42 protein-coding genes and 1 riboswitch (2 of these 43 cut by a window edge) are annotated in these 57,671 nt (G+C 73.4%); of the genes, 19 read left to right on the forward strand and 23 right to left on the reverse strand.

From position 1 onward, the window contains the following. The 4 genes from ACGF0D_RS12525 to ACGF0D_RS12540 form a co-directional block, all read left to right on the forward strand. Positions 1 to 2,640, forward strand: partial view of an amino acid adenylation domain-containing protein gene (locus tag ACGF0D_RS12525; protein WP_392915300.1) — the 3' portion only. It extends 10,746 nt beyond the left edge of the window; the window shows 2,640 of its 13,386 coding nt (coding positions 10,747-13,386); its start codon lies off the left edge, out of view; it ends in the stop codon at positions 2,638 to 2,640. A 6-nt stretch (positions 2,641 to 2,646) separates the two neighbouring features. Further along, the gene (locus ACGF0D_RS12530) at positions 2,647 to 3,945 is read left to right on the forward strand and encodes an MFS transporter (protein WP_392876490.1); all 1,299 of its coding nucleotides are present in this window, start codon (positions 2,647 to 2,649) and stop codon (positions 3,943 to 3,945) included. 61 nt (positions 3,946 to 4,006) lie between these two features. Beyond that, positions 4,007 to 4,819, forward strand: coding sequence for a dimethylargininase (ddaH, locus tag ACGF0D_RS12535; RefSeq protein WP_392915303.1), 813 nt, complete (start codon positions 4,007 to 4,009; stop codon positions 4,817 to 4,819). A gap of 162 nt (positions 4,820 to 4,981) precedes the next feature. Next, the gene (locus ACGF0D_RS12540) at positions 4,982 to 5,209 is read left to right on the forward strand and encodes a hypothetical protein (RefSeq protein ID WP_392915305.1); all 228 of its coding nucleotides are present in this window, start codon (positions 4,982 to 4,984) and stop codon (positions 5,207 to 5,209) included. Positions 5,210 to 5,257: 48 nt separating this feature from the next. On the opposite strand, the gene ACGF0D_RS12545 is transcribed toward ACGF0D_RS12540, so the two are convergent. Continuing rightward, complete coding sequence (locus ACGF0D_RS12545) at positions 5,258 to 8,401, reverse strand: BTAD domain-containing putative transcriptional regulator (protein WP_392915308.1); 3,144 nt, start codon at positions 8,399 to 8,401, stop codon at positions 5,258 to 5,260. 260 nt (positions 8,402 to 8,661) lie between these two features. On the opposite strand from ACGF0D_RS12545, the gene ACGF0D_RS12550 reads away from it, so the two are divergent. Then, positions 8,662 to 9,813 carry a hypothetical protein gene (locus ACGF0D_RS12550; RefSeq protein WP_392915310.1) on the forward strand — a complete coding sequence of 384 codons (1,152 nt, stop codon included), beginning with the start codon at positions 8,662 to 8,664 and terminating at the stop codon, positions 9,811 to 9,813. A 74-nt stretch (positions 9,814 to 9,887) separates the two neighbouring features. Beyond that, a riboswitch (SAM riboswitch) is annotated at positions 9,888 to 10,030 on the forward strand. A gap of 200 nt (positions 10,031 to 10,230) precedes the next feature. After that, entirely contained in the window at positions 10,231 to 10,944 is a 714-nt protein-coding gene (locus ACGF0D_RS12555; RefSeq protein WP_392876476.1) for an IclR family transcriptional regulator, read from the forward strand. 59 nt (positions 10,945 to 11,003) lie between these two features. On the opposite strand, the gene ACGF0D_RS12560 is transcribed toward ACGF0D_RS12555, so the two are convergent. Together ACGF0D_RS12560 and ACGF0D_RS12565 are read right to left on the reverse strand one after the other, a co-directional pair. After that, positions 11,004 to 12,257: a threonine/serine exporter family protein gene (locus ACGF0D_RS12560; RefSeq protein ID WP_392915312.1), complete on the reverse strand. Its 1,254-nt coding sequence runs from the start codon at positions 12,255 to 12,257 to the stop codon at positions 11,004 to 11,006. 118 nt (positions 12,258 to 12,375) lie between these two features. Then, positions 12,376 to 12,828, reverse strand: a complete 453-nt coding sequence (locus tag ACGF0D_RS12565; RefSeq protein ID WP_392876470.1) for an Lrp/AsnC family transcriptional regulator — start codon at positions 12,826 to 12,828, stop codon at positions 12,376 to 12,378. Positions 12,829 to 12,965: 137 nt separating this feature from the next. On the opposite strand from ACGF0D_RS12565, the gene ACGF0D_RS12570 reads away from it, so the two are divergent. Further along, complete coding sequence (locus ACGF0D_RS12570) at positions 12,966 to 14,357, forward strand: amino acid permease (protein ID WP_392915314.1); 1,392 nt, start codon at positions 12,966 to 12,968, stop codon at positions 14,355 to 14,357. A gap of 52 nt (positions 14,358 to 14,409) precedes the next feature. Here ACGF0D_RS12570 and ACGF0D_RS12575 read toward each other — a convergent pair whose 3' ends face one another. The 4 genes from ACGF0D_RS12575 to ACGF0D_RS12590 form a co-directional block, all read right to left on the reverse strand. Continuing rightward, on the reverse strand, positions 14,410 to 15,045 hold the full coding sequence (locus ACGF0D_RS12575; RefSeq protein ID WP_392915317.1) for a hypothetical protein: 636 nt from the start codon (positions 15,043 to 15,045) through the stop codon (positions 14,410 to 14,412). Positions 15,046 to 15,140: 95 nt separating this feature from the next. Then, positions 15,141 to 16,262: a basic secretory protein-like protein gene (locus ACGF0D_RS12580; protein ID WP_392915319.1), complete on the reverse strand. Its 1,122-nt coding sequence runs from the start codon at positions 16,260 to 16,262 to the stop codon at positions 15,141 to 15,143. A 159-nt stretch (positions 16,263 to 16,421) separates the two neighbouring features. After that, the gene (locus tag ACGF0D_RS12585; protein WP_392915322.1) at positions 16,422 to 17,174 is read right to left on the reverse strand and encodes a phosphotransferase family protein; all 753 of its coding nucleotides are present in this window, start codon (positions 17,172 to 17,174) and stop codon (positions 16,422 to 16,424) included. 101 nt (positions 17,175 to 17,275) lie between these two features. Beyond that, the gene (locus ACGF0D_RS12590; protein WP_392915325.1) at positions 17,276 to 18,301 is read right to left on the reverse strand and encodes a HEAT repeat domain-containing protein; all 1,026 of its coding nucleotides are present in this window, start codon (positions 18,299 to 18,301) and stop codon (positions 17,276 to 17,278) included. Between the two features lie 273 nt (positions 18,302 to 18,574). On the opposite strand from ACGF0D_RS12590, the gene ACGF0D_RS12595 reads away from it, so the two are divergent. Together ACGF0D_RS12595 and ACGF0D_RS12600 are read left to right on the forward strand one after the other, a co-directional pair. Further along, positions 18,575 to 19,504 carry a Scr1 family TA system antitoxin-like transcriptional regulator gene (locus ACGF0D_RS12595; RefSeq protein WP_392915327.1) on the forward strand — a complete coding sequence of 310 codons (930 nt, stop codon included), beginning with the start codon at positions 18,575 to 18,577 and terminating at the stop codon, positions 19,502 to 19,504. Then, a complete protein-coding gene (locus ACGF0D_RS12600; RefSeq protein ID WP_392915330.1) occupies positions 19,467 to 19,604 on the forward strand; it encodes a DUF397 domain-containing protein in 138 nt (45 codons plus the stop codon). Before ACGF0D_RS12595 ends, ACGF0D_RS12600 begins: the two co-directional genes overlap by 38 nt. A gap of 124 nt (positions 19,605 to 19,728) precedes the next feature. Here ACGF0D_RS12600 and ACGF0D_RS12605 read toward each other — a convergent pair whose 3' ends face one another. Then, complete coding sequence (locus ACGF0D_RS12605; RefSeq protein WP_392915333.1) at positions 19,729 to 20,322, reverse strand: DUF4291 domain-containing protein; 594 nt, start codon at positions 20,320 to 20,322, stop codon at positions 19,729 to 19,731. Positions 20,323 to 20,509: 187 nt separating this feature from the next. Continuing rightward, on the reverse strand, positions 20,510 to 21,046 hold the full coding sequence (locus tag ACGF0D_RS12610; RefSeq protein ID WP_392915336.1) for a hypothetical protein: 537 nt from the start codon (positions 21,044 to 21,046) through the stop codon (positions 20,510 to 20,512). A gap of 394 nt (positions 21,047 to 21,440) precedes the next feature. Between ACGF0D_RS12610 and ACGF0D_RS12615 the strand changes: the two genes are divergently transcribed. Further along, on the forward strand, positions 21,441 to 21,941 hold the full coding sequence (locus tag ACGF0D_RS12615) for a hypothetical protein (RefSeq protein WP_392915338.1): 501 nt from the start codon (positions 21,441 to 21,443) through the stop codon (positions 21,939 to 21,941). 360 nt (positions 21,942 to 22,301) lie between these two features. Next, complete coding sequence (locus ACGF0D_RS12620; protein WP_392915340.1) at positions 22,302 to 23,222, forward strand: hypothetical protein; 921 nt, start codon at positions 22,302 to 22,304, stop codon at positions 23,220 to 23,222. Between the two features lie 120 nt (positions 23,223 to 23,342). On the opposite strand, the gene ACGF0D_RS12625 is transcribed toward ACGF0D_RS12620, so the two are convergent. The 5 genes from ACGF0D_RS12625 to ACGF0D_RS12645 form a co-directional block, all read right to left on the reverse strand. Beyond that, a complete protein-coding gene (locus ACGF0D_RS12625; protein WP_392915342.1) occupies positions 23,343 to 24,773 on the reverse strand; it encodes a serine/threonine-protein kinase in 1,431 nt (476 codons plus the stop codon). Between the two features lie 11 nt (positions 24,774 to 24,784). Continuing rightward, positions 24,785 to 25,558 (reverse strand): serine/threonine protein kinase, encoded by a 774-nt coding sequence (locus ACGF0D_RS12630; RefSeq protein WP_392915345.1) that lies wholly within the window; start codon positions 25,556 to 25,558, stop codon positions 24,785 to 24,787. Between the two features lie 409 nt (positions 25,559 to 25,967). After that, complete coding sequence (locus ACGF0D_RS12635; protein WP_392915484.1) at positions 25,968 to 27,368, reverse strand: hypothetical protein; 1,401 nt, start codon at positions 27,366 to 27,368, stop codon at positions 25,968 to 25,970. Positions 27,369 to 27,427: 59 nt separating this feature from the next. Further along, positions 27,428 to 29,038: a peptidoglycan DD-metalloendopeptidase family protein gene (locus ACGF0D_RS12640; protein ID WP_392915348.1), complete on the reverse strand. Its 1,611-nt coding sequence runs from the start codon at positions 29,036 to 29,038 to the stop codon at positions 27,428 to 27,430. A gap of 11 nt (positions 29,039 to 29,049) precedes the next feature. Further along, positions 29,050 to 30,033 (reverse strand): alpha/beta hydrolase, encoded by a 984-nt coding sequence (locus ACGF0D_RS12645; protein ID WP_392915350.1) that lies wholly within the window; start codon positions 30,031 to 30,033, stop codon positions 29,050 to 29,052. A gap of 392 nt (positions 30,034 to 30,425) precedes the next feature. Here ACGF0D_RS12645 and pepN point away from each other — a divergent pair, with 392 nt between their 5' ends. Then, the gene (pepN, locus tag ACGF0D_RS12650) at positions 30,426 to 32,915 is read left to right on the forward strand and encodes an aminopeptidase N (protein WP_392915353.1); all 2,490 of its coding nucleotides are present in this window, start codon (positions 30,426 to 30,428) and stop codon (positions 32,913 to 32,915) included. A gap of 99 nt (positions 32,916 to 33,014) precedes the next feature. Here the strand turns inward: pepN and ACGF0D_RS12655 are convergent, their stop codons facing one another. From ACGF0D_RS12655 to ACGF0D_RS12670, 4 genes are all read right to left on the reverse strand, one after another. After that, on the reverse strand, positions 33,015 to 33,395 hold the full coding sequence (locus ACGF0D_RS12655) for a hypothetical protein (protein ID WP_392915356.1): 381 nt from the start codon (positions 33,393 to 33,395) through the stop codon (positions 33,015 to 33,017). A 77-nt stretch (positions 33,396 to 33,472) separates the two neighbouring features. Continuing rightward, positions 33,473 to 34,957 carry an acyl-CoA dehydrogenase family protein gene (locus ACGF0D_RS12660; RefSeq protein WP_392915358.1) on the reverse strand — a complete coding sequence of 495 codons (1,485 nt, stop codon included), beginning with the start codon at positions 34,955 to 34,957 and terminating at the stop codon, positions 33,473 to 33,475. A 221-nt stretch (positions 34,958 to 35,178) separates the two neighbouring features. After that, positions 35,179 to 42,828, reverse strand: a complete 7,650-nt coding sequence (locus tag ACGF0D_RS12665) for a hypothetical protein (protein ID WP_392915361.1) — start codon at positions 42,826 to 42,828, stop codon at positions 35,179 to 35,181. A 71-nt stretch (positions 42,829 to 42,899) separates the two neighbouring features. Beyond that, complete coding sequence (locus ACGF0D_RS12670; RefSeq protein WP_392915363.1) at positions 42,900 to 43,703, reverse strand: hypothetical protein; 804 nt, start codon at positions 43,701 to 43,703, stop codon at positions 42,900 to 42,902. A 626-nt stretch (positions 43,704 to 44,329) separates the two neighbouring features. Here ACGF0D_RS12670 and ACGF0D_RS12675 point away from each other — a divergent pair. Further along, positions 44,330 to 47,035, forward strand: a complete 2,706-nt coding sequence (locus ACGF0D_RS12675) for a glycosyl hydrolase (protein ID WP_392915364.1) — start codon at positions 44,330 to 44,332, stop codon at positions 47,033 to 47,035. A 100-nt stretch (positions 47,036 to 47,135) separates the two neighbouring features. Here the strand turns inward: ACGF0D_RS12675 and ACGF0D_RS12680 are convergent, their stop codons facing one another. Beyond that, complete coding sequence (locus ACGF0D_RS12680; RefSeq protein WP_392915367.1) at positions 47,136 to 47,543, reverse strand: ArsR/SmtB family transcription factor; 408 nt, start codon at positions 47,541 to 47,543, stop codon at positions 47,136 to 47,138. A 104-nt stretch (positions 47,544 to 47,647) separates the two neighbouring features. Between ACGF0D_RS12680 and ACGF0D_RS12685 the strand changes: the two genes are divergently transcribed. The 4 genes from ACGF0D_RS12685 to ACGF0D_RS12700 all read left to right on the forward strand — a co-directional run bounded on the left by ACGF0D_RS12685 (position 47,648) and on the right by ACGF0D_RS12700 (position 53,061). Further along, positions 47,648 to 49,627 carry a heavy metal translocating P-type ATPase gene (locus ACGF0D_RS12685; RefSeq protein ID WP_392915370.1) on the forward strand — a complete coding sequence of 660 codons (1,980 nt, stop codon included), beginning with the start codon at positions 47,648 to 47,650 and terminating at the stop codon, positions 49,625 to 49,627. Between the two features lie 196 nt (positions 49,628 to 49,823). After that, positions 49,824 to 50,951, forward strand: a complete 1,128-nt coding sequence (locus tag ACGF0D_RS12690) for a hypothetical protein (protein ID WP_392876394.1) — start codon at positions 49,824 to 49,826, stop codon at positions 50,949 to 50,951. Positions 50,952 to 51,147: 196 nt separating this feature from the next. Then, positions 51,148 to 51,948 (forward strand): GNAT family N-acetyltransferase, encoded by an 801-nt coding sequence (locus tag ACGF0D_RS12695; RefSeq protein ID WP_392915372.1) that lies wholly within the window; start codon positions 51,148 to 51,150, stop codon positions 51,946 to 51,948. A gap of 132 nt (positions 51,949 to 52,080) precedes the next feature. Beyond that, positions 52,081 to 53,061, forward strand: coding sequence for an endonuclease/exonuclease/phosphatase family protein (locus ACGF0D_RS12700; RefSeq protein ID WP_392915375.1), 981 nt, complete (start codon positions 52,081 to 52,083; stop codon positions 53,059 to 53,061). 153 nt (positions 53,062 to 53,214) lie between these two features. Here the strand turns inward: ACGF0D_RS12700 and ACGF0D_RS12705 are convergent, their stop codons facing one another. Next, positions 53,215 to 53,403 (reverse strand): hypothetical protein, encoded by a 189-nt coding sequence (locus tag ACGF0D_RS12705; protein WP_392915378.1) that lies wholly within the window; start codon positions 53,401 to 53,403, stop codon positions 53,215 to 53,217. 406 nt (positions 53,404 to 53,809) lie between these two features. Between ACGF0D_RS12705 and ACGF0D_RS12710 the strand changes: the two genes are divergently transcribed. Beyond that, on the forward strand, positions 53,810 to 54,565 hold the full coding sequence (locus ACGF0D_RS12710) for a S1 family peptidase (protein WP_392876383.1): 756 nt from the start codon (positions 53,810 to 53,812) through the stop codon (positions 54,563 to 54,565). 149 nt (positions 54,566 to 54,714) lie between these two features. On the opposite strand, the gene ACGF0D_RS12715 is transcribed toward ACGF0D_RS12710, so the two are convergent. Together ACGF0D_RS12715 and ACGF0D_RS12720 are read right to left on the reverse strand one after the other, a co-directional pair. Next, positions 54,715 to 55,209, reverse strand: a complete 495-nt coding sequence (locus ACGF0D_RS12715) for a PH domain-containing protein (protein ID WP_392876380.1) — start codon at positions 55,207 to 55,209, stop codon at positions 54,715 to 54,717. 146 nt (positions 55,210 to 55,355) lie between these two features. Further along, positions 55,356 to 56,234 (reverse strand): alpha/beta fold hydrolase, encoded by an 879-nt coding sequence (locus ACGF0D_RS12720; protein ID WP_392915381.1) that lies wholly within the window; start codon positions 56,232 to 56,234, stop codon positions 55,356 to 55,358. A gap of 132 nt (positions 56,235 to 56,366) precedes the next feature. Here ACGF0D_RS12720 and ACGF0D_RS12725 point away from each other — a divergent pair, with 132 nt between their 5' ends. Continuing rightward, complete coding sequence (locus ACGF0D_RS12725; RefSeq protein WP_392915384.1) at positions 56,367 to 56,822, forward strand: MarR family transcriptional regulator; 456 nt, start codon at positions 56,367 to 56,369, stop codon at positions 56,820 to 56,822. A gap of 10 nt (positions 56,823 to 56,832) precedes the next feature. On the opposite strand, the gene ACGF0D_RS12730 is transcribed toward ACGF0D_RS12725, so the two are convergent. After that, positions 56,833 to 57,671, reverse strand: partial view of an AEC family transporter gene (locus ACGF0D_RS12730; RefSeq protein ID WP_392915387.1) — the 3' portion only. 88 nt of this gene lie beyond the right edge of the window; 839 of the gene's 927 nt are visible here — the last part of the coding sequence; its start codon lies beyond the right edge, outside the window; it ends in the stop codon at positions 56,833 to 56,835.

Raw genomic sequence — 57,671 nt, forward strand, 5'->3', positions numbered from 1 at the left:
GAGCTGCTCCCGGCCGAGGAGCGCGCCGCGCTCCCGACCGCCGGGGCCGCCCTGCCGGCCGAAGTCCCGCTGCTCCCGGCCGCCTTCGCGGCCCAGAGCGCCCGCACCCCGGAGGCCGTCGCGCTGGTCTGCGGCGACACCACGCTGACCTTCGCCGAGCTCAACGCCCGCGCCAACCGCCTCGCCCACCACCTGATCGGGCGGGGCGTCGGCCCCGAGTCCGTCGTCGCCCTCGCCCTGCCCCGCTCCGCCGAGAGCGTGATCGCGATCCTGGCCGTGCTCAAGGCCGGCGGCGCCTACCTGCCGCTGGACGCCGACCACCCCGCCGACCGCACCGCCCGCACCCTCGCCGACGCGGCCCCCGCCCTCGTCCTCACCGACGACGGCTGGCCGAAGCCCGAGGCCCTGGCCGGCACCCCCGCGCTGGCCGTCACCCCCGTCCTGGCCGTCACCGAGGCCACCGGACCGGACACCGACCCGGCTCCGCGCGCCTCGGCCGACAACGCCGCCTACCTGATCTACACCTCAGGATCCACCGGCCGCCCCAAGGGCGTCGTCGTCCCGCACGGGAGCATCGCCGCGCGGCTGGCCGCCCACCTGGCGGGGGTGGTCGCCCCCGCCGAGGCCGCGCACGGCCGACTGCGCGCCGCGCTCACCGCCTCGCTGTCCTTCGACGGATCGCTGGAGAGCCTGCTCTGGATGTTCGCCGGGCACGAGCTGCACCTGATCGGCGACGAGCTGCGCCGCGACCCGGCCGCCCTGGTCCGGCACGTCCGCGCCACCGGCATCGGCGCCATGGACCTCACCCCCTCCTACGCCGAGCAACTCCTGGCGGAGGGCCTGCTGGAGGAGGCCGCACCGTCCGTGCTGGTGCTCGGCGGCGAAGCCGTCGGACAGCAGCTCTGGACCACCCTGCGCGAGGCACCGGACACCGTCGCCCACAACCTGTACGGCCCGACCGAGGCCACCGTCTACACCCTCGGCCAGCCCGTCGCCGCCGCGAAGCGCCCCGGCCTCGGCGGCCCGATCCCCGGGGTGCGGGCGTACGTCCTGGACGAGTTCCTCAACCCCGTCCCGCCGGGCGTGCCGGGGGAGTTGTACCTGGCCGGCGCCGGGCTGGCCCGCGGCTACCTCGACCGGCCGGGCCTGACGGCGGAGCGCTTCGTCGCCTGCCCCTTCGAGCCGGACGGCGCGCGGATGTACCGCACCGGGGACCTCGCCCGCCGCACCCGCGAGGGCGGTGTGGAGTACCTGGGCCGCACCGACCACCAGGTGAAGATCCGCGGCTTCCGGATCGAACTCGGCGAGATCGAGCACGTGCTGACGCGCCACCCGCGGGTGCACCAGGCCGCCGTCCTGCCCGACCAGGACGGGCTGCGCCTGGTCGCGTACGTCGTCACCGACGGCCCGCTCGACCCGGCCGAGCTGCGCGCCTTCGCCGCCGGCCACCTGCCCGGCTACATGCTGCCCGCCGCCGTCGTCCCGCTGGCCGCCCTGCCCCTCACCGGCACCGGCAAGCTCGACCGGACGGCGCTGCCCGCACCGGACTTCGGGCCGCTCACCGGCGGTCGCGCCGCCCGCACCCCCGAGGAGGAGCTGCTCTGCGCGCTGTTCGCCGAGACCCTCGGCCTGGAGACGGTCGGAATCGACGACGACTTCTTCGACCTCGGCGGCCACTCGCTGCTCGCCATGAAGCTGCTCGCCCGCGTCCGCACCGCCCTCGGCGCCGACCCCGGCATGCGGGCGCTGTTCGAGGCACCCACCGTGGCCGGCCTCGCCCGGCACCTCGACCGGAGCCCCGACCACGGCCCGGCGGCCGACGCCCTGGACGTCCTGCTGCCGCTGCGCGCCGGCGGCGACCGGCCCCCGCTGTTCTGCGTCCACCCGGCGGCCGGCATCAGCTGGGTCTACTCCGGGCTGCTGCGCCACCTCGGCCCCGAGCAGCCGGTGTACGGCCTCCAGGCCCGGGGCCTGCGCGGCGAGGCACCGGCGAGCGTCGCCGAGATCGCCGAGGACTACGTGCGGCAGATCCGCGCGGTGCGCCCCGACGGCCCGTACCACCTGCTGGGGTGGTCCTTCGGCGCGGTGGTCGCGCAGGAGATGGCCGTGCGGCTGCGGGCCGAGGGCGCCGAGGTCGGGCTGCTGGCCCTGCTCGACGGCGCCCCGGCGACCCGCACCGACGACGCCCCGCCGCCCGTCGAAACCGCCGACAGCCTGGCCGAGTTGCTGCACTCGCTCGGCTACGACCCGGCGGACGGCCGGGGCCTGGCCGATCTGCGGGCCGTGCTCGGCGACGCGGTGGCGGTGCTGCCGGAGGTCTTCGACCGGCACCGCAAGCTGATGGCCGAGCACGTGCCCGCCCGCTACCCGGGGGACGCCGTCTTCTTCGGGGCGACCACCGGCAAGCCCGCCGACTGGCCGTACGAGCAGGCCTGGCGGCCGTACCTGGACGGCCGGATCGACGGCCACCGCCTCGACTGCGCGCACGGCGAGCTGACCCGGCCGCAACCGCTCGCACGGATCGCCGCCGTGCTGGCAGAGAAGCTGCACGCCGTCGAGAAGCCGTCCGACGCGCCGTCCGAGAAGCCCGCCACCGAGAAGCCGTCCGAGAACCTGCCCACCGAGAAGCCGGGAGCGTGACCCGCGATGACCACCACCGTCCCGATCGAGTCCCCGGCCGCCCCGCCGGACGGCCCGCGCGGCCGCTGGGGCCTGTGGGCCCACGGGGACTTCCGCCGGCTCTGGATCGGCGAGACCACCAGCACCCTCGGTACGGCCGTCGGGAGCGTGGCGCTGTCCCTGGTGGCCGTGGTCACCCTGGGCGCCGGCCCGCTCGCGGTGGGCGTGGTCAACGCCGCCGCCTGGCTGCCCTGGCTGTTCCTCGGCCTGCCGGCCGGCGCCTGGGTGGACCGCTGGCCCCGGCTGCGGGTGATGCTGGTCTGCGACCTGCTGCTGCTCGTCCTCTTCGGCAGCGTCCCGGTGGCCGCCTGGCTGGGGGCGCTCTCGCTCGCCCAGCTGGTGGTGGTGGCGCTGCTGACCGGGGCGGTGAAGGTGTTCTTCTCCACCGCCTACGGGGCGGTGCTGCCCACCCTGGTGGCGAAGGCCGACCTGCTGGAGGCCAACGTCAAGCTGCGCTCCGGGGCGTCGGCGGCGGAGATCGCTGGCCCGGGCGTGGCCGGTCTGCTCGCCCAGGCCCTCGGCGCCGCCAGCGGGATGCTCGCCGACTCGCTCAGCTACCTGGTGTCGGCGGTCTTCCTGCGGCGGATCAGGACGGAGGAGCGCCCCCCGCCGGTGTCCGAGCGGCGCGGCATCCCGCGCGAGATCGGCGAGGGCGTCCGGTTCCTGCTGCGTGACCCGTACCTGCGCACGTTCGCCTGCTTCGCGGCGGTCGGCAACCTGGGGCTGAACGGCATCCAGGCGGTGCAGACGGTCTTCCTGGTGCGCAGCGTGGGGATCGAACCGGGCGCGGTCGGTGCGGTGTTCGCGCTGGTGAGCGTCGGCGGGCTGGCCGGCGCGATGCTGGCCGGGCGGATCGCCCGCCGGCTGGGCACCGCGCGCGGGCTGCTGGTCTGCGAGCTGGTGGTCGCGCCCTTCATCCTGCTGCTGCCGCTGGCGGGGGAGCGGCTGCCGCTCGTGGTCAGCGCGCTCGCCTGGGCTGTCGCGGTGTGCGGCGTGGTGGCGGGCAACGTCCTGGCCGGCAGCTTCTCCCAGGCCTACTGCCCGCCCGAGCTGATCGGCCGGGTCCGGGCCAGCTCCGCGACCCTCAACTACAGCGCGATCCCGGTGGGCGCCCTGCTCGGTGGCTGGCTCGGCGAGACGATCGGCGCGCGCGGCACCATCTGGCTGATGGCGGGCGTGCTGCTCTCGGCCGGCGGGGTGCTGCTGGCCAGCCCGCTGCGCGGCCTGCGCGACTTCCCGACCCGGCCGTCGGCCCCCGCCGCCTGACCGCGCCACCCCACCTCCCCGCCTCACCTCCCGCCCCACCTGCCCTCACCCGGAGGCCCCGATGACCCGCACCGCCCGTCCGCGCCACTACCTGATGTGCCGTCCGACCCACTTCGAGGTCAGCTACGCGATCAACCCGTGGATGGACCCGGCCAAGCCGGTGGACACCGACCTCGCCGTCGCCCAGTGGGAGCGGCTGTACGCCCTCTACGGCGAACTCGGCCACCGGGTCGACCTGATCGACCCGCTGCCCGGCCTGCCCGACATGGTGTACGCGGCCAACGGCGCCACCGTGGTGGACGGCAGGGTGCTCGGCGCGCGCTTCCGCGACGCCGAGCGGGCCGCCGAGGGCCCGGCGTACCTGGAGTGGTTCCGCGCCCGGGGCTTCGAGACCCGCGATCCGGAGCACGTCAACGAGGGCGAGGGGGACCTCCTGCTGACCGCCGGCTACGTGCTGGCCGGGCGGGGCTTTCGCAGCGTGGCCGACGGGCACGCGGAGGCCCAGGAGTTCTTCGGCCGGCCGGTGGTCGGTCTGGAGCTGGTCGACCCGCGCTACTACCACCTGGACACCGCGCTCGCCGTGCTCGACGGCGACGAGATCATGTACAACCCGGAGGCCTTCTCGGCCGGCAGCCGCGCCGTCCTGCGCCGGCTGTTCCCGGACGCCCTGCTGGTGGACGGGGCCGACGCGGAGGTGTTCGGCCTCAACGCGGTGAGCGACGGCCTGCACGTGGTGCTGCCGGAGGCGGCCGTCGGCCTGGCGGCGCGGCTGCGGGAGCGCGGCTTCCGGCCGATCGGGATGGACCTCAGCGAGCTGCTCAAGGGCGGCGGCAGCGTGAAGTGCTGCACCCTGGAGATCCGTCCGGCGGCCTGAGCCGCCGGATCGGGCGGTGCCGGGCACCGGTGATCCCTGGCGATGCCTGGTGATCACCGGTGCTCGGCTGTAGATCGGCCGTTGAACGCTCCCGGCCAGACTGGTGCCACACCACGACGGAACCCCTTCCCACCAGGGAAGCGAGTCAAGGGAGCAGCAGAGATGACGCAGCGTCCGGCCACCACCCGCACCCGCCTCCGGCTGTTCACGGTCGGCCTCGGAGTGGCCCTCACCCTGGGCGCCGGCGTCTGCGCCACGGCGGCCGTGGCGCAGACGGTGGACAGCGGGACGGCGGCGGTGGTGAGCGGCGACGCGATGCCCACCCCGACCCCGACCCCCACCAGCACCGGGCACGGCAGCACCGGCGACTGGAACAGCACCGGCTCCTGAGCAGCGGCTCCTGAGCTCAGCGAGGAAACCGCCCGCAGGATCGATTCCTCAACAGCCCGAGGACAGCCGGTCGGCGGCCCGCCGCCCACCCGGCAACGACCGGCCCGACGCGGCCGAACCCTCCCCCCGGGGCAGCAGCCCCGCCACCTCCCGCGCCTCCGGCAGCCCCAGCCGCACGAAGATCCGGTGCGCCTCCCGCAGCCGGACGTCCGCCTCGGCCTCCCGCCCGAGGTCGGCCAGCGTCCGCCCCAGCACCACCAGCGCGTGGCCCTGGTCCCGCTCGGCGCCCAGTTCCTCGCACAGCTCCAGCGCCCGCCCGGCGTGCTCCAGCGCCTCGTCCGTCCGGCCCAGCGAGCGCAGACTGTCCGCCATCCGGTAGCGGGCGTGCCCGGCCCGGGCCCGCAGACCGGCCGCCGAGGCCACCGCCAGGCACTCGCCGAACCAGGTGACCGCCTCCTCGTGCCGCCCCAGCCCGTGCAGCGCCAGCCCCAGCACGTACAGCGTGTACGCCCGGCCCGGATCGTCGTTGCGGGTCCGCAGCTCGGCCAGCGCCTCGTGGCAGATCTGCACCGCCTCGGCGGCCCGCCCGCTGCGCACCCGCGCCAGCGCGGCGTTCACCGTCGTCACCAGCGCCCCGGAGCGGTGGCCGAGTTCGCGCGCCAGCAGCAGCGCCTCGTCGTAGTGCCCGACGGCCTCGTCGTAGCGGCTGAGGAACTGGCAGACCAGGCCGAGGTCGTTGAGCGCCTGGCGCAGGATCACCGTGTCGCCCGCCTCGCGGGAGGCGGCCACCGCCAGTCGGGAGGCGGCCTCCGCGTCCTCCAGCCGGGTGGTGGCCAGGGCGACGTTGCCGCGGAGGAAGTGCGCCCGGCCAGCTGCCCGGTGGTCGGCGCGATGGGCCGCGGCGGCGGCCAGGGCCTCGGCGGTGGTGGCCAGTTGGCGGCTGGGCGGGGCGAGGAGGAACGGCGTGAGCGCGATCAGCAGGTCGATCGCGGCGCCCAGCGGGTCGGGGGCCGAGCCGTCGGTGCCGTCGTTGCCGTCGTTCGTCATCGTCCAGCCCGCCACCTGCGCGGCCAGCGCGATCGCCCCCGAGCCCTCCGCCTCGGCCCAGGCCCGCGCCCCGTCCGGGCCGTCCAGCGGGACGCCCGCACTGCGGGCCGGCCCGAGCGCCCCGGCCGCCGGGTCCCCGGGGACGGCGTGCTGGAAGGCCGTGCACGCGGTGGCCAGCAGGTGGTCCAGCATCCGGTCGCGGGCCGCCACGGCCGCGCCGGGATCGTCCGGGCGGCGCCGGGCGAACGCGCGCAGCAGGTCGTGGAAGCGGTAGCGGCCGGGGAACGGCGACTCCATCATCGCCACGTCCACCAGGGCCTCCAGCAGGTCCTCGGCGTCGTACTCGTCCAGGTCCAGCAGGGCGGCCGCGGCCTGCAGCCCGAGGTCAGGGCCGTCCACCGAGGCGGCCAGCCGGAACGCCCTGGCCTGGGCGGGCGTCAACTGGCGGTAGCTCAGCTCGAAGGCGGCCGCGACCTCCAGGTCGCCGATGCGCAGCTCGTCGATCCGGCGGCGTTCGACCGCCAGCCGGCGGCCCAGCGTCTGCACCGTCCAGCTCGGCCGGGCGGCCAGCCGGGCCGCCACGATCCGCACCGCGAGCGGGAGGTGCCCGCACATCAGCAGCAGTTCCCGGGCGGCCTCCGCCTCGGCGGCCAGCCGCTCGGCGCCGATGGTGCGGCCCAGCAGTTCGAGCGCCTCCCCGGGCTCGAAGACGCCGAGGTCGGCCTGGACGGTCGCGGGCAGGCCGGACAGCCGGGTGCGGCTGGTGGTGAGCACCGCGCAGCCGACCGCGCCCGGCAGCAGCGGTCTGATCTGCGCGGTGTCGTGGACGTTGTCGAGCACCAGGAGCAGCCGCCGGCCGTCCACCACCGAGCGGAACAGCGCCGAGCGGGCGTCCAGGCCGTCCGGCACCGCGTCGGCCGACACGCCGAGCGCCACCAGGAAGCCGCAGAGCACCGCCTCCGGATCGGCCGGGGTGGCGTCGGCGCCCCGCAGGTCCGCGTAGAGCTGTCCGTCCGGGTAGGCCTCGCGGACCCGGTGGGCGACGTGCAGGGCCAGCGCGGTCTTGCCGACCCCGCCCATGCCGACCACGGTCGCGATCGCCAGCGCCTGTTGGCCCGGTGCGCCGAGGGCCCCGACCAGCCGCTCGACCAGCGCCGTACGTCCGGTGAAGTCCGCGGCGTCGGGCGGCAGTTGGGCCGGTCTTGGGGCGCCGCTCCCGGTCGGGGCGGCGGGCGCGTCCGCCGCCGCCTGGGCCTTGGCGCGCGGGTCCGGCGACTCGGCCCCGGGCGCGCCGGGCTCCGCCGGTCCGGAGCCGGGCGGGGCGGAGGCCGGCGCCACGGAGACGGGCGGGGCCGACCGTGGCGCGACGGCCGGCGCCGGGGCGGCGAGCGACGGGTCGCCCTCCAGGATCCGCTGGTGCAGCAGGTCCAGCTCCGCCCCCGGCGCCACGCCCAGTTCGGCCAGGAACAGCTGACGCGCGCCCCGGAACACCGCCAGCGCGTCCGCCTGCCGCCCGGCCTGGTACAGCGCCCGCATCAGCAGCCCGTACGCCCGCTCGTGCAGCGGGTGCTCGGTGGTCAGCGAGGTCAGCTCCGGAATGCACCGGGAGTAGCGGCCCAGCGCCAGGTCCAGCGCGATCCGCTCCTCCAGCAGGGTCAGCCGGAGCTCCTGCAGCCGCTGGCGCTGGCGCTGCGCGAACGGGCCGGGAATGCCCGCCAGCGGCTCGCCCTGCCACAGCTCCAGCGCCTGGTTCAGCAGGTCGCGCGCCTGCTGCGGCTCCCCGGCCGCCGCCGTCCGCTCGGCCTGCCCCGCCAGCTCCTCCGCCTGCGCCGCGTCCACCGCGTGCTTGGGCAGCACCAGCCGGTAGCCGTCCCCGACCGAGGTCAGCACCGTCGGCGCGTCCGGCTCCTCGCCGTGCAGGACCTTGCGCCACCGCCAGGCGTAGGTGCGCACCGTCGTCATCGCGGTGCCCGGCGGCTCCTCGCCCCACAGGGCGTCGATCAGGTCGGTGGCGCTCGCGCCGTGCCCGGGCCGGAGCAGCAGCACCGCCAGCATCGCCTGCTGCTGGGGGCTGCCCACCTTCAGCGCGGTCGCGCCGCGCTGCGCTCTCATCAGTCCCAGCACCGAGAACCGGAATTCATCCATGACTGCACCTGCCCGCCTCATGTGCTCGCCCCCGCCCGCGCACGTGCCGCCCCCGATTTGATGAGCCCCTATCAACCCACGCCACCGGGCGTGATGTCGAGAGATCGTCGACCCGATGGTGATCCGGTGTTGATCGGCCGTCACGACAATCGATGGTGTGGCACCCGCCGACGGCCCGGCCCCGGCCGTCGGACCCGCCACGTCCCCGGCCGCCCGGCCGCCGCCCGGGCGCCCCCCACGGCTCTCGGAGGCGGACGCCCATGGACACCGACCTGCTGCACACCGACCGGCTCGACACCGCCCCGGTCGGCACCGACCCGTTGACCAGCGACCTGCTCCAGCGGCTGCTCGACGTCGACCCGGCCGCCGGGCCGGCCGAACTGCTCCACCGCGCCCGCGCCGACCGCCACCTCCCGTACCTGGTGCTCGCCGCGCTCTCCCGCGAGGGCGTGCGGATGGGCGGGCACGCCCGGGCCGAGCTGCAGCGCGCCCGCGACCGGGCCGAGTGTTACGCCCGGGTCGCCCGCGACCTCGCCGACGCCACCGGCGTCCGCCCGATCCGGGACCTCCCCCTGGCCGGCTACTACCCGCCGGACCTGCCCCGGCCGCTGGGCGGGCTCAGCCTCGTCAGCCCCACCGAGGCGACGCTCTGGCAGGCCGTCAACCGGCTGGTCACCGACCACCCGGTGGAGTCCGTCGAGGTCACCCTGCTCGGCGAGCGGCCCCGGCACACCGCCGTCACCCTGCGCTGGCCGGCCGAGGACCCGCTGCTCGACCCCTGGTACCAGGTACGGGTCGCCACCGCCGCCCTCACCGGCGACCTCGCCACCGTCCCCGTCCGCCCCTACCTGGCCGCCGACGAACACGTGGAATGCCTGATCGCCCTCGCCGAGGAGGGGCTCGCGCGCACCTTCCTGGCCGGCGACGTGATCGACGTGGCCCACCTCGCCGGACAGCCCTTCGACCCCGCCGAGACCGCCGCGGTCCTCGCCGCCTACCGGCTCGCCCCGGAGGCCGCCGCCCTGCTCGACCTCGCCGCCGCGCACGTGCCGCTCGGCTCCCTGCGGGACGTGCGCACCGTCCTGGAGGCCGAGGTCGGCCCCGAACTCCGTCGCCGCCGGACCCTCACCCGCACGCACCGGCCGCGCAAGGGGACCCTGCTGCGCCACGGCACCCTGCTGCGCCGCACCGTCATCCGGCACCAGTGGGACGAGGCCCTGCTGCTCCCGGCCGGTGGCGCCACCCTGCTGCTCACCCCGGTCGCCGACTACCTGCTCGGCGCCGAGGGCACCCGGCCGACGGCGGCCGAACGCGCCGCCGCCCTGGCCGCGCTGCGGGCCTGGGACACCACCGCCCCCGGCGGCCCGCACCCGGCCCCGTGCACCGGACTGTCGGAGCCGCGCCACCGCTGAGCGGGCCCGCCCGCCCGCCGTCGAGAGCAGGGGGGCTTGGCAGCGGGCCCGGGAAGTCTTGTATCGTTCCTGGCGAATCATCCAGAGGGGTGGAGGGACCGGCCCTACGAAGCCCCGGCAACTCCCCGTTCGACCCGGCGTCCGAAGTACGCGCCGTGCCGTCCGGGATCAGTGCCAACTCCGGCCTGTCGCCAATGTGGCGCGGGAAAGATGAGGAGACACGGTGCTCTCTGTGCTGTCCTTCGCCCGGGCGCTTCCCGCCCCGGCGCTTTCGCGTACCCGTCTCGTGCCCGGCGCAGGCAATCGGCCGACTTCCGCGGCCCGTCCTCGCTGACCACCCCCGGCTCCCCGCCAGGAGCCGCCGTGAGCAGCGCCGACCCGCTGCTCCCGGGCCTTGAGACTGGAGTACCCCCACCCATGGAGAACACGAGCGGCGTCGGCGTGCTCGACAAGGTCACCTCGATCCTCGGGATCCTGGAGGCGGGCCCCGCCACCCTCGGCGGCCTCGTCGCGGCCACCGGCATGGCCCGCCCCACCGCCCACCGGCTGGCCGTCGCACTCGAACACCACCGCCTGGTCAGCCGGGACGTGAACGGCCGGTTCATGCTCGGCCCCCGGGTCGGCGAGCTTGCCGCGGCCGCCGGCGAGGACCGCTTGCTGGCCGCGGCCGGCTCGGTCCTCACCCACCTGCGGGACCTCACCGGCGAGAGCGCCCAGCTCTACCGCCGGCAGGGCGAGGTACGGATCTGCGTGGCCGCCGCCGAACGCCTCACCGGCCTGCGGGACACCGTCCCGGTGGGCATCACCCTCCCCATGAAGGTCGGCTCCGCCGCCCAGGTCCTGCTCGCCTGGGAGGAGCCCGAGCGCCTCCACCGCGGGCTGCAGGGCGCCCGCTTCACCGCCACCGCGCTGAGCGGCGTACGGCGCCGGGGCTGGGCGCAGTCCGTCGGCGAGCGCGAACTCGGGGTCGCCTCCGTGTCCGCGCCCGTCCGCGGCCAGTCCAACCGGGTGGTGGCCGCCGTCTCGGTCTCCGGTCCGATCGAACGGCTCACCCGCCACCCCGGCGCCCAGCTCTCCCAGGCCGTGGTCGAGGCGGGCCGCCGCCTCACCGAGGCCCTGCGCCACGCCTGACGGGACGGGGGCGGACCAGGGTCCGCCCCCACCCCGTCAGGGGGCCGCCGCCCCGGAGTTCAGGCCCGGGACAGCAGCACGGCGCGGGAGGGCCGGGGGATCCGGCTGATCACCGCGCCGATCAGCGTGCCGATCGACACCCCGAAGACCGCCGACACGGCCGCCAGGACCGACTGGGCCCCGTTCCCGACCTCTATCTGCGCCGTGTTCAACAGACCGAAGGAGCCCGGCACCACGATCCAGAACGCCGGGAGGTAGAGCACCTGCCAGAGCGGGCCGCCCGGCAGCCAGTGCACCAGGGTGGCCGCGACCGCGGCGGCGACCGCCCCGGCCAGGCCGCCTATCGCCGCGCCGTGCACCGACCCCACCGCCACCTGGGCGGTCACGCTGACCGCGATCACGGCGACGATCCACGGGATGGCCGAGGGCGGTGTCTGGACGTTGACCACCACTCCGGCCACCGCGATCGCCAGCCCCAGCGCGATCACCCACCAGCTGGGCTTGGCGACCTGGACGTTGGCCAGCGCGGTGGCCGGCATGCCGGTCGCCGTCGCGGCCGCGGCCACCCCGGCGAGGAACAGCGCCAGCTGGACCGCGCCGGACACCAGCCTGGCCGTGCCCGCGCTGGCCGCGCCCGCGGCGATCTCGGACAGCCCGGTGACCAGCAGCCCGCCCGGCAGCAGGATCGCCAGGGTGGCCACGATCGTCCGCAGCGGGCCGTCCAGCAGCGAGGCCCGCGCGAGTGCCAGGACCAGCAGGGCGACCAGGAAGCCGGCCGTGACGGGCAGCAGCGGCCGCAGGTACGGCAGCCGTCGGGCGAGCACGGTCAGCCCCACCACGATCAGCGAGCCGAGCCCGGCCGCCAGCACGTTCGCCGCCGCCGGCTGGAGGAAGAGGCAGACCCCCACACCGACCGGCAGCGCCCCGAGATCCGCCACCCACGCGGGCCAGCGGGCCGGCGCCCGCCGGATCCGGTCCAGTTCGGCCAGCGCCCGGGGCCCGTCGAGCTCGCCCGCCCGCAGCCGGTGCACCAGGTGGAGGACGTCGGCCGTCTGCTCGAACCGCAGCGCGCCGCCGACGGGCTGGAACCGGGTGGCGCCGTCCGCGTCCAGCGAGACGAACAGCCCGTTGGTCAGCGCGGCGACCCGCACCTCAGGAGCCCCCAACGCCCGTCCCAGCCAGTGGAGTTCCTCCTCGACGTCATGGACGGGCAGGCCACCGCCGAGCAGGGCCTCGCCCAGGTCGAGGAGGAGACGGCGGAGCGGTTCGGGCGGGGCATCGACGACCCGGACCGATGGAGACTTGCTAGACATGGCAGGTATCGTCCCACCCTGCCCGATTCGGCCCGGCTCTGCCCCGGTCCTCGCCCCCCGGGCCCGGGCTCTCGTCCCCCGCGCCCCCCGGGGGCCGGGTGCGGGCCTTCTCGGCACGTCACAGGGGCAGGGAGCGGGATTCGACGACGTTCGCCATGACGATGGTGGAACTGAGGCGCTGGACGCCGGGCAGGGTGGCCAGGCGGTCGTCGTAGAGCTGCCGGTAGGCCGCCAGATCGCGGGCGACGACGCGCAGGAGGTAGTCGGGGTCGCCGAACAGCCGCTGGGCCTGGAGGACGTTGGGGATGTCGGCCACGGCCTGCTCGAAGGCCGCGACGGTCTCGCGGTCCTCGTAGCGCATGGTGACGAAGACCAGCGACTCGAAGGTCAGGCCGAGGGCGGCGGCGTCGAGCCGGGCGTGGTAGCCGGCGATCGCGCCCGAGCGTTCCAGGGCCCGAAGCCGGCGGTGGCAGGGGGACACGCTCAGGCGGACTCGCTCGGCGAGCTCGGTGAGGGTCAGTCGCCCGTCGCGCTGCAGTTCGGCAAGAATTTTCCGGTCTATGTCATCCATGGAGAAGATTCTTCCACTCGGTGGCGATCATCGGGAAAAGATTGGAAGCACCTTCTGGGCGAACCCGCCTAGCCTTCCCTTCAGGAAACCAGGGGCGCATGTCCGCACGAGTCGTCCGTCACAGGAATGGATCCCCGATGAGCACCACCAAGGCGTCGAGAGCCCCCGAGGCCCAGGCCGCCCCGGAGCTGGGCCACGGCCTCAAGCGGCGCCACCTCTCGATGATCGCCCTCGGCGGCGTCATCGGCGCCGGCCTCTTCGTGGGCTCCGGCGCGGGCATCGCGGTAGCCGGCCCCGGCATCATCCTGGCGTTCGTCGCGGCCGGTCTGCTGGTGATGCTGGTCATGCGGATGCTGGGCGAGATGTCCGCCGCGCACCCGGCCTCCGGTTCCTTCTCGGTGCACGCCGAGCGCGAGATCGGCCTCTGGGCGGGTCTGACCACCGGCTGGCTGTACTGGGTGACGGTCGGCGTCGCCGTCGCCGTCGAGGCCACGGCCGCCGGCGCGCTCGTGCACTCCTGGATCACCGGGGTTCCGGCCTTCGTCTGGGTCGGCATCTTCATGGTCTTCTTCTGCGCCACCAACCTGACCGCCGTGAAGAACTTCGGCGAGTTCGAGTTCTGGTTCGCGGCCGTCAAGATCGCCGCGATCGTCGCCTTCCTGGCTCTGGGCGTGCTCGGCGTCGCCGGTGTCGTCGGCCACGCCCCCGGCACCGCCAACCTGACCGGCCACGGCGGCTTCCTGCCACACGGCGGCCACGGCCTGATCACCGGCCTGCTGCCCGCGGTCTTCGCCTACGGCGGCCTGGAGGCCGTCACCATCGCGGCCGCCGAGTCCGACAACCCGCGCCGCAACGTCGCCACCGCCGTGCGCACCGCGGTCTGGCGGATCGCGATCTTCTACATCGGCACGATGGCCCTGGCGGTCACCCTGGTGCCCTGGAACAACCCCGACGTGGTGAAGCTGGGCCCCTACGTCACGGTGCTGCAGCTGCTCAACGTTCCCGGCGCTGCCCTCGTCATGAAGGCCGTGGTGCTGATCGCCCTGCTGAGCGCGATGAACGCCAACATCTACAGCGCCTCCCGGATGGTCCACTCGCTGGTCACCCGCGGTCTGGGTCCCCGTGCGCTGGCCAAGGTCACCGGCGGCGTCCCGCGACTGAGCGTGCTGGCCTCCTGCGGCTTCGGCTTCGCCGCCGTGCTGGCCGGCTACTTCTGGCCGGGCACCGTCTTCCTCTGGCTGCTGAACTCCACCGGCGTGGCCATCCTGGTGGTCTGGCTCTTCATCGGCATCGCCCAGCTGCGCATGCGCCGCCGGGTCGAGCGCGAGAGCCCCGAACTGCTCACCGTGCGCATGTGGGCCTACCCGTACCTGACCTGGCTCGCCATCGCCGCCGTGGTCGCCCTCCTGGCCCTGATGACCACCAGCCCCGGCAACCGCGACCAGCTCTACGCGGCCGGCGTCCTGGTCGCCGCCCTGAGCGCCGTCGGCTACTGGCGCCAGCGGCGGAACGCGGCAACCGCCCGGTGACCTGAGTCGGGGCCCGCTCACCTGGGGCTGACGATGCCCCAGGTGAGCAGGGCTACTCCTCGAACCAGACGACCAGCCGGACGTTCTGCTCGCCGTGCACGTCCGCGAGGGTGCGCATGACGGTCCACACCGGCTGCCACGAGCCGTCGGCGGGGACGGCGTCGCGACGACGGTGGCGTTCCGCGCGGAAGAGCAGGGCGCCGGTGTCCCATTCGGTGCCCTCGGCCCACAGTTCACCTATGCGGCCGGGGTCGACGGTCAGGGTGTTCACACCGCTCGCCCGTGCGAACGCCCGGCTCCAGTCCTCCGTGTGCACCAGTTCCAGCGTGCCCTCCGGGAGCCGCCGGTACCGGGTGATTCTGGTGGCCCGGGGGAGTGCAGGCTCGTCCCAGTCGACGGCGAGGATCTCGTTCCAGCCCAGCCAGGTGGCGCCGAACGCTGCCTCACCCCATGACGCGTGTTCGGCACGGGCGTTCTCCGACACGTCGACGGGCAGGCCGCGGCCGGCGGCGACGGGCCGCCAGTGGCCGCTGAGGTCCCGGACGCCGAAGAGGCAGGCGAAAGCGGCGTAGTCCCGGGTCATGCCGAGCATGGACAGCTCGATGGCCGGGTACCACGCCGTCTCCTCGACGCCGAGGCCGGCGCCCCAGGTGCGGCACTCCACGAATCCGTGAACAGTCGTTCCCACGGCCCGATTGTGCCGTGCCCCCACCACCCCGCGCACACGAGAAGTCGGCGGGGCCGACTTCCTGTGCGCGGGTTCAGGGAGATGGGGGGCGGGTGCTACTTCGGCATCTCGTTCCAGAGCTGCTGCGCGCTCTTCCCGGTGAGCTGGACCCAGAGCTGCTCGCTGTACTCGGTGGTGTTCAGCAGGTGTGCCAGGGCGGGCTTGCCGTAGGTCTTCGAGATGTGGTCGACGAAGCGGGCGGTGGCCTGGTAGCCGCTGTCGTAGCCGGTGTCCGGGTCGAAGTGCTGGGCGCCGGTGCCGGGCTGGAAGTTGTAGTCGCGCACCCAGTCCGCGAGACCCTCGCTCAGCCACCACGGGCGGTCCGTCGGGTTGTCGGCGACCGCGACGTGGACGGCCTCGTGGACCAGGAAGCCGGTGTCGCCCTTGTTGTCCCGGGTGTAGCCGATGTTGACGTGGATCTCCTTGACGCCGGTGTCGGGGTTCGTCCAGGCGTACGCGGGGTGATCGGTCAGCGCCGGGTCCATGATGATCTTGAAGTAGGAGGGGGCCTTGAAGGTTCCCCTGATGATCAGGTCGGAGATCGCCGGGTAGTAGTCCGCGACGGTCTTCTTCTGCTGCTCCAGCCACGGGCCGAGGTCCGGGGCCTGCGCGTAGTCGAGGTCGATGGTCGGGCGGTCGGTGGTCGGCGGTGTGGTGATGCCGCTGCGGTCGAGGTTCCAGGACTGCGTCGGATCCCCCGGGTTGCAGGCGGCCACCGTGGCGTTCAGGTCCCTGTTGCGGGTGAGGCAGAGGCCGTTGTCCGAGGCGCTGTGCAGCAGCCAGGCCCGGCCGCCGCCCGCCGAGGTGTTCTCCAGCCACCACCGCTGGTTGCCCGCGCCGGTGTAGTTCCGGGCCCCGACGGTGTTCCCGCCCCGGTCGAGGTCGAGCGCGGTGTCGGTACCGGGCGCCCTGACGGACCAGGTGCCGTCGCCCTCGTCCCGGAACGTCCAGGACTGCCGGGCGGAGGACTGGTCGGACTCGCGGACCACCACGTTGAGGGCGCTGTCGCGGCTGTCCCACTGGAGGGCACCGCCCGCGTAGTTGGACAAGCGGTAGGCGGCGCCGCCGGTCGGCAGCGACTCGGCCGCGCCGGCGGTCCCGGCGCCGAAGGCCATCCCGGACACGAGGGTCGCGGCGGACAGGACGACGGCGGTGGCGGCCGTACGACGGGTGATCATCTCTGGGCTCTCCTCTCGGGCCGGCTCCCCTCTTGGAACCGGCCCGAGGTGATGCCACCTGGTCGGGGTGTACACGACGTCGACGGCCCGTGGACGGGTGCGTTGACGGGCAGGTGTTCGCCATGGGCCGGGTGCAGAGGCAGCCGGCCCCGCGCGGCTTCACATCCGGGATCTCAGCACGTCGACCTCACAGCCCGGCGCGAAGGGGTCGAAGCCGTGCCCGATCAGCCAGCGGACCGCCAGCAGGCTCCGCAACGACCACCACGCGTGGATCACGTCGAGGTCGATGCCGGCGCCGGTGCCGTAGCCGGCGATGACGTCGTCGAGGTGCTCCTCGTGTCCGAGCGTGAAGGTGGCGAGGTCGTACAGGGCGTCACCCCGGCCCGCCTCGGACCAGTCGATGATGCCCGTGACCTCGTCACCGTCGACGAAGACGTGCGCGATCTGCAGGTCGCCGTGCGTGAACGCCGGAGTCCACGGCCGGAGCGCGGCCTCGGCGACCCGGCGGTTGCGGGCGACCAGGTCGGCGGGCAGGACGCCGTCCGTCACGAGCGACTCGCACTCGTCGTCGAGTTCCGCCGCCAGCGCGGCGATGCTCCGCCCGGCCCGTCCCGGCCAGGACGGAAGCGGCGCGTCGTGCAGCCTCCGGATGGCGGCACCCGCCGCGGCCCACGCCGCCGGCGACCCGGTCGACGGCCCACCGAGGCGCCCGAGCGTCGTCCCCGGAACCGCGGCGAGCGCGAGCACGGGCGGCTTGCGCCACAGGACCTCCGGGGTCGGGACCGGAGCCAGGGACATCGCCTCGACCTCGACATCGATGCGCGCCTGGTCGGCGTCCACCTTCAGGAACACGTCGCCGACCCGCAGAGTCGCACGCTCGGAATGGGCGACGACGACTTCGACCTCATCCATGGGCGACCAGTATCCCGGGGACGGTCGCCGACGTCGCCGGGTTTTCGCCCGCGATCACTCGGCTGACCTCGCCCCGCTGCCACCACTTTCGTCAGGAGTGCTCAGCGACCGATGGCCGACGGGTGGTCACCGCCCACCAGTTCGGCCGCCCGCAGGGGATCGCCGCCCGCCCGGGCGAGCAGTGCCGCGACGTCGTAGACCGGTGCGTCGGGGTCGCTGCCCAGGCTGAGGGTCAGGCCGGGTTCGCAGCGGGTCGCCCAGATCGCGGGTGTCAGTTCGGGCCGCAGCTGCTCCAGTGTGTGTACGAGCGTCCAGGCGGCCTCGTCGTGCCGGGCCTTCTGCGCGGGATCGCAGGCGGCGATGGCCTCGGCCACCCCGTGGTCGTCCGGGTCATAGTCCTGTAGGAGTGGTAGCAGTTCGGGGTCGCCCAGGATCTCCGCCGCCCGGAAGGTGAGGACCTCGGCGCCGTCCGGGTCCGCCAGCAGCTCGCGCAGGAGCGCGGCGGCGCGCGGGTCGCGCCGCCGCGCCAGGCCGCGGATGCCCTCCGCGCGGGCGTCCGGGTCGGCGTCCCGCGTCCGTTCCCAGAGGGCGGCCCGGACTGCCGGGGTATCGGCCTGGGACTGGAAGCCGAGCGAGAACGTCGCCCAGTCGCGTACGTCCGGGTCCGCGTCCCGGGTGAGGGCGACCAGCGCGCGGACCACCGGCCCGTCGGACGGCCCGTCGGCGAAGCCGCCGAGCGCGATGGCCGTCCGTTGCCGCACCTCGGAGTCCTCGTGTTCGGCCAGAGCCACCAGGACGGGTACGGCACGGGGGTCCTCGGTCTGCTCCAGGGCGCGCGCCAACGAGCAGAGGACGTCGGGGTCGGACTCCCGAGTGGCGAGGGCGGTCAGGGTGACGGCGGCTTCCGCCCGGACGTCCTCGTGGACGTCACTCGCGAACCCCAACAGACCGCAGCCCAGGGCCCGTTCCAGGGGCCGGGGCGACCGGAGCAGGTCGACCGCGCGCGCCACCGCGTGGTGAGCGTCGGTTTCGGCGGCGCGCCGCAGCAGGTCCTCGCTCGTGTGCCGGTCGGGTGCGTCGATGGCCCGCCTGACCAGCTCCGTCACCATGTCGTTGCCCAGGTACATTCCGGCAGTCTCGCGCACGGCGCCCACTCGCGCACAGCGGTTTCCGCCCGGCCCGTCAGCTGAGCGCGTAGGAAGTCGGCGGGGTCGACTTCCTGCGTGGGGTTCAAGCGCGGGCCGTGGAGAGGGGCGTGCAGAGGGGGCGCGCATGTGACGCTCTGCATGCAAAAGATCGCGTTCCGAGGTCGGCGGTCGGAATGTGCGGGTACGGTGACGCGCAGAAGCACGTGTTGGGCGCGTGGCGTACGGCAGGGGGTAGCGATGACACAGCGGAAGATGCGCAAGCCGACGGCGAGTTCCGCGATCATGTTCGGTGAAGAGATCCGCTACGCCCGGGAGTTGGCGGGGCTTACCCAGGAGGACCTGGGCAAGCTGCTCCACCTCGACCGAACGGTGATCTCGCGGACCGAGGGTGGGCGGCGGAAGCCGACCGTCGAGGAAGTCGAGCTGCTTGAGGAGTTGCTGGACACCGGTGGGCTGCTGATGCGGCTGTATCACCGGGTCGACTGGAGCGCGCAGATCGAGCACCCGGATTGGTTCCAGACCCATGCCGACGCGGAGGCCGAGGCGGTCGGGGCCCAGGTGTTCCAGACCGACTACATGCACGGGCTGCTCCAGTGTCGGGACTACGCGCGAGCGATGTTCGAGGCGGGTGGGACTGACGAAGGCCCCAAGGCGATCGAGGAGCGAGTCGAGGCGAGGCTCGCACGGCAGGAGCGGTTCCTTGCCGATGGCGGTCCGCAGTTGGTCGTCCTGCTGGACGAGAGCGCCATTCGATCGGTGGTCGGCGGGCCGAAGGTGATGGCGCGCCAGATGCAGCACCTGCTGGACCTCGCCCAACGCGGGAACATCGTCATCCAGGTGGTGCCGTTCACGGCTCGGGCGACGATCATCAAGATCCCAATGGTCCTTCTGGAGATGCCGGATGGCCGGCATTCGGTGTACTCGGAGAGCCTCGACAGGGGTAACCCCTGCGACGAACCGTCCATCGTCTCTGGACACCGGCGGCGCTATGATCGGCTGCGTGGCGATGCGCTCACGGCAGGCGAGTCGCTCGCGCTGATCGCCGAAGCGTTGGAAGGGTTCAGAGATGACGCGGAACGAGCTCGACGCGGCCGACTGGCTCAAGAGCAGCTACAGCGGCCCGGACGGCGGCGACTGCATCGAGGTGGCCCCCGGATTCCCCGGTCTCGTCCCCGTGCGTGATTCCAAGGACCCCCACGGCCCGGCCCTCGTCTTCCCCACCGCCGCCTGGGACTCCTTCATTGCCGCGATCCAGGCGGGCGGGTTCCCGAGCGGGAACTGACGCTCCCAGGTCGCCCCTTGCAGCTGCAACCGCCTCGGGCTCGTTGGCCTTCTCGCCTCCACAGCCGACTCGGAGCCACCGATCCAACAACTCCGGGTGCCGCCGGTCGCGTTCTCGTAACCGCTCAGCCGCCCAGGTGGTTCAGCAGCATGGCGCCCGCCGGATAGGGCCGTTCGGCGGGAAGCAGTTTCCGCGCGGCGTCCAGGTCCCCGTCCCGCACGCGTGCGTGGATCGTGTGCGCGAGCGCGGTGACGTCCTCAACCGCGGTGATCCACTCGTCCGCGTACCGCCCAGCCGCTTCGCCGGCGAGGCCGAGCTGAAGTGACCGGTGGGCCAGCGGCTGGAGGTGCAGATCCCGTTCGGGATCCCACTGCACCCGCGCCGGGGCCCGCTTCAACTCGCGCTTCCAGGAAGCCCGGTCGGAGTGCAGCCCGTGCTCGTAGTGGGACAGGCAGCTGTTCTCCAGCGCCCATTCGAAGCCCTCGCGGGTGATCTCGATCGCGAGGACGGTCTCCTGTCCCTCCTTCCGCGCCCACCCGCAGCGGTACATCATCCAGAGGAACGACGGCTTGATCCATGTCATCCGGTCCCTCTTCCACGCCGCCGGGAACCGACCGTCCCGTGCGGCGGGCAGGCCGATCTCCGGCCTGTACGCCTGGTAGACGGTCACCGTGGACGCCGTGTGGAGGGCGCGAATCTGCTGCTTGGGTTGTGGCACGGTGCCAAGGATCAAGGCCCGGCGAGCCTCGCGCCAGCGGATTTCCCTGGCCCGGCGGGGCCGGCGGAAGCCCCGCTGTGGCTTCGTTCGCCTTCATGAAGTGGTTCTGGCTCGAATTCCGCGGGAGTTGAGCCAGAACCACTTCGTGCGGTTCCCGTACGGGGCCACGTCGACGGTGCCGACCGGGTCACCCGACGACCGCGATGACCTGTGCGACGTATCCGACCCCCTGGATCGTCGAGTTGACCAGAGCGCCGATGTCGGCGTTGACCTTGCTGTTGCAGCTCGCGTTCCAGCCGCCGCCCGAGGCCTGCCAAGCGTCGCGGATGGACTGGTTTGTGCCGTTGCTGTTCCAATTGTAGTCCCGGGACCCCGATTCAAAGGTCCCGTGCATACGGCCGGCCGTCTGGAACACGAAGGCCGTGCCGTTGTTGAAGCGCACGACGCAGACACCGGCGAGGTTGTAGCTCGGCGCGCCCGAGTCGTGCATGTGGCCGGAGTAGTTGAACGACCCGCTGGGGAAGACGCTCAATGAGTACCAGCCGCCGACCGGGACTCCTCCACCGAAGGTCACGTTGTGGTTGATGACGACCTGGGTCGGCAGGATGGTTGGACTACTGGGTACGGGCGCCGCCACTGCCGCGGTCGGGCCGGCGATGGTTCCCGCAGCCAGTAGAGCAGTTGCGAGGACTGCGCCACCGCGGCGTTTGAGAATTCCCACCATGACTCCGCCTCCTTCGAGCATCGGAGGGGTGTTGAACTTTTCAATGGTTGAACAGCGACATGTCACTACTGCAGAAACGACTGGCCGGTCTGTTTCCACCTGCCACCAGTCGTGTTGACCGGTACTCACACACGAGACCTATGTGCCCACTCTAGTCAGCCGATCGCCTCTTCGCGCGGCGGAGAACAGCTGGTGGGAGGTGTCGGTCGCTCTCGCCCGACCCCGACTCCGCGCGGCCGTCCAACCCGACGGTCCTCTGACAGGGATCTTGACCACCCGGCCGTCAGCGGCAGATCCGGCGGCTGTCCCGGACCGGTTGCCGGCGCGGGTCTACGCTGTGGCCCACGGCCATCGACTGATCTTTGTCTTTCCACAGAACTGACGATGAGTGACGGTGGCCGCCTTCGCCTCCGGACGGCCCGGCGCGAAGGAGTACGAGGATCGATACGGACACGGGTGGGAAGCGGACTTGATGGATGGCACCGGGCAGGCCGCCGTTGCGCTGGCTGTGGTGCTTCGGGATGCCCACTTCGGGCTGAGGAGGCTGGCGCGCGCCTGGGAGGAGGGCGCCCCGGTCGGTTCGGTGCGCAGGCGTGAGTCGTTGGGGCCGGGGTGGCAGTTCTCGGACCGGCCGGATGAGGCGTCCTACGCCGATGGCCAGGTGATCGAGCTGGCGAGTGGGCTGACGGTGGCCGTCCAGCTGTCCATCGGTTTCAGTGTCACCGGCACGGATCTGCTGGCCACGGTTGCCGTCGAGGATGACGAGGGCAACGTCGCGGAGCTGCTGTCCACCGGTCCCGAGGAGTTCCCCTTGAGTGCCGAGGACCTGATCGTCGAGATCGGACAGTGCCTCAACCGCATGGAGCGACTGGACCTTTCCGGCGTGATCCGCTGAGCCGACGATGCGGCGGGTCCACCGCTGGTCGGACGTGTGCCCCTGCTGTCGGCCTGTCACTCGAAGCGGCGATTCCGGCGCGGAGCCATTACGGGCGCGCCGGTCGGCCTCCGGTCGGCCTCCGTTCGGCCGCCGGGCGGACCGGAGGCCGGCCGGGGGCTGATCGCAGGCCGATTGCAGGCCTTCCGGCGGCCTACCGGAGGTCCACCGCAGGCCGATCAGGGCGGCCCGGACCCCGGACGGCGTCCGATCGCTCGTTGACGCTTTCACCCGAAGGGACGACCGTGGACCGGCCGACGGGTGGCCCCGACCGGTATAGGTGACGTGATCCATCGTTCGGAGACCACCTGCGAGGGGCCCATGACCGATCCGACCGACACGTCGTCAAGGACGGCAGCCGAGAAGCCGCCCGCCGCCTACGCCCCCAGGGTGGACCTGATCCGGGGCGCCATGGAGGTCGGGGAAACGGTTCTCGCCGCCCGCCTGGCCGAGGAGCTCCACCAGCACGTCGCCCTGGAGCGCGGCGCCACGCACCCGGAGGCGCTGCGCGCGCAGGAGGTGCGGGCCTACGTCGCGGCGGTCGGCGGGGACCCAGGCCTGGCGGCCGACCTGTTCACCGGGACGGCCACCGCGTGGGCCGACCAGGGGGCGTCCGAGCAGTGGGCGGCTTCGCGCAACGCGGAGGTCTGCCGGCGCCGGGTGGAACTGCTGGAGTCCGAGCCCTCGGCGGAGGCCGGCGCCGGGCGTCCGCCCCTCTACCCGTCCCCGGCCCGGGCGTTCGGGCGTGGCGCCGTCGTGGCGGTCGTGCTGGCGACGGCACTGCTCTCGGGGGCGGCGGACGCCGGCCCGCGGGCCTACCTCGGGATGGGGCCGCGCCCGGCGCTCGACGACCAGCCGGTCGCCCCCGCCGTCGTGGGGGCCCTGAAGCACTCCGCGCCGTCGGCCTCCCCGGCGCCGGTCCCCGCGCCGCCCCCGCCGGAGCCGACGGCCGCGGAGCCCGTCCCCACGCCGGAGGCCGTGCCCACCGAGGAGCAGGAGACCCCGGCCGCCGAGCCGGGCGAAGACGGCGCCCGGCCGGGGCAGCGACCGCACTTCCCGGGCGCTCACCCCCGACCACGGCCCGCCCCCTCCACCGCCCGGCCGCCCGGCGGCCCGGCCGCCGACGCCAACACGGACCCCTGCGCCGCCGCCCGCGTCTACGGCGGCCAGTTCCTCGGTTCCCTCGTCGAGCTCTGCCAACGCGCCGCCGGAGCATCCGGCAGGCGGTCACCCGCTCCCTGACCCCGTCCTCCGGGGAGGGAGGTTCATCCGCTGCTCGGTGACGGCGGTGCCGTCGAGCCCGAGCAGCGGGGCGCCCCCAACGCCGGCCGGCCGACGGGCGGGTAGCCGGGCCGGCGGCGTTCACGGGCAGCGGAGCAGGGCAGGGCGGTCCCTGGTGCGGACGGCGGGGAGCCAGGCGGTGGTGGAGGAGCCCGGCAGGCGGATGCGGTACCAGAGCGTGGAGGTGAGGTCCTCCTCGTTGATGACGGGGAGGCCGGTGGGGAGTTGGCAGTCGGCGTCGAGGGTGTCGTCGTGCCAGACCCGCACGGGGACGACGTTGTCGGCGGTGTAGGGGCGCAGGGGGTCGACGGCGAGGCCGAGGCTGCACTGGGGGTCGCGGTCGGTGCGGTCCTGGCAGCCGCGTTCGGCGTTGAAGACCCGCACGTGGGCGGGTTGTCCGGACGGCCCCGGGTGCGGCCACAGGGCGGTGACGGTGGCGGCGACCGTGGCACAGGAGGCCAGGGCCAGCAGGGCGGTGCGCGGGCGAGGACGCGGGTACGGGCGGCGGGGGCGCGGGCGCCGGTCGGGGCGGTGGGCGCGGATGCGGCCGAGCAGGCTCTCCGCGGTGTGCGGGGCGCGGGCGGCGTGGGTGGGGGCGAGGCAGTCGGCGGCCAGGGCGCGCCAGAACGGGGGGACGGCGGCGGCCAGCCGCAGGGCGGCGCGGCCTTCCGCGTACTGCTGGGCGGCGGCGCAGCGGGCGGTCGGGGTGGTGCCGGGGAAGGGCCGGCCGCCGGCGGCGAAGACCTCGTGGATCACGATGCCGAGCGCCCAGATGTCGGCGGCGGTACGGACCTTGACGCCGTGTTCGCCGAGCGGCTCCCGCCAGCGCTCCGGTGGGAGGTAGTCGGGGGTGCCCATCGGGGCGCCGTGGCCGTGGGTGCCGGTGAGTTCGATGGCGAGGCCGAAGTCGGAGAGACGGACCTCGCCGTCGGCGCCGATGAGGACGTTCTCCGGTTTGAGGTCGGCGTGGACCCAGCCGGAGCGGTGCAGGTGGGCCAGGCCCTCGCAGATGCCGGTGACGATCCGGGCGCCCTCGGCCTCGTCGACGCCGGTGGCGAGCAGGTCGCGCAGGGTGCACCGGGCGCGTTCCATGACCAGGACGATCGCGCCGTCGAGCGAGGGCTGGTCGGGGGCGGCCAGGACGAGGGTGTCGAGCAGCCGTACCAGCCGAGGGTGCGGGGCGGTGCGGGCCAACTCGGCTTCGCGCCGGGCGGCTTCGGCGACCTGGCGGGCCTGGCGGGGGGCGAGTCCGGCGGTCGGCAGCACCTTGAGGGCGACGGTGTCGTCCGGCTCGTCGTTCGCTTCGTCGTTCCTGCGGTCGTTCCTGCGGTCGTTCCGGTGGTCGGTCCGGGGGGCGGTCCCGCCCTCGGCCCGGTGGTCGCTCCGGTGGGCGGCGTACACCGTGGCCCAGGCGCCCTCGCCGATCGGCCCGGTGATGGTCCACTCGCCGACCCGGTGGCCGGCCGGCAGCAGTTCCTCGCTGTCCACGGGGAAGGCCGGGTCCTGCAGCATCGCCGCCCTCCCTACCGTCCGGACCGGCCGGAGCCGGAGCCGGAGCCGGGGCTCGGCAGGAGCGCGAGGTGCTCCTCGCGGACGATGCCGAACTTCAGGGCGAGCCCCACGACGGCCTCGCGCTTGCCGCCGCGCCGGTCCGCGCGGTCGCCGTCGGGCAGGTCGATGCGGAGCTTCTCGTCGGCGAGGTAGTCGAGGTGCGAGCTGACCGCGCGGGCGGTGAGCCGGGCGCAGGCGGGGTGGCCGTGCAGCCGTGCGACCACCTGCGGGGTGGTGGGAACGGCGGCGGGGGAGTGGTCGCGCAGCCACGGCTCGCAGAGCGCGACCAGGACCAGGAAGTAGGTGGCGGTCTCGTCCAGCGAGTACGCCGTCATGGTGCGGCTGTCCCGGGAGCCGCCGCGGGTGTCCGGGTCCAGGTAGACGTGGTCGGGGGCGAAGACCTGGAAGGACAGCGGGGTCTCCCGCCGAGAGGGCAGCACCACACGGGAGAACTCGAAGGGGATCGGCGCGCCGACCCGCCGTGGCGGCACCCGCAGGTACTCGCCGGCGCCCTCCGGGTTCTCCACCAGGTAGGCATGGGTGTTGCTGAGGTTGCTCAACTGCCAGTGGTCGTCGGTGGCGTGGATCTCACCGGCCAGCCGGGAGACCGACTCGTCGCCGAGCCGCAGCTCCACCGGGGTGTGGGCGGAACCGCGGCCGAAGCGCGCCCGCTCGCCCGGGCCGAGCCGCAAGGTCACCGGGGCGTCGCCGTTCCCCGCCGGCAGGTGGACGACAATCCCGCTCACCGCTGCCCCGTCCCGCGCACCGCGCCTCCGTCCCCGCGCACCGCTTCCCGTGCCGCGCCGGCTCAGGCCGGACGGACGGACGGTACCTCTTCGCGTACGACAATAAACCGGAGCCGCACGCTACTTGACAAGGTGACAGTGGAATGTACGGGTGTTCGGTCGGGGCACCGGCGGCCCGCCCGGCAGTCAGGGCATCGGCGCCCCCGGACGCATCGGCGCCCCCGGGCGGTCGCCGCCGACGGCCCACAGCCGCCGGCCGCCGCCGACCCGCGGGTGGGGCCCGGCGGCGTCGGCGGACGCCACTGGCGCGGAACGGCCCGCGAGCGGGAGCACGAGTGCTCCCGCTCGGCCGCCCACCACAGCAGGCCGCGCCTGCTGATCGGGTGGATCGCTGTGCGCCAGGGCGTTGTCAGGGGACGGCGGGTCCGGGGGTGGTGTTCAGCCAGGCCCAGTCGGACCAGGTGGAGAACCCGGTCTGCCAGCGGTGGTGGACCCCGTCGGTGTTGGAGCCGAACACCTCGATCCGGCCGTCCGCGTTGCCCGCCGCGGCGATCTCGGTGCCGCCGGTGCCGAAGGTGTCCCACTGGCCGTACGGCGCGTTGACGCCGGTCTGCCAGATGTGCTGAGCCGTAATGCCGTTGATCGCGAAGACCTCCACCCTGCCGTCCGGCGAACGCTCACTGGTCAGCTGGGAGTCGGCGGGGCCGCCGGCGGAGTCCCAGCCGGACCAACTGGTGGGGCTGGTCTGGTACTTGTGGTAGACGCCGGCGGGTCCGGAGGCGAGGACTTCGAGGCGTCCGTCCTGGTTGTGGCTGACGGTGAGGTCGTGGCCGCCGGTGCCGAAGTCCTCCCAGGGGGACCAGGCGCCGTTGATGCTGGTCTGCCACTGGTGCTGGAAGGTGCTGCCGTTGAGGGCGAAGACTTCGAGGCGGCCGTCGGGGGCCTTGCCGAGTTCGATCTCGCTGTTGGCGGGGCCAGCGCCGGTGGAGCCAGCGCCCGTGGGGTCCCAGCCGGACCAGCCGCCGTTGGGCGCGGTCTGGTAGCGGTGGTAGACGCCGACCGGCCCGGAGGCGAAGACCTCGAGACGTCCGTCCTGGTTGGAGCCGACGGCGATGTCGTGGCCTCCGGTGCCGAAGTCCTCCCAGCCCGACCACGCGCCGGAGGGCTGGAGCTGGTAACGGTGCTGGAAAGTGCTGCCGTTGATGGCGAACACCTCCAACCGGCCGTCCGCGTTGGCGCCGACCGCCAGCTCCGCGCCGCCCGGTCCACCGAGGTTCTCCCACTCCGACCAGGCGCCGTTGATGGCGGTCTGCCAGGCGTGGGAGACACCGTTCGCTCCGGCCGCGAAGACCTCCAGGCGTCCGTCCGCCGACCGCGCCGAGACCACTCGGCCGGACTCCGCCGGATACACCACGGGCGCCGGACCGGGTTCGTGGTGGCCGAGCCGGTCCACGGCGGCCCGCGCCGCGTCCATGTACCGCTGGTGCACGCCCGCGGCGTAGGTCGACCACTGGTGCCAGTCGATGCCCTGGTTGGAGATGCGGTAGGCCTCGTTGGCGTTGCACTGGGCGTCGTAGGCGCAGGCGTCCGTGACCTCGCTGTGCCAGTAGTCGTTGATCTCCCACAGGCCGCGGTCGGTGGACTGCGGGCTGTTGCCCTGGACGTTGGACGCCAGCGGGTTGCAACTGGACTCGGCCATGCCGACGGCGATCGCGGTCACCAGGGCGTCGCCGCGGAAGCCCGCGGTGTAGCCGACCCCGGTGCACAGGTCGATGCCGGTGGCGGCGGGCGCGGGCGTGGCGCCGACCATCAGGCCCGCTGCCACGCCCAGCGAGGTGAGCGCGGACAGCAGGGGGAGGTGCGCTCTGGTCACCGGGTGGCTCCTCGACTGACGGCGGGTCCGGGGGTGGTGTTCAGCCAGGCCCAGCCGGACCAGGTGGAGAATCCGGTCTGCCACTTGTGGTGGACGCCGTCGGTGTTGGCGGCGAAGACCTCGATCCGGCCGTCGGCGTTGGTGGCGGCGCCGATCTCGGTGCCGCCGGTGCCGAAGGTGTCCCACTGGCCGTACGGGGCGTTGAGGCCGGTCTGCCAGATGTGCTGCGCGGTGCTGCCGTTGATGGCGAAGACCTCGACCCGGCCGTCCGCGGTCTGCCGGCTGGTGAGCCGGGAGTCGGCGGGGCCGCCGGTGGGGTCCCAGCCGGACCAACTGGTAGGGCTGGTCTGGTACTTGTGGTAGACGCCGGCGGGTCCGGAGGCGAGGACTTCGAGGCGTCCGTCCTGGTTGTGGCTGACGGTGAGGTCGTGGCCGCCGGTGCCGAAGTCCTCCCAGGGGGACCAGGCGCCGTTGACGCTGGTCTGCCACTGGTGCTGGAAGGTGCTGCCGTTGAGGGCGAAGACTTCGAGGCGGCCGTCGGGGGCCTTGCCGAGTTCGATCTCGCTGTTGGCGGGGCCAGCGCCGGTGGAGCCAGCGCTGGTAGAGCCTGCGTCGGTAGGGCCTGCGCCGGTGGGGTCCCAGCCGGACCAGCCGCCGTTGGGCGCGGTCTGGTAGCGGTGGTAGACGCCGACCGGTCCGGAGGCGAAGACCTCGAGGCGTCCGTCCTGATTGGAGCCGACGGCGATGTCGTGGCCTCCGGTGCCGAAGTCCTCCCAGCCCGACCACGCGTCGGAGGGCTGGAGCTGGTAACGGTGCTGGAAGGTGCTGCCGTTGATCGCGAACACCTCCAACCGGCCGTCCGCGTTCGGACCGATGGCGAGTTGGGCACCACCGGGGCCGCCGAGGTCCTCCCACTCCGACCAGGCGCCGTTGATCGCGGTCTGCCAGGCGTGGGAGACGCCGTTCGCCCCGGCGGCGAAGACCTCCAGGCGTCCGTCCGCCGACCGCGCCGAGACCACCCGGCCGGACTCCGCCGGATACACCAGCGGGGCGGGGCTCGGGCCGCTTCCCGGAACGCAGGGCACGGTGACACCGCGCTCCGTGAGGTACGGCTCCGGGTCGGTGCGCACGGACGCGTCCGGGTCGGCCCAGACCCGCAGGTGCAGGTGCGGGCCGGTGGCTTCGCCCTCGCTGCCCATCAGCGCGATCTGCTGGCCGGCCGTCACATGGTCGCCGGCGGCCACGTCCCGCTCGTACATGTGCCCGTACTCGGTGATGGTCCCGTCCGGGTGCAGGATCCGAATCCACTGGCCGTAGCCCTGGGCCGTGCCGGAGATCAGCACCTGGCCGTCGCCGACCGCGTAGATCGGCGTGCCGTAGTCGTTGGCGATGTCGATGCCGTTGTGCTCCGCGGAGTAGTGCTGGGAGACCTGACCGCGGGCCGGGCACGCCGCCGCGAACCCGGCGGCCGTGGCGGCCTGGGCGACAGCGGCCCGGGCGGTAGCGACCGTGGCGGGAGCCGCCACGGCGGGAGCGGCCTGCACGGTGACCGGCAGCAACAGGGCAGCGACCGCGGCCAGGGCCGGCCGCGAGAAGCGGGAGATCATCGGAGCGCTCCTCACGCCTTGCGGAGCCGGTCGATGATGCCGTCGATGTCGCGCCGGAACATGTAGTCGCGGATGAAGTGACCGCCCGGCTCCTCGTGGGCCTCGTACGGGATGCCCGCGCCGTCCAGCAGGGCGCGGAACTCCCGCTGACCGGCCAGCACCGCGGTCTCGTTGAAGGTGTCGAAGGGGTTGGTCGGGTCGGGGCTGGTTCCGGCGACCAGGAAGATCCGCTTGTTGCGGTAGCTCTCCAGGCGCTCGACCGGGTTGTCGGCGGTGACCCTCGCCTGGTCCCACAGCGGCGCGCCGTAGACGGTGCCGCCGGCCAGGTCCTTGACCGCGGCGGACACGTTGGCCCAGTGCACGACCGCGCCGTTGTCGCGGCGCAGGCTGGCCGGGCCGGAGTGGGCGCTGACGGAGGCGAAGTGGCCCCAGTACTTGGCGGCGTACTTCAGGGCGCCGAAGCCGCCCATGGAGAAGCCGGCCACGGCGCGGCCGTCGTACTCGGCGTAGGTACGGAAGTTGGCGTCGACCCAGGGGATCAGCTGGTTGATGTGGAAGGACTCCCAGTTGCGGGGGCCGACGTTGGTGCTGACCGGGTTGGAGTACCAGCCGGCCTGCCCGCCGTCGGGCATCACGACGATCAGCGGCTTGCCGACGGTCCAGTCGCGCACGCCCTGGTGGTCGAACTCGATGAAGTCCTGGAGGCCGCCGTGCAGCAGGTAGAGCACGGGGTAGGTGCGCCCGCTGGTGTGGTAGTCGTCGGGGAGCAGCACGTTGACGGCGGGCTGCCAGCCGATCTCGGCGGTCGCGAAGCGGTAGTACCACATCCGGGCGTCGCCCTCGTTGCGGTCGGTGATGTGCAGCCCGAAGCCGTCGTCGGCCGCGCGGGCCGCCGAGGCCGTCGCGAGGACGCTCGCGCCGCCGAGCGCCAGCGCGGCGCCGAGCCCGCCGGCGGACTTGAGGATGCTCCTGCGGGTGGGGTGGTTCGCGGTCACCGTGACCTCCAGAAGGCGCGTGACGGCGGCCCGTCCGGACCGCCGGATATCCGACGGTTCGGACGGTAGCCACCCGCCGCGGAGCACGGAACCCGGAACCATACGGACTGACAACAGCGGCGCCGGACACGGAGGCTGGTGCGTTTTCCTGTGGTGGGCGGCGTCGGCGACGGCGTGGCAGTCTGGGGAAGGCGGTTGTGCAGCTGCCCGGGTGCGGCTCGTCGAGGAGGGCTGGGGACGGCCCTCGACGAGCGGAAGCCCGGTCGGCGCCGCTACCGCCGATCACCGAGATCCGCCAGACGGGTTTCGCCGGGCGCCGTGGCCGGATGTCACGAAGCCCGGAGCCGAAAAGCCCGTACCGTTCGCCCCCTGGATGGAGCAGCATGGCCCCTGTGTCCGATACCTCAGTACTCACTCGCGCCGAGGCCGTCGAGCGCCACCGGCTGCTCGACGTCCACACCGTCCACGTAGACCTCGACCTGACCCGCGGGCAGGAGCTGTTCGGCTCCACCACGGTGATCCGCTTCGGCTGCGCCGCCCCGGGCGCCGGGACGTTCCTGGACGTCAAGCCGGCCGCCCTGCACCGGGTGGTGCTGAACGGCCGCGAACTGGACGTCGCCGCCCTGCGGGCCGGGCGCTTCCCGCTGACCGACCTGGCGGCCGACAACGAGCTCACGGTCGAGGCCGACATGGTCTACTCGCACACCGGCGAGGGCATGCACCGCTTCACCGACCCCGCCGACGGCGAGGACTACGTCTACACCCAGTCCTTCCTCGACGACGGCCCGCGGGTGTTCGCGTCCTTCGACCAGCCCGACCTCAAGGCGCGGTACACGGTGTCCGTCACCGCGCCGCAGCAGTGGACCGTGGTCGGCAACAGCCTGGGCCGCCAGGTCTCGCCCGGCCGCTGGGAGTTCGCGCCCACCCCGGCGATCAGCAGCTACCTGGTCTCCGTGGTGGCCGGCCCGCTGCACTCGGTGCGCGCCGAGCACGACGGGATCCCGCTCGGCCTGCACTGCCGCCGCTCGCTCGCCGCCCACCTGGACGCCGACGTCGACGAGCTGCTGGAGATCACCCGGCAGGGCTTCGACCACTACCACCGGGTCTTCCGGCACCGGTACCCCTTCGACAGCTACGACCAGTGCTTCGTACCGGAGTTCAACGCCGGCGCAATGGAGAACCCGGGCTGCGTCACCCTGCGCGACGAGTTCGTCTTCCGGTCCGCCGTGCCCGACACCAAGCGCGAGGAGCGCGCCATGGTGGTCATCCACGAGATGGCGCACATGTGGTTCGGCGACCTGGTCACCATGAAGTGGTGGGACGACCTGTGGCTCAACGAGTCCTTCGCCGAGTACATGGCCTACAGCGTCACCGCCTCCTCCACCCGCTTCACCAGCGCCTGGACCGGCTTCGCCGCCAACCGCAAGACCTGGGGCTACGACGCCGACCAACGCCCCTCCACCCACCCGGTGGCACCCGGCACGGTGGACGACACCGCCCAGGCGCTGCAGAACTTCGACGGTATCTCCTACGCCAAGGGTGCCGCCGCACTGCGCCAACTGGTCGCCTGGCTCGGCGAGGAGGCGTTCCTGGCCGGAGTCAACGACTACTTCGACGAGCACGCCTTCGGCAACGCCACCCTCGACGACCTGCTCCGGGCCCTGGCGGCGACGAGCGGCCGCGACGTCCACGGCTGGGCCGACCGCTGGCTGCGCACCACCGGTATGGACACCCTGCGGCTGACCGACGGCCGGATCGAGCAGACCTCGGCCGACGGCACGCTGCGCCCGCACCAGCTGACCGTGGCCCACTACCGGCGCACCGCCGAGGGAGCCCTGGAACCGGTCGACCGCGTGCCGGTCGACCTGGCGGCCGACGCCACGGTCACGCGGCCGGCCGACGCCGAGCTGACGCTGCTCAACGACACCGACCTCACCTTCGCCAAGATCCGCCTCGACCCCGCCTCCTGGCAGGCCGTGCGCTCCTCGCTCGGCGCCGTGCCCGAGGAACTGGCCCGCGCGGTGCTCTGGAGCGCCGCCCGGGACCAGGTGCGCGACGGGGAGCTGGCGCCCGGCGAGTACCTGCGGCTGGTCGCCGACCACCTGCCCGGCGAGACCTCGGTGCACCTGGTGGACGCGGTGCTCTCCTTCGCCCGCGAGTTCGTGGTGGACTGCGCGCTGCCGCCGTCCGGGCGCCCGGAGGCACTGGCCGGACTGGCCCAGGTCTGCCGCACCCTGCTGCGGCGCACCGAGGGCGAGCCGGGCCGCACCGATCTGCGCCTGGTGACCGTGCGCGGCGTGATCGCCACCGCCGACGGCGAGTCGCAGGCCGCCGAACTGCGCGACTGGCTGGCGGCCGGCACGGTACCCGGCGGGCCGGTGCTCGACCCGGACCTGCGCTGGCAGCTGCTGCTGCGGCTGTGCGTGCTCGGCGCAGCGGGAGAGCCGGAGATCGCCGCCGAACTCGCCGCCGACCCCAGCAGCACCAGCCAGGAGGGCGCCGCCCGCTGCCGCGCTGCGCTGCCCGACCCCGCGGCCAAGGAGGCCGCCTGGCAGGCGCTGTTCCACGGCGAGCTCTCCAACTACCTGGCCATCGCCACCGCCCGGGGCCTGTGGCAGCCCGAGCAGGCCGAACTGCTGGAGGAGCTGACCGCGCGCTACTTCAAGGAGCTGGGGCCGGCCACCGGCCGCCGCGGCCCCGCGCTGGCCCGGGTGCTCGCCACGGTGGGCTTCCCGGCCTTCGCCGCCACCGAGCAGACGGTACGGGCGGCCGAGGCCTGCCTGGCCGACCCGGACCTCACCGCGGCGACCCGGCGCGGACTGGTGGACCAGCTGGACACGCTGCGCCGCGCCGTCCGGGCGCGGGCGCTGACCGAGCGGTAGCACCGGGGCGACGGCCGGAGCTGGAGCTGGAGCCGGGTCGGGAACCGAACCCGACCCGGCGCCGGCTCCGGCTCCAACCCCTCCCGCCCACCGGAGGCCTCAGCAGCTCTCCTCGATGTAGAGGAGGGTCAGGAGGCCGTCCATGGAGGCGAACTCGTAGGGGTGGTAGCTCGGTGCCTCGTCCGCGTGCAGCCGGTCCTTGATCTCGTGCCAGGCCGTGAGCCGGTCGGCCGGTGGGACGTGGCGGAAGTGCCCGCCGGCGCCCTCTCCCACGATCAGCTCGTCCGCCTGGGTCGCCAGACGCCTGGCGAGGTTGCGGTGGAGCGGACCGCGGACCTTCCGCCACAGCCGGCCGTCGTCGTCGGTGAACTCCGTACGGCCGGCCGGGGACGGGATGCCCTCGCCGTACCAGTACTCGACCGGCGGCAGCGCGGCCGTGATCTCGGCCAGGGTCGCGGGACGTTGACGCTTCTTGGGCATGGCCCAACTCTCCCAAGTCTTCGGGATCCGGACAACGCGCTGGTGTGAGGCCCCGGGCAGGCCGGCGGGTCCCCGGTTCAGACGTCGGCCCCGTGACCGGCCCCGAGGCGCGCCAGGAGGTCGAACTCCACGCGGACGCGCTCGATGTCGGCCTGGAGGAACGCGGCCGCCTTGCGGGCCCGGTCGTCGGCGTCGGCGCCGGCCTCGGCGGCCCACTCCAGGACGCGGGCGGCGGCGAAGGTGTAGGCGATCACCCGGCCGGCCAGGACCAGGTGCTCCTGGCCGAGTTCGCCGTCGAGGAAGCGCAGGTCGAGGCCGTGCGCCGAGACGGCGGGCGCGGTCGGCGCCCAGTCGGCGAGGAAGGCGCTGAGGCCGCGGCCGTCCGAGCTGCCCGCCCTGTCCAGGCAGTGCTGGGCGAGCTGCTGGCTGAGCAGGTCGTTGGTGCCGTCGAAGATGGTGAAGACCCGGGAGTCCAGGAACGCCTGGGCGGCGATGTTGGTCGGCGAGCCGCTGCGGTAGCCCTCACCACCGGTGAGCTGCTGGTAGTGGTTGGCGGAGCTGACCATCAGCTCGGTGGCCACGATCTTGACGGCCTGTATGGAGGCGAACGCGGGGGCGAGGTTGGACGTGAGGTCCAGCCGCGTCCGGACGTGGTGGTTGAGCGCCGCGCAGACCGTGTGCGCGCTGTCGACGGCTTCGAGCCGGTAGCGGACGAACCCGATCGCCGACAGCGGCGAGCGCCCGATGCGACGCGCGTCGGCGTAGGCACGTGCCTCGCGGGCGACGCGGCGTAGGAAGCCGCAGGCCAGCGCGCCGATCAGCGCCCGTCCCGACAGGTAGATGTCCACCATCGAGCTCAAGTTCCCGGCCCCGACCTCGATGCGCCGGTGGGTGGGGACGAACGCGTCGATGTCGTTGACTCCGTAGTCGATCACCTTCAGGCCCAGCGCCTCGTACCGCTGCGAGGTGTGGAAGCCGTCGCCGCGCTCGACGACGAACCACCCGTACTCGCGGCCGCCGTCGCCGTCCCGCCTGGCGACGACCAACCACCAGGACGCGGTGGCGCTCAGCGCCTGCCAGTGCTTCCGGCCGCGGATGCGGTAGCCGCCCTCGACCTCCTCGAAGGTGGTGGTCAGGCCCGACATGGCCGAGCCGCAGCCGGGCTCGGTGGAGGCGAAGCCGGCCGTCGGCGCCAGCGGGCCGGCGAACAGCGGCAGCACCTCGCGCCTGGCCTCCTCACCGGCCCACAGCACGACGGGCCGCAGCGCCAGCCCGGTGACGACCGCCGTGTAGACGGCGAGGGCCAGGTTCCGCTCGGCCAGGACCTCGACGACCCGGCACATCTCGACGTGGCTGTCCCGGCCCCCGTACTCGGCCGGCAGCACCGGCAGCAGCACGCCCGCCTCCGTCAGGACGGCCCAGTCCTCGGCGGGCAACTCCCGCTGCGGGTAGGTCGCCGCGTCGAACCGCGCGGCGGCCGCTTCGACGCCCGCGATGAACTCCTCCGTCGACAGGGAGGCCAGGGGCGCGAGGGACGTGACGGCGTCCGCGGCTTCGGTCATGGCTCCACCCGTTCCAGGAAGTCCGACTCGCGTGCCCGGCAAGGATCCTGACGGCTCGCGGCGGCGCGGGCCGCCGAACGAGCGGCACGGAGATTGGACCGATGATCTTACTGGCAACGGTGACCTGCACCGACCGAGGGTGGACTGCCAACGGTCATGGAGACGGCCGGGTCGGCGGTCACAGACGGCGCCGACCCGGCCGAGGTCCGGCCGGTCGGCCGTCACGGGTTGTTGAACACCCGATAGGCGTCCTCCGCGCTCACCTTGCCCTTCCCGACCAGCAACGCGGCCAGCCTGACGGCGAGTTGCTCCACCGCGTACGGGCTCTGCTCCAGGAGCTGCCAGTCTCCCGTCACCGCGTAGCCGTCGTGCGCCTCGTCCCAGCCCAGGTCCAGAATGACGTCCCCGATGCTCCCGGACCCCGGGATCCGGTCGATGAAGGCACCGTCGCACACCGCCATCATGCGGTAGCCGTCCCCGGGGTAGGCGCAGGCGACGTCGGCCTTCCGGGCCGCGCTGATCAGGGACTCCACCTGCTGGTCGCCCACCGCCGCCCGCGCCAGGCGCACGGCGAGGTCGAACAGCGAGGCGGAGGCCGGCGCCGAGCCGATGATCGCCCACCCTGAGGTCTGCGGCTCGTCCGTGTGGTAGGCCGCGATGAGCCGCTCAGCCGAGATCTGCTCGTGTACGGCCGCGAAGGGCACGGTCGCGCCGTCGAGTGTGCAGCTTCCGCCGGGCGGAGCGCCCAGGCACGCGGCGGTGTACGGCCCGGAGCCGGCGGGGTCGGAGGTGGTCGCGTTCTGGCCGATGCCGCCGAAGACGGCCTGGAAGTCGTCCGCCAGGGCCGGATCCTGTACCCAGAGGTGGTACGCGAGCAGCGTGAACAGCGACAACGGCCTGGCCAGGTCCGGCGGAACGACGCCGACCGTCACGGTGTCGGACCACGCGCCGGCGTGCGGGGTCCGGACCCGGACCCTGACCTGGTAGGGATCGTCGTGGGTCGGGGCGAAGAAGTCCTTCGACGGGTACTGGTCGCTGTCGTCGCTCAGCTCGACGTCCCCGTTCCTGAGCAGTTGGACCTCGTACGTCCGGGCGTCCTCCACCGGATCCCAGGAGAGGCGGACCACGCCGGGAATGACGGTGGACTTCACCGTGGGCGGCGGCACTGGCTGGGCCGGCACCGGCACGGCCGCTGAGGGCTCGGCCGCGATGCCGTCGACCAGGGTGGCCACGGTCACCGTCCAGGGGGTGTGCGGGGCGAGCCCGTCCGTGCCGGCCACCGTGCTGCTGGCCGGGCCCTGGGTGTCGGTGACGGCCCGGTGGCCCGCCTGGTCGGTGACGGTGACGCGGTAGCCGGAGGCGCCGGCGGCCTGCCAGGCGACCTCCAGCCGTCCGTCGGCGTTCCAGGTCGGCGTCACGCCGGCCACCGGGTCGGCGGCGGCGATGCGCAGCGGCGGGCTGGACAGCCCCGAGGACAGGTCGATCACCACCGTGACCTCGAACCGCAGCACGACGCCGGCGGTCGGCGGCCGCACGGCGAAACTCGTCGTGGTGGCCGCCGGATGCTGTCCCTGGGGGTGGAGCGTGTCGCTGGTGGTGTTCCCGCTGGGCTCCTCCGTCATGTCGACCTGGTACCCGGCGTCCGCCAGGGGAGAGGCGGCCCAGGTGACGGTGGCCCGCCCGTCGGCGTACCGGGCCTCGGTGATCGTCACGGCTCCGGGGTACCTGGTGGTGGCCTCCACCCACGCGCTGGTGTCGCCGTCCCGCGTGCACCGGACGCGCAGCGTGCACTCCTGGCCGTCGGGGAGCGGCTGGGGGAGTGTGAAGGCGTACGCCTGGTCGTCGACGGTGAGCGGTCCGGCCAGGTGGCCGTCACCGGCGCTGAGGGTCAGCTCGTAGGAGCTCTTGCCGCCCTGGGGGTCTTCGGCGCCTTGCCAGGAGGCGTCGAGCCGCGTCCCGGAGAATTCCAGCTTCGGGGAGCCGGGGGCCGGGAGGGCCCGGAAGGTCCGTGTGATGGGTTGGCACCACGGCCCGGTGTCGCGGCCCACCCGGGCGCGCGCCCGGACGCCGTACTCGGTGCCGTCGACCAGGTGGCCGCCGCCGGACGGGACGAGCGTGACGGGCGGCGCCGCGACGGCGTCGGCGGTGGCGACCGGCTGGTCCGGGGTGGCCGTAGCGAAGAGGCGGATGTCATAGCTGACGGCACCCGCGGACGCGTCGGCGGCGAGCGGCTTCCAGCCGACGACGATCCGACCGGCGTCGACGGTCCAGGGCGGCACGGTAGGCGGCTGGATCGTCGGTACGGTGAAGTCCTGCCCGGCCCAGGCGCTGTCGCCGCCCTCCGTGTGGACGCGGACCTGGACCCGATACCGCGTGCCGGGAGTGAAGGTCCCGCTCCGGGGGCCGAGAGCCGCCTGCCGGACCGATCCCTCGGTGTCGCAGGAGGCGACGACGGTGGAGTCCTTGAGCACCTGGGCCTGGTAGTGGGTGGCGCCCTCGCCGCCGTTCCACCGCACGTGGACGCGGTCGTCCTCGTACCAGACCTCCTGGATGACGGGTGTCGGCTTGTCGATGATGTCGCGCGTGCCCGGCTTTCCCGGGTCCGCGGGGATCGTTCCGGCCCGCTCGACCCGGACGGTGGCGGTGTACCGGCCCTGGACGGGGGTGGTCACCGGCTGGACCGCGGTGTACGGCGCCGCCGTGACGGTCTGCTCCCGGCCGAGCTGTTTGCCGGCGGGGTCGGTGAAGCGCACGTGGTAGCTGTCCGCTGCCGCGCCGGTCCACTGTGCCCGGAGCTGCGCCTTGGTGTCCTCCCACGTCAGGTCCGGTGCGGGGGAGACCGGTTTGTCGATGGTCAGCTGCGCCCACTCGCTGGTCTTGCCGTCGCGCCGGGAGCGGACCCGGTAGGTGTACGTGCCGGGGGCGAGCGTGGCGGAATCGACGGCCACACTCTTGGTGATGACGTTGTCCACTTTGTCCGAGGCGAGCTTCTGGCCCGAGGGGCTGACGACCTCGAACTCGTAGCCGGTCGCGTAGGGGGCGGTGTCCCAGCAGGCGGTGAGCTGCCCCTTGTCGTAGCTGAGCGAGGTCATCGTGGGCCGTCCGGGAGTGGGGTCGGAACCGCCGTGGCTGCCGTCGTTGTTGCCCTGTTTCTTCTTGTGGTCGCTCGAGTTCAGGATCGATTTGGCGATCGCCGCTGCGGCCGCCGCCGCGGCGCCGGCACCGCCGATGCCGCCGTCCGCGCCGGACGCCGCGTCCGCCCCGGCGTTGCCCGCGGCGGGTGCGTCACTGTTCGCCAGGCCCCGGCAGACCAGACCCGCCAGGTAGGCGGCGGCCTTCTTCCCGAAGACGAAGGCCGCGATCAGGGCGATCTTGCCGGTGTCCTGGAGCAGTTTCTTCACGTAGTCCCGGGCGCCGTCCGCCAGGCCCTTGCCCAGCACGGCGGGCAGGTCCGACCAGGTGGTGTCGGCCGGCACGTCGACGGTCAGTGAGGGCAGGTCCTGCGAGAAGAAGGGCTTCTCGGCGTCCTTGAGGCTCAGGGAGAAGGTGGGCGACATCGCGAAGCGCAGCTTCCCGGCGTCGGACAGCGACACCTTGGGCCGGAGCGCGAGGTTCTCGGTGTACGCGTTCTGGACGGCGATGTCGGCGAGTTTGCCGCAGCCCGAGCCGCTGCCGGACGAGTTTGCGATCTGCTGGATCTGCTTCAGCAGGTCGATGACCTTCCCCGCCCACTCGAACTCCGGCCAGTCGATGGCGAGTTCGGCCTTCCTGGGGGAGGGGTGGGTGGTGTAGGTGAAGCCGCAGCCCAGGGTGCCGAAGGGGGGCAGTTCCTTGCGGGCCGTCAGGGTGCCGGTGAAGCGCCGCCCGCCGTCCGGTTGCGGGGCGGCCGAGACCTCGACGGTGGTGAAGGCGGCCTGGAGGAAGTTGACGCCGGTGCTGAGGACGAACTTCTTCGCCCCGCCGTCCTTCGCTCCGCCGTCCTTCGCTCCGCCGTCCCTGGTGAGGCTCAGCTCCGGGCCGCCGGTGTAGCGGCCGTTCTCCACGGTGGTGCCGGCGAGTTCCACGACGGCGAGGTCGATGGGCTTCTCCAGCGCGAGGGTGCCCGTGATCCCGGTGGTCCGGCCGTTCTCGCGGCGGAAGGAGAGCAGCCCGCGGACGTCGACCTGGACGTCGAGGGTGAGCCGGATCCGGGCGTCGAGGTGGAACTGGTCGAGGTACGGGCTGGTGGCGCCGCCGAACTTCTCCAGGGTCTTGCCCGGGTCCTTCTTCGCGTCGTAGTAGTAGACCGTCGAGCCCTTGCGGACCGTCAGCTCGACGAAGTCCGAGGGCCAGGTGCTCGCGTCGCCGGTGACGCACTGGGCGAGGAAGGACCCGATGGACACGTCGGCGTCCAGCGTCGCGAGCAGCAGCGCCGGGTGCCCGTCGGCCAGGGCCAGCGCGGCGGTGGCCGCCAGCCGCTGGTCCGGTTTCCCGCTCCCCGGCGCCGGTCCGATCCTCGCCGAGCCCTGCACCGTGAACTGCGAGTGTCTCGGCTGCGCCGGCTGCCCGTCCTTGGCCGGGACGGCCCAGGTGCAGTCCACCGACAGCGCCAGCCCGGACACGACGAGGCCGGGCAGGCCGAACGGCTGGTCCAGCTCCTGGGTGGACGGTGTCGCCTTCGAGGTGAGTTTCTGCGTGTCGGCGTACAGCGTCAGGTCGAAGGCGTACTCGGTGTCGAAGAGCTTCAGCCGGGCCGGGCCGACCAGGGTGAAGGCGCGGTGCTGGTTGGGCTGGAAGGTCAGCCGGACACCGGAGGCGCCCGTGGCCTGGCCGAGGGTCAGGGTGTCCAGGACGGTGATGCACGGCAGGTCCGCGGTGAACGTCGTCCGCGTCGGCGCCTTCCGGTCGACCACGGCGGTGACGGTGACGGCGGGCGCCTTTCCGTCACTGGTGAGGTCCACCAGGTAGGTGAGGACGGGGGAGGAGCCGAGGGCGGTCCGGGCGGCCAGGTACACGCCCTTGGTGAGTGGCAGGGCGGTGTCGGGGAGGTCCTTCAGCGGGGGAGCGGCCTTCGAATCGAGCTTCTGCAGCAGGGTGTCGGTGGTGTCGGCGAGGCCCTTCAGGTCCCCGCTTCCCAGGTCGCAGACCACCAGCCGGACGTCGTCGCACCGGAGCACGTCGTCGAGCCCGGACAGGGCCGGGCTCAGCGCGCTGAGGCGGAAGCCCTGACCGAGGCGGGCCGCCGCGGCGTAGACCCAGGTGCTGTCCTGCGCCGACCGCCGGGCGCAGTACAGCAGGGCGTCGGCGGCCAGGGCCGGGCCGAACGACGCCCGTCCGAAGAGGAGGAACAGCGGGCGGCTCGGATCGAGGTACAGCGAGGCTGCCGCGCTGAGCTCCAGCTTCTTCATCCCGCTCGGGACGACCTGCGCCCAGGTGCTGTCCTGGGTGGGCTTCGTCACCGCGTCCGCGGTCGTGTCCAGGGCCAGTGGCTGCTGCGGGCCGTACTGCGCGGTGCCGGTGAACTCCCAGGTGCCGCCGGCCTCCTTCGGCCTGTGCGCCGTCATCAGGACGGCCAGGCCGCCCAGGGTGAGACTCCCTCGGACCGTGCCGGTGATCCCGTCGGCCTTCACCGGGTACGGCATGCTCAGCTCGGCCCACACGTCGTCCAGGGACAGCGATCCGGGCACGATCGTCCACAGTTCGGCGGTGCCGACGGTGAGGCCGATCCGGTCGACGGCGCCGTGGTCGCCGCCGAAGCCGACGGACACGTCCGCCACGTCGATCCCCTTGGACAGCGGCAGTTCGGCGGGCAGCGCGGACTTGGCCTCGTCCGGGGAGAGCCAGGAGTCGAGCTTGTCGAAGCCGGGGACGTGGACGGGCAGGGCCTGCGCGGCGTGCAGCAGCCAGTGGTGCTGTTCGTCCCGCTCCACGCGGACGTCGACCGACTGGCCCGCCAGGGTGAGCACTCCGGACAGCTCGCCGGTGGCGGTGCCGGCGCCGTCGTCACGGCGCAGGTCGACGGACCCGGTGAGGTCCTGGACGGTGACCGCCTTGTCGACGACGGTCCATTCCTTCTGCTGGGCGAACCGCAGGCCGAGCCGTCGTACGGTCGGCGGTGACGGTGTGACCGCCACGAGGAGGTCGAAGACCTCCAGACCGCCGACCGAGCCGACACCGGGTGGCAGGGAGGCCTGGGAGCCGGTGAGAAGACCGAAGACGTCCTGGGCCGACGGGAGCGTGACCTGCGTGCCCGGTTGCAGCCGGAGCGTCCAGAGTGCGTCCTTGCCGACGGGGACCGCCATCGTCACGGCCAGTTTCGGCTGCTGCGTCGCGCCGAGGCCGAGCGCGCCGGACAGCAGGCCCATGGCCCGCCAGGTGCCCGCGGTCTTCTCCAGCCGTACGTCGGCGGTCCAGTCCGACAGGGTCAGCACCTTGTTGATCAGGGACCACGGCGTGGTCTGGGCGAGGGTGAAGGAGACCGCGCACAGGGTCCAGTCGGCCGGGTCCACGTCGAGGCCCGCGCGCGACAGCGCGAGCGGCTGCTTCGTGTCGTGCAGGGAGCCCGGCAGCAGAGCCGTGACCGAGGCCGTTGCCAGGCCGGTGAGCCCGGCCAGCGTGTCCAGCGACGGCAGTTGCCGGGCCGGGTCCGTCGGCTCGATGTGCCAGCAGCCCCAGGCGCCGGCCGAGGCGCGCATGGCGAGATCGGCCGATCCCAGGCGCACGGTGCCGAGCACCGACACCGTCCAGCTCGTGACGACGGTGGTGCCCACGGTCGTGCGGGTGGCAGCGGCTTCCAGGGCGACGCCGGAGAAGGCGATGCCGTCGGTCGCCTGCCAGGCCACGTCGGACCCGCACCCGATGCGCACACCGGTCACCGTGGGGCCCTTGCCGTCCGGGGCGAACGTGAGGGTGCAGGCGTTGATCCGGGACCCGGTCAGGGCGAGGAGTTTCGCGGGGACGCGGGGTTCGATCTGCTCGCCGCAGCCGGTCACCGCGAGCGCCTCCTTGACGGAGGCGGGCCAGCTCGCCGCGGTGAGCGTCAGGGTCCGGGTGCTCGGGGTGCCCTGCGGCGGGGCGAGGCTCGCGCTGCGCCGGCCGCCCTCGAAGTCCACGGTTCCCACGACCGCCGCCTCCGCCTCGCAGCTGCCGGCCGTAGCCGACGGCCGGCAGGTCAGGGTGAGGCGGCCGTCCTGGAGGGACAGATCGGCCTGCCCGGGGCGGCGAACCTGGAAGGCCGCGAAGGACCTGTCGGCCGGCCAGGTGAACGACGGGACCTGGCCCGCGGCGACCGACAGCGGGCCGCCGACCCGGACTTCCGTGCTGCCGGCCGGAGGAGACTTCCGTGCCACGGGCACCAGGTCGGGGCCGACGGTGACGGCCCCCTGGAAGTGCAGGCCGGCCTTGAGTGCGAAGAACACGCCGTCGGACGCCGGCTGTTCGTGGTCGGTGAGGACGAAGAGCGGGTCGTACAGCGGCAGGGTCTCGTACAGGGTGCCGCGCAGGGCGGGATAGGTGTGGCTCAGGTTCCAGTGCTCGCCGGGGACGGTCCGCCAGCCCACCCGCAGCTTGCCGCCGGAGACGGTGAACGTCACCGTGGTGACGCCGCTCTCACTCGCCAGGACGGCGGAGCGGCCCTTGAGGACGAGCGTGCCCGCCTTGGTGTCGAGCACCGGGTCGGTCTCCGAGCCGACCACCGGGCCGTCTCCCAGGTACTGGCCGAGGAACCGCAGCACGACGTCCGGGCTGCCCGGCACCCCGGCCGGCAGGGTGGTGCTGTTCAGTGGGTACTGCCGGTCGGTGGTGGTGCCGCCCTCCTGCACCAGGCGGTCCCGCAGGGCCGTCAGGATCTCGGCGTCCGTCGCCCCGGGCGCCGGTTGGTCCTGGTCGCTCATGGCGGAAGTCCTCTCGGTTGTGCGTGCTGATCGGTCAGGGGAGGGAGGCGGGCCGGGGCTTGGTTTCGGTCCTATGCCTTGGCCTGGTAGAGATCGTTGAGGAATCTGCACGCGAGGCGCGCCTTGATGAAATCCCTGCGAATGTATTTCGGGGTTCTGCCGGTCACCGGCAGTGAACCTCGTGCTACTTGTTGTTGGGCGTCGTAGGCCTTGTCCGCCACGGCTTTCTCGAACTCTTCCAGCATCTTCAGATCCTGTGTGCCGGTGACGTGCTCCTTGAGAATTCCCCAGATGACCTCCGGTTTGGGCGAAGCAGTCACCTTGTAGTGGGCGGCGGCACTCGTTGGCAGCGTCCAGTCCGGATCGTCGTAAACGAGGCGTGCTTGTTCCCCGTCCTTGAACCTGACAGGGTTCTCGTTCGCTGCGATATTGTGATATTCCCACATCGATTGACTGCCGTGTTTTGGGTCGAGGAGATATCCCTGGCAGACCTGCCGAATGTGCCCGATCTCATGGACGAGCACCTGCTTCCTGGTGAACCCCCCGGTCGGTTCCTCCGAGATGAGAATCAGGTCGTGTTCGGGAAAGTAGGCCCCGCCCCGACTCTGCTCGAGCTGGGAACTCGCGCGGGTGTCGTTCGAACAGGGAGGCTGCGGGATCACGGTGCAGACGCTTTTGCCGCCGAAGTCCCCGTCGACCTGGTAAAGATACTTGCCGCCGTAATCCCTGAAGAGCTTGTCCGCCGGGTAGTCCGCGGGTGCCAGGACCACCCTGACTTCCCGATCGATCGCGAAGAATTTCCTCGTCCCCTCGATCAGGGCGACATCCTCATCCGGAAAGCGGTCGTCATCCTGCTGTCCCGAATCGTTCGTCATGGACTCTCCCTCGATCCGCCATCTCGACGTACACGCACGATCAGCACTATGACCGCCGCCGCCCCGTAGAGTGCCGTGCCGCGCCTGCGGGTGCGGCCATCCGGATGAATCACGAGTATTCGGCGGATCGGATGGTCCGCCGTGGGCAGGTCTTTCCCGGGGCGGCCGAACTCCCCGGCCGTGTGGAGTCGAAGCGGTACACGGCGATCACCATCTGATCGGCCGCATCGCGCGGGGAGCAGCTCGTCGAGTGGCGGCTCCTGATCACGACGGCGAACACCGGGGGCACGAGTGGAGCCGTCCTGCGCGCACGCCCCGCCACGTACGCCGACCTGCCCCGCCTGGAACACCTGCCCGGCCAGGGGAAGCTCCGCCCCGTTCTGGGAGCGTCGTTCGGACCGGGCGACCTCCGGATGCGGGCAAAGCCCCGGCAGGGGTGACGGAGGAGCGGTTCCCGGTCGGCGCGCCGCCATTCGGTGAAGGCAACAGCCCTCAACAGTAACGCTTTTAACAAGTCGTTACGGTCGCCGCCCTTCCTCGGCGACGGCAGACCCGCAAGGCTTCGCTCTGTTTCCGCCGGAACGCGCGACCGCGCCGCCGGCGCCGTACGGGGAGGACCCACCATCGTGCCCACGAGGCAACACCGGCGGCTGCTGCTGCCCGCCGTCACCCTGACCGTGCTCGGGCTGACCACCACCCAGGCCCTCGCCGCACCGTCCGTCGAGCCCGGGCCGCGTCCGCACCAGGCCCAGCACCAGGCCGAGATCGGGCAGAAGCACGCGAAGAAGGTCCGGGCCCAGGCGGCTGCCGCCGGCCCGTCGTTCAGCGCCAGGTCCGAGGCTCCCGGGGAGGACGGGGGCGACGAGGCGGAGAACTCCGCCGAGGGCACCGCGCAGTACACCGAGGCCCGCACCGCCCCCGGTGTGGTCGCGCCGGGCGCCTACGGTGCGGCCTGGGCGCAGTTGCAGTCGATGCCGCACACCGGCGGCAACTGGGACCACGTCACCGACAAGCCGTACGACTCCGACGACCCGCGCTACCGGGACGTCAACTCCAACTCCAGCGGCGGATCCGGGTACGTGACCGGCCGGATCACCGGGATCGCGGCCGACGCCGACGGCTACGTGTACGCGGGCGGCGCCAACGGCGGCGTGTTCCGCTCCCGCACCGGCGGCGGCCAGTGGCAGTCCATCTCGGACAAGCTCCCGTCCCTCTCGACGGGCACCCTGAACCTGGACGGTGGCGGCCGGCTCTGGTACGCCACCGGCGAGTCCAACACCGGCGCGACCTCGTACGTCGGCACCGGCGTGTACGTGCTCGCGGACCCGAAGCGCGGCGAGTTCCAGCCCGGCATGCGGGTCGGCGGCGCCGAGCTGGAGTCCACCATCATCCACGCGCTGCGCTTCGGCGGCGGCAAGGTGTGGGCGGCCACCAGCCGGGGCGTGTGGAGCCACTCCACGACGGACCTCTCGGGCCCGTGGGTGCTGGAGTTCGCCCCCAACCCCGAGTACCTGCCCGGCGGTTCGAAGGCCGGCGACCCGGCCGCGCCGTACAAGAACATCGCCAACGACATCGCGATCGACCCCAGGGACCCGGGCAAGGTCGTGCTGGCGGTCGGCTGGCGCGGCGGTGACACCTACAACGGCTTCTACAGCAAGGCCGCGGACGGAAGCTGGCAGCGCGTCGGCTCGCTCGGCGACCTGCCGACCGACGCCGCGAACGTCGGCAACGTGACCTTCGCCGCCTCCGCGGACGGCTCCCGCTACTACGCCATCGACCAGTCGCCCGAGGTCGCGGCGACCGACCCCGACACCGGTCTCAAGGGCATCTACGTCTCCAAGTCCGGCTCCCCGTTCGGGCCGTGGACCCAGATCGCGGACAAGGAGAAGCTCAGGAACTCCGGCTCCGCGCTGCAGGACGAGGGCTACCAGCCCGGCATCCAGGCCTGGTACAACCAGTCCCTGCAGGTCGACCCGGCCGACCCGGACCACGTCTACGCGGGCCTGGAGGAGGTCCTGGAGACCAAGAACGGCGGCTCCACCTGGACCGTCCCGGGCCCGTACTGGAACTTCGGCTTCCCGTGCTGGAGCATCGACCCGGCCAAGCAGAGCGGTGACTGCTCGCAGACCACCCACTCCGACCAGCACGCCGTCGCCTTCGGCGCGTACAAGGGCAAGTCCAGCGTGTACGTCGGCAACGACGGCGGCATCTACAGCCGCCCGGTCAACGGCGCGGCCGACGCGTCCGGCCACGCCACGGACTGGAAGTCCCTGGCCGACGGCACCATGGACACCCTGCAGTACTACTCGGTCGGCGTCGGGAAGGACCCGGCGGACCGCTCCGGGCGGGGCGTGATCGTCAGCGGCGGCATGCAGGACAACGGTGAGTCGATCCTGCGCGCCCACGACAAGGTGATGGGCTCCAACTTCGGCGGCGACGGCGCCGACACCATCGTCGACCCGAACAACGGCTGCAACATCGCCGAGGAGTACGTCTACCTCGACATCTGGGTCACCCAGAACTGCGCCGTCAACGACGGCAGTTGGAAGACCGACCCGGCCAAGGCCACCTCGTACGAGGTCGCCCCGCCGGACAAGGAAACCGGCGAGGCCCGCTTCATCGCGCCGATCACCGCCGACCCGAAGAACGTCGACACCTGGATCGCCGGCGGCCGGCACGTCTGGGTGCAGCACAAGGGCTACGCGATCCGCAGCGGCAGCGAGTGGACCAGCGCCTACGACCTGGGCGCCGGCCACGTCGCCACCGCGGTGGCGACCGTGAACGGCACCGTGTACGCGGGCTGGTGCGGCCCGTGCAACAACGTCGGCTTCAGCCGCGGCATCGCGGTGGGCAAGACCGACGGCACCGGCTGGCACCAGCTCGACCTGCCAGTCGACGGCACCCTGCCCAACCGCTACATCTCCTCCTTCGCGGTGGACGAGAACGACGCCCAGCACGTCTTCGTCGCCTTCAACGGGTTCTCGCGCACCTGGACCGAGGGCCCCGGCGCCGGTGTCGGCCACCTCTTCGAGACCCATGACGGCGGCGCCAACTGGACCGACGTCTCGGCCAACCTGCCCGACGTCCCCGCCACCTCGGTCAGGATCCTGCCCAACGGCGGCCTCGCCCTCGGCAGCGACCTCGCCGCCTTCTACCGCGCACCGGGCACCACCGACTGGCGGGTCCTCGGCCGCAACCTGCCCACCACCGCGGTGCAGCAGCTGAAGACCGGCCCCGACGGCAAGCTCTACGCCGCCACCTTCGGCCGCGGCATCTGGTCCTTCGACCTGCGCCGCCTCGGCCACGGCCGCTACGACGAGACGGACGGCTGACCGACCGCACCCTCCCCGTCCGCCGCTGCCCGGTCCGCTCCCCACGAGCGGGCCGGGCAGCGGCGTTCGCGCACGGCGGAGGCGGGGGAGCGGGGGTCGCTCAGGATGTGGGTCGGGCCGCCGTGCCGTCCACGAGGTCCGCGTCCTCGGCACCGGCGGCGTCGCTGAGCCCGAGGCGCAGGTGCTCGGTGTGGTAGACGGCCTGGTCGAGGAGTTCGGCGACGTGGTTGTCGTACAGGGCGTACACCACCGAGCGGCCCTGCCGGGTGCCGACGACCAGGCCGAGGTTGCGCAGCAGTCGCAGCTGGTGGGAGCAGGCGGACTGCTCCATGCCGACGGCGTGGGCGAGTTCGGTGGCCGCGCAGGGCCCTTCGCGCAGGCGGGCGAGGATCAGCAGCCGGGACGGGGTGGCCAGGGCTTGCAGGGTGGTCGCCACCCGCACGGCGTTGTCCGCGTCCAGGCGGGTGCGCGGGACGGCGTTGTTCGCGGGAGCGGCTCCATGACCCATGCGCCAATACTACAGACGATACATGAAGAGGTGTTCATGTATTCCTGTATCGTGGATCGGGTCGTCACTCCTGCCCGTGGCCTGTGCGAAGGGTCCTGCCTGCCATGTCCTCCACCCTGATCGAGCGCTCCGCCCCCGAGGCGGCCGCCGCGTCCGTCGGCGCCGCCCCCCGTCGGCGGACGCGGATCCTCTCGCTGCCCGAGGCCCGGTGGGCCCTCGCCGCGACGGTGCTGTTCCTGACCGCGCTGCCGTTGCAACTGACCGGCGCCCCGGCCTGGGCCTGGGGCCCGCTGTACGCGCTCGCCTACGCCACCGGCGGCTGGGAGCCGGCCTGGGCCGGGCTGCAGGCGCTGTGCGAGAAGACGCTCGACGTCGACCTGCTGATGATCGTCGCCGCGCTCGGCGCCGCCGCCGTCGGCCAGGTGATGGACGGCGCCCTGCTGATCGTCATCTTCGCCACCTCCGGCGCGCTGGAGGCCGTCGCCACCGCCCGCACCGCCGACTCGGTGCGCGGCCTGCTCGACCTCGCCCCGGCGACGGCGACCCGGTTGGCGGACGGGGGCACCGAGGAGATCGTCCCGACCGGGCGGCTGGCCGTGGGCGACACCGTGCTGGTGCGGCCCGGTGAACGGATCGGCGCCGACGGGCGGGTCCTGGACGGCGCGAGCGAGGTCGACCAGGCCACCATCACCGGCGAGCCGCTGCCGGTCGCCAAGGGGACGGGCGACGAGGTGTTCGCCGGCACCCTGAACGGCACCGGCGCGCTGCGGATCAAGGTCGAGCGGGACGCCGCCGACTCGGTGATCGCCCGGATCGTGAAGATGGTCGAGGAGGCCTCCGAGACCAAGGCACCCACCCAGCTGTTCATCGAGAAGGTCGAGCAGCGCTACTCGATCGGCATGGTGATCGCGACCCTGGCCGTCTTCGCGGTCCCGCTGGCCTTCGGCGCCGCGTTCACCGGCTCGCTGCTGCGGGCGATGACCTTCATGATCGTCGCCTCCCCGTGCGCCGTGGTGCTCGCCACCATGCCGCCGCTGCTGTCCGCGATCGCCAACGCCGGCCGGCACGGCGTGCTCGTCAAGTCCGCCGTCGTCATGGAGCGGCTCGGCGAGGTCGACGCCGTCGCCCTGGACAAGACCGGCACCCTCACCGAGGGCACGCCCCGTGTCACCGACATCCGCCCCCTGGCCGACGCCGGACTGACGGAGGAGCAGCTGCTGGCACTGGCGGCGGCCGCCGAGCACCCCAGCGAGCACCCGCTCGCCCGCGCCGTCGTCGACGCCGCCCGCACCCGCGGCCTGGCCCTGGCGCCGGCCGAGGACTTCGCCTCCGCCCCCGGCATCGGCGTCACCGCCACCGTCGCCGGCCGCGCCGTCGCGGTCGGCGCCCCGGCCCGGCTCGGCGACAGCGCCGACGACGCCGTCTCCGCCCTCGTCGCCGAACTGGAAGACGGCGGCCGCACCGCGGTCCTGGTCGAGGCCGGCGGCGTCCCGGTCGGTGTGCTCGGCCTCGCCGACCGGCTGCGCCCGGACGCCGCCGCCACCGTCACCGCGCTCACCACCCTGACGGGTACGGCGCCGATGCTGGTCACCGGCGACAACCCGCGCGCCGCCGCCCGCCTGGCCACCGAGGTCGGCATCACCGACGTGCGCGCCGGGCTGCTGCCCCAGGACAAGGTCGCCGCCGTCCGGGAGCGGGAGACGGCCGGACGGAAGGTGATGGTCATCGGCGACGGCGTCAACGACGCCCCCGCGCTGGCCGCCGCCCACACCGGCATCGCCATGGGCCGGGCCGGCTCCGACCTCGCCCTGGAGACCGCCGACGCGGTCATCGTGCGCGACGAACTCGCCACCGTCCCCGCCGTCGTCGCCCTCTCCCGCCGCGCCCGCGCCCTCGTGGTGCAGAACCTGGCGGTCGCCTCGGTGTTCATCACCGGCCTGGTGGTCTGGGACCTGGTCGCCACCCTCCCGCTGCCGCTCGGCGTCCTCGGCCACGAGGGCTCCACCGTCATCGTCGGCCTCAACGGCCTGCGCCTGCTGCGCGAGGCAGCCTGGACCCGCGCCCGCGCCGAAGGCCGCCGGTGAGCCCGCGCGGCCTTCGGGCCGGCGCACCGACCCGCGAACGTCACGGCGTCAGCCGCCACCCAGCGTGACCGGCATTTGGCCGATGCCGCCGGGCGGCGGAGGCGGCGGATGTCTAGCGTGGCGACCCGGGGGCCACACGGAGCACTTCCGCGGGTCGGGACGACCGGTCCCGTCCGCCTTCCAGAAGGCAGTACACATGAAGCTTCGGGCATGCTCGAGCGCGCTGGTGACCGGCGCGCTCACCCTCGCGCTGACCGCCGCCGCGTCCCCGTCCGGGGACGCCGGCCGGCCGTTCCTTGACCGGCTCAACACCGTGTCCACCGTCGCGTCCACCGTCCCCGAGAACGGCGACGTCAACCCGTACGGCGTGTTCACGATCCAGGAGAGCACCGGCAACCTGCACCGGGGCAACGTCCTGGTCAGCAACTTCAACAACGCGGCGAACCCGCCCGCGGGGGAGCAGGGCCGGGGCACGACGCTGGTCCAGATCACCCCGGACGGGACCAGGACCACGTTCGCCACCATCGACCCGAACAACCTGCCGGGCCCCTGCCCCGGCGGGGTCGGGCTCACCACGGCGCTGACGGTCCTGCCCGGCGGCTGGGTCGTGGTCGGCAGCCTCCCCACCGCCGACGGCACGTCCGACACCGCCCAGGCCGGCTGTCTGCTGGTGCTCGACAAGCACGGCACGGTCCGCGAGACCATCGCCGGGGACGGCATCAACGGGCCGTGGGACATGACCGCCGTCAGCTTCGGAGAGCGGAGCGAGCTGTTCGTGACCAACGTCCTCAACGGGACGGTCGCCGCCGGCGGCGCCCAGGTCGACCAGGGGACCGTCCTGCGGATCACCCTGTGTACCGAGGAGGGCGGCCTGCCGCAGCGGGTGGCCACCACCGAGGTCGGGTCGGGCTTCCCCGAACGGACGGACCCGGCGGCCCTGGTGGTCGGCCCGACCGGCGTCGGCCTCGGCCACGACGGCACGCTGTTCGTCGCCGACACGGTGCTCAGCCGGATCACCGCGATCCCGCACGCGCTGGACCGGCAGGACAGCGCCGGGATCGGGCGGGTCATCACCTCGGGCGGCGCCCTCAACGGCCCGCTGGGGATGGCCCTCACGCCCCGCGGCGACGTCCTGACGGTCAACGGCGGGGACGGCAACATCGTCGAGACCACCCCGGCCGGCCGGCAGGTGGCGGTCAAGCAGATCAACAACGAGGGCAGCCCGCCCGGCGCGGGCGCGCTCTTCGGCCTCGCACTGGACCTCGACCGCGACGCCGTCTACTTCGTCAACAACGCCGACAACGTCCTCGACGTCCTGCACTGAGCGGGAGCTCCCCGGGGGAGCCGGCGCTTCGCCCCCCGTCCCGAAGTCCGTTTCCCACCAAGGGAGTAGGGTCCGTCCCCGTTCGCGGGGGCGGACCCTTGGCATGGCCGGCCGCCGCGCGGCGTCCGCCGGGTAGGGTACGTACCGATCATGGCAAGTTCCTTGTTCGACAACCTTCTTGACGCTTGGGGGCGCGGTGACAGACCTCTCGGACTCCATCGAATCGGTCCGGCAACTCGCAGCGGGCTGGCGGACCATGGTGCTCGACCGCGACGCCGGCGCCGACGTGCGGGACCTCCCCGGCATAGCCGTGCGCTGGGCCGACTGCCGGTTCGCGTTCTGGAACTGCGTCACGCTGACCGACGTGGGCGCGGGCGCGGACCTCGTCGGGGAACGGCTGCGGCAGGCCGCGGACATCATGCGCGCCAAGGAACACCCGGGCTTCCTCTGGCTGTTCGAGGACCTGCTCACCGACGAGGCCCGGGCGGCGCTGGCGACGGCGGCCGACGAGGCGGGCCTCCAGTACGCCTTCCCGGGGACGGGCATGGCCGGGGACCTCCTGCCCATCCCGGAGCCCGCCCACCCCGAGCTGACCTTCGTCCGGGTGGCGACCGACGAGCACCTGCGGGCCTACGCGGACATCAACTCCCGCGGCTACGGTTTCCCCCTGGAGGACGGCCGTGACGGCCTGCTCGGATCCGTCCTGTGGAAGAAGGACGTCCACGCCTACCTGGCCCTGCGCGACGGCGTCCCGGTCGCCTGCGCCGCCACCGTGGAGACGGACGGCCGCCTCTTCGTCGTCCTGGTCGCCACCGACCCGCAGTGGCAGCGCCGGGGCTACGGCGAGGCGGTCACGCGCAAGGCCCTCCACGAGGGCGCCCGCGCCACCGGGCTGACCCGCGCCACCCTCCACGCGACCGTCGCCGGGGCGCCCGTCTACCCGCGCATCGGGTTCGAGCCGAACTCTCCGATCCGCTTCTACGGCCTGAAGGCCTGACGACCCGAGGGCCTGACGACCCGAGGGCCCGGGCCTCGATCGGTTGTGCGGAACCGGGCCCCGGGCGCGCGCGTCCGTCCTTCGCGACGGCGGCCGATGATCACGGCTGTCGGCCGCCCTGGAAGGAGCACCGTGACGGACGGTAGGTCGAAGAGCGCGTCGCCCGCCGGCAGAGGCCGTTGGCGTCGCGCCGCGCTGATCGGGTGCGGGGTGCTGCTGCTGGGCCCGGCCGTGCTCGCCGTGGTGCGGCTGTGCGGGTGGGACGACGGCACGGTGTGGGCCCTGCCGATGGCCGGGCTGCCGTACGCGGCGCTGCTCAGCGCGCTGCTGCTGGCGGTGGTGACGCTGCTGCGCGGGCGGTGGACGGCCGGGGCCGCGGCCGTGCTGGTGGCCCTGCAGCTGTGGTGGCTGATACCCCGGCTCGTCCCGGACGGGGCCGACGCGCCCGCCGACGCGCCCCGGCTGCGGGTGGCGACCAGCAACAACTTCATGGGGCAGGTCTCCCCGAAGTCCCTGGTCGACCTGGTGCGCGAGCAGCGGATCGACGTGCTCGCGGTCGAGGAGCAGAGCGACTCCGCCGCCGACGCGCTGGACGCGGCCGGCATTCGCGCCCTGCTGCCGCACCGCGAGCGTCCGGCCGGCACCGACACCGCGCTCTACACAAGGCTGCCCGTCAGCTCCGGCGCCGACCCGGCCTGGCCGACCACCAACCTGACCGTCGACGTCGGCGGCCGCCCGGTGCAGCTGGTCGCCGTGCACACCTACTATCCGCTCGGCGACGCCCGCCGCTGGGCCGAGGGACTGCACGACCTGCGGGCCGCCGCGCCGGGGCGCACCCACAACGCGGTCCTGCTGGGCGACTTCAACGCCACCCTCGACCACAGGCCGATGCGCGACCTGATCGGCACCGGCCTCGCCGACACCCACGAGGAGCTCGGCGCGGGCCTCTTCCCGACCTGGCCCCAGGACCACCCGGACTACCGCGTCCCGGCCGTGATCCAGATCGACCACGTCCTGCACGGGTCCGCGCTGACCGCCGTCGACGTCTCCGAGCACGCCCTGCCGCGCAGCGACCACCGCGCCGTGGTCGCCGAACTCGCCGTCCTGCGCTGATCGCCCGGAGGCGGCCCGTGCGCCGATGACGGGCACGGCCGGCCGGCCGTGCCCGTCGTGCCTGTCGTGCCCGTCGCCGGCGTCACCCCGAGCGCCTGGACGACGGCCAGCACCATCAGCAGGACCCAGCAGCGGCACCCACGCCTCATCCGCTCAGGCGACGGAGTGGGTCAGCGTTCCGGAGCAGGACCCGTTGACGGCGCCGGCGGGCAGGTCGACGGAGATCGTCGGGTCCCAGCTCGCGGTGTTGTCCCCGACGCCGGCACTCCCGGTGACCACCACCTGCGCGGCCCCTGCGCGCAAGCCGGGGCCGACCGCGCTCCGCCACCGGAATGACCGCATGTCAGCCGGATCCACGCCCGGCCCACCTCGCCGTCACCCGCATGCCGTCACCCGCATGCCGTCACCCGCATGCCGTCACCCGCATGCCGCCGCTTCCACGCCGCCGCTTCCACGCCGCCGCTCCCACGTCACCGCTCCCACGCCGCCCGTTCCAGGGCCTCCCGCGTCCCGTCACGGCGTTCCAGGAGGTGACAAAAGCGCAGGTCACAGTGGGTTTCACCGTTCCAGCGTCCCGAACCGCCGGGCACGGCTGGCGGGCGGGACGGATCCCGGGACAGTCTGTGGTCCGGCGGCGATCGGCACCGAGCCCGAGGGGCGGGTGGCCGACGCCGTCCGCCCGCCGCCGAACGCGGCCACGGCACCGAACGCCCCGTCACGCACCACCGACCCAGAAGGAATCCCCGCCATGCGCACCTCGAACCGACGTCTGACCGCCACCCTCCTGGCCGCCGTCGGACTGCTGGCCGCCGGGGCCACCCCGGCCGCCGCCGTCCACGGTGGATCGGACACCACGACCAAGGCCCACCCGTTCGTCGTGGCCCTGGAGACCGCCACGGGCGAGCAGTGGTGCACCGGCGCGCTGATCGCGCCGACCAAGGTGCTCACCGCGGGCCACTGCGTCGCCGAGGCGCAGGACCCGGGCTCACTGCGGGTGATCGCCGGGCGGACCGACCTGACCGGCTCCGGCGGCCAGGTCCGCCGGGTGAAGGGCTACCGGGTGGACCCGCGCTACACCGCCGCCCTGGACCACGACTCCGCCGTCCTCACCCTGGACCGTCCGCTGCCGCAGACGCCGGCCCGGGTGGCCCGGGAGGGGGACGCGGCGCTGTACCGGTACGGCCGCACGGCCACGCTGCTGGGCTTCGGGCGCACCGGCTCGGACGGGCCCGGCACCCACCTCAAGCAGGCGCAGCTGACGCTGGCCCCGCCGGCCTCCTGCGACCCGTACACCTCGCCCGGCGACTCGCCGCTGCTCAAGGTCTGCGGTCTGCCGCGGGCCGGTACGACCGACAGCGTCTGCAAGGGGGACTCGGGCGGGCCGCTGGTCGTCGGCGGCGTGGTGATCGGCGTGGTCTCCACCGGCAACAAGTACTGCGACACCCAGCTCCCGCTCTCGGTGTTCACCCGGGCCACCGACGTTCCCGCGCAGCTGCTGTCCTAGCGCCTGTCCAGCCGGTGCCGCATCAGGCGACGGCCTCCTGGGCCCGGTTCGGTCAGGCGCCGCCCGGCCGGTCGCCGGGCGGCGCGGTCGGCTCGTCGTCGGCGCCGGTGCCCAGGCGGCCCGGGTCGCCGCAGGGGGGTCGAGGCGGACTACTCGGTCGTGGCACCGGGCTGGGCCGCGGCCCACGCGGCCCGCAGCTCCGAGAGGCGCGACCTGAGTTCCGGGTCGTCGGCGTTCGGAGCGACCAGGCCCGGCAGGACGACCGCCCGCCCCTTGTGCAGGCGTACCTCGAGGAGGCAGTGATCGATGCCGCGGTTGACCTCCGGCGAGAACCCGAACGACCGCACCTGCGGCCAGGTGACCACCCGTGTCCGCAACAGGGTCCGGGTGGTGAGGCCCGCGGTGTGCACGGTGGTACTGCCGCAGAAGGGGCCCACGAAGGAGGCGGCGATGACGTAGGCGACGATCACGCAGGCTGCGAAGAGGGCGGTCACCGCGGGATTCGGGCCCTTGGCCGCCGCGGTGAGGACGAAGGCGAGGGCGCAGGCCAGAGTGGTCGGGAAGAGGACCAGGGTCCTGCGGCCCGTCCGCCGGAACCGGATCGGCGCCTTGAAGTAGTGCTGCCCGTTGCGCCGATCGCCCATGGTGCCCCCGCTCGCTCTGCCGACGAAGGTCATTGTCGTGGAGGCGGTGGGCGGAGGCCAGCCTGTGGCGGGGCGGTGTCGGTGGGGAGGCCGACGAGGGTGCCTCGTACCCGAGGCCGGGAGAGTGGCTTGTGCTCTGTCGGTGGTCAGGGGTGGTGGGTGGGGGAGAGGAAGGTGGTGAGGAGGGGGTTGAGGGCCCGGGCGGCGGCCATGGGGAGGTTGTGGTGGGAGGTGTCGGGGAGGACGGCGACTTCCGCGTGGGGGAGGGTCCGGGCGGTCCGGGCGGCGTGCTGGGGGTCGTGGGCGCGGCTGTGGGCGGCGAGGACGGTGAGGACGGGGGCGGTGAGGGTGCGGAGGCGCTCGGCCGAGGGGCGGGGGCCGGTGACGACGCGGGAGGCGGGGAAGTCGGCGTAGCCGAGGGCGTACAGCTCGCGCCAGGCGGGGTCGAGGGCGGGGGTGCCGCCGGTTTCCCAGTCGAGGTAGGAGCGGGCGCGGGCCGGGGTGCGGCCCGGGAGGAACAGGGGGAGGGCGCGCAGCAGGTAGCCGGGGCGGTAGCCCGTGAGGCACAGGCTGGGGTCGAGCAGGGCGAGCCGGCCGACGCGGGCGGGGGCGTGCAGGGCGTACTCCAGGGCGATCCAGCCGCCGTAGGAGTGGCCGCAGAAGTCGGCCCGGGGGACGCCGAGTTCGTCGAGGACGGCGTCCAGCCAGCCGAGCAGCCCGGGGACGCCGTCGAGGGCGGCGCCGTCGTGGACGCTGCGGCCGGGGTCGCCGATGAGGTCGACGGCGAGGACGCGGTGTCCGGCCTCGGCCCAGGCGCCGGCGTTGGCGAACCACATGGTGGAGGTGGCACCGCCGCCGTGGAGCAGGACGAGCGGGCGGCCGTCGGCGGGTCCGCAGGCGTTGATCCGGGTGGTGCCGTGGGCGGTGCGGACGGTGAGCGCCTCGACCGGGACGGGCCAGCGGGCGAGCAGGGCGTCGTAGGCGGCGAGGAAGGGGGTGAGGGAGGGGGTGGTGCGGGCGGACATCCGGGCCTCCGCTGGTGTGGTGTGATGGCGGCCGAGTGGGCTGGACCACTCGCCGAACAAGTGTCACGCTGAATAAGTATCTCGCTGAGCGAGAGAATAGTGGCACATGCCTACCCGAGGAAGGACGACAGGGTGTCCGAGGTTGCCGAGCCGATCCGGCTGGTCCATCTGCTGCGCGGGCTGACCGTCGAACTCGACCTGTTCGGCGCCGAGTTCGCGGCCCGCAACGGTCTGCACCCGACCGATCTGCGGGCGCTGATCCATCTGCTGGACGCGGCCAGGGCCGGGGAGGTGGTCACCCCGGGCCGGCTCGGCGAGGCGCTGGGTCTGAACTCGGCGGGCACCACCGGGCTGGTGGACCGCTTGGAGCGGCTCGGGCTGATCCGGCGCGAGCGCGACCCGCGGGACCGGCGCCGGGTGCGGCTGCTGGTGGAGGAGCGGGCGATGGAGCTCGGGGAGGGCTTCTTCGGCGGGCTGATCGGCGATCTGGTCGCGGCGATGCGGCAGTTCGGGCCGGGGGAGCTGGACACGGCCCGGCGCTTCCTGACCGCCATGGCCGAGGTGGTGGCGGCCGCCCGGGAGAGGTGACCGGCCGTGGCTACGCGGGACCGAGGGTCCAGCTGATCACCGACAGGGTCGCCATCGACAGCAGCGTCGACCAGAGCACCGCGTCCCGGGCGAGGGCCGTGCCCTGCCCGTACTCGCGGGCGTAGGTGTACACGTTCTGCGCCGTGGGCAGCGCGGAGAACAGCACCACGGTGAGGAGTTGGTGGGCCGGCAGGTGGAGCAGCGGGCCGGCCACGGCGAGGGCGACCAGCGGCTGGACCAGGGTCTTGAGCACGACGGTCAGTCCGACCTCGGTGCGGCGTGGACGGCTGTCGACCGGCGGGCGGTTGTGCAGCGAGATGCCGAGGGTGACCAGGGCGGTCGGAACGCCCGCGCCGCCGAGCAGTTCGCAGGAACGATTCAGCTCGGCGGGCAGGTGGGCGCCGGTCGCCGAGGCGAGCGCGCCCAGTGCGGTGGCCAGCAGGATCGGGTTGCGGACGGGCAGGGTGAGCAGGGCCCGCCGGCCGGCCGCGCCGCCGTCCAGGACGGCCAGGACGGCGGGGGTGACCACCAGGATCTGGAACAGCACGACGGGCGCGACGAAGGAGGCGTCGCCGAGGACCTGCATGGTCACCGGGATGCCGAGGTTGGCCGAGTTGACGTAGCCGGAGGCCATCGCGCCGACGGCCAGTTCGCCGGGCTTGCGGTGGAACAGCAGCCGCCCGGCGAGCAGCCCGAGGCCGATCGCGACCACGGTGCCCGCCGTGAAGGCGAGCATCGAGGCGTTGGCGAAACGGTCCAGCGGGGTGCGGGAGATCATCAGGAACAGCGCGGCCGGCATCGCCACATGGAAGACGAACCGGTTGAGCACCGTCTCGGCCTGCGGCCCGA

Origin of the sequence: Kitasatospora sp. NPDC048298 (assembly GCF_043201465.1) — a bacterium.
GTDB lineage: Bacteria > Actinomycetota > Actinomycetes > Streptomycetales > Streptomycetaceae > Kitasatospora.

Coding starts and splice junctions, on each gene's coding strand:
- ACGF0D_RS12530 (WP_392876490.1), top strand. CDS start 2,647: ATGACCACCACCGTCCCGATCGAGTCCCCGGCCGCCCCGCCGGACGGC.
- ddaH (WP_392915303.1), top strand. CDS start 4,007: ATGACCCGCACCGCCCGTCCGCGCCACTACCTGATGTGCCGTCCGACC.
- ACGF0D_RS12540 (WP_392915305.1), top strand. CDS start 4,982: ATGACGCAGCGTCCGGCCACCACCCGCACCCGCCTCCGGCTGTTCACG.
- ACGF0D_RS12545 (WP_392915308.1), bottom strand. CDS start 8,401: ATGGATGAATTCCGGTTCTCGGTGCTGGGACTGATGAGAGCGCAGCGC.
- ACGF0D_RS12550 (WP_392915310.1), top strand. CDS start 8,662: ATGGACACCGACCTGCTGCACACCGACCGGCTCGACACCGCCCCGGTC.
- ACGF0D_RS12555 (WP_392876476.1), top strand. CDS start 10,231: ATGGAGAACACGAGCGGCGTCGGCGTGCTCGACAAGGTCACCTCGATC.
- ACGF0D_RS12560 (WP_392915312.1), bottom strand. CDS start 12,257: ATGTCTAGCAAGTCTCCATCGGTCCGGGTCGTCGATGCCCCGCCCGAA.
- ACGF0D_RS12565 (WP_392876470.1), bottom strand. CDS start 12,828: ATGGATGACATAGACCGGAAAATTCTTGCCGAACTGCAGCGCGACGGG.
- ACGF0D_RS12570 (WP_392915314.1), top strand. CDS start 12,966: ATGAGCACCACCAAGGCGTCGAGAGCCCCCGAGGCCCAGGCCGCCCCG.
- ACGF0D_RS12580 (WP_392915319.1), bottom strand. CDS start 16,262: ATGATCACCCGTCGTACGGCCGCCACCGCCGTCGTCCTGTCCGCCGCG.
- ACGF0D_RS12585 (WP_392915322.1), bottom strand. CDS start 17,174: ATGGATGAGGTCGAAGTCGTCGTCGCCCATTCCGAGCGTGCGACTCTG.
- ACGF0D_RS12590 (WP_392915325.1), bottom strand. CDS start 18,301: ATGTACCTGGGCAACGACATGGTGACGGAGCTGGTCAGGCGGGCCATC.
- ACGF0D_RS12595 (WP_392915327.1), top strand. CDS start 18,575: ATGCGCAAGCCGACGGCGAGTTCCGCGATCATGTTCGGTGAAGAGATC.
- ACGF0D_RS12610 (WP_392915336.1), bottom strand. CDS start 21,046: ATGGTGGGAATTCTCAAACGCCGCGGTGGCGCAGTCCTCGCAACTGCT.
- ACGF0D_RS12620 (WP_392915340.1), top strand. CDS start 22,302: ATGACCGATCCGACCGACACGTCGTCAAGGACGGCAGCCGAGAAGCCG.
- ACGF0D_RS12625 (WP_392915342.1), bottom strand. CDS start 24,773: ATGCTGCAGGACCCGGCCTTCCCCGTGGACAGCGAGGAACTGCTGCCG.
- ACGF0D_RS12635 (WP_392915484.1), bottom strand. CDS start 27,368: ATGGTCGGCGCCACGCCCGCGCCCGCCGCCACCGGCATCGACCTGTGC.
- ACGF0D_RS12640 (WP_392915348.1), bottom strand. CDS start 29,038: ATGATCTCCCGCTTCTCGCGGCCGGCCCTGGCCGCGGTCGCTGCCCTG.
- ACGF0D_RS12655 (WP_392915356.1), bottom strand. CDS start 33,395: ATGCCCAAGAAGCGTCAACGTCCCGCGACCCTGGCCGAGATCACGGCC.
- ACGF0D_RS12660 (WP_392915358.1), bottom strand. CDS start 34,957: ATGACCGAAGCCGCGGACGCCGTCACGTCCCTCGCGCCCCTGGCCTCC.
- ACGF0D_RS12665 (WP_392915361.1), bottom strand. CDS start 42,828: ATGAGCGACCAGGACCAACCGGCGCCCGGGGCGACGGACGCCGAGATC.
- ACGF0D_RS12670 (WP_392915363.1), bottom strand. CDS start 43,703: ATGACGAACGATTCGGGACAGCAGGATGACGACCGCTTTCCGGATGAG.
- ACGF0D_RS12680 (WP_392915367.1), bottom strand. CDS start 47,543: ATGGGTCATGGAGCCGCTCCCGCGAACAACGCCGTCCCGCGCACCCGC.
- ACGF0D_RS12685 (WP_392915370.1), top strand. CDS start 47,648: ATGTCCTCCACCCTGATCGAGCGCTCCGCCCCCGAGGCGGCCGCCGCG.
- ACGF0D_RS12690 (WP_392876394.1), top strand. CDS start 49,824: ATGAAGCTTCGGGCATGCTCGAGCGCGCTGGTGACCGGCGCGCTCACC.
- ACGF0D_RS12705 (WP_392915378.1), bottom strand. CDS start 53,403: ATGCGGTCATTCCGGTGGCGGAGCGCGGTCGGCCCCGGCTTGCGCGCA.
- ACGF0D_RS12710 (WP_392876383.1), top strand. CDS start 53,810: ATGCGCACCTCGAACCGACGTCTGACCGCCACCCTCCTGGCCGCCGTC.
- ACGF0D_RS12715 (WP_392876380.1), bottom strand. CDS start 55,209: ATGGGCGATCGGCGCAACGGGCAGCACTACTTCAAGGCGCCGATCCGG.
- ACGF0D_RS12720 (WP_392915381.1), bottom strand. CDS start 56,234: ATGTCCGCCCGCACCACCCCCTCCCTCACCCCCTTCCTCGCCGCCTAC.